The sequence below is a fragment of the Streptosporangium sp. G12 genome (assembly GCF_052983175.1).
The window spans coordinates 1-55,291 of record NZ_JBRIQO010000040.1; the positions used below are offsets into that span (position 1 = coordinate 1).

Consider the following 55,291-nt stretch of genomic DNA (forward strand, 5'->3'; position numbering starts at 1 on the left):
GGCCGAAGCCGAAAGCGGGACACGTCAATCAACCTACCGAAGCCCACCGACAAAACCCGGAGACCCTCATCCGCGACCGTTCCGCGTTTCCTCCCCGCCCTGAAGGACGGCGCATCCACGCTGCAGGTGCTTGGTGACGGGACGGTTCCTCCCAAGCCGTGACGATCGACGAGCTTGAGACGATCAGAACGGTCTTCAACGTACGTACTCAGGTAACGGTCATGGGGGCGAGCCCGAGATCAGTCAGGACGGCGGCGCCACGGGCGGCATGCTCGCCACCGGCCAGCATCATCGTCCGCGCCACCTGGTAGCGGCAACCGGCGGCCTCGAACACGTCCGCGGTGGCGAGCAGGCGCTTGTGGTCCTGGTCGAGGAAGGATTCCGCCCGCTCCACGATGGCGCCGGCGACCGGGTTGCCGGCAGTGACAGTACGGGCGTCGGCCAGGCGGTCGCGCGCGTCGGGACTCCCGGCGAGAACGGTAGCCTCGGCGCGTATCGCCACGTACCAGTGAAGCCAGATCCAGGTCACCCACTTCCACACCTCGCCGGGTTCGGGCGCCATCCGCTCCATGGCCTCTCCGGCGTGCCCGTGATGGAGCATCCGCATCGCGTCGAAAAGCGCCCCGTAGCCGTACGTGCGCTCGGATGAGTCGCCGAGCCGATCCAGAACCACCTGCCATTCGCGCTCGTCGTCATGGGCGCCTCGGAAGTTGTGGATCATCGCCACCGCGGCGGCCGCCGGGCCGAGGGCCGCCTTGGCCGGGCTGCCGGCACGCCGCCACGCATCGAGGAAGCGCGTGCTGCCAGAGAGCAGTTCGTGGACGTTGCCCGCCAGCGCGCCGGCGACCAGCAGCCAGCTTGTGGCCCGATGGCCCACCTCGGCCAGTGCCGGATGGTCGGCCAGTTGCCGCCCCCTCCGGAGGGCGTCCGCCGGGTTTCCCACGCCGAGGCTGGTCTGAACGGCCATGCCGAGCCCGTCGATCAGTTCGTGGACACCGCCCGGCGTCTCCGGCTCGTCCGGCATGGAGGAGAGCAGCGTGATCCTGCGCCCGGCTGTGGCCGCGCAGGCGAACGTGTCACCGGCCCAGGCGTGTGCCGCGGTGAGCGCGTCGAGCGCCGCGGACTCTGCGAGCGGGTTACCGATACGGCGAGCCAGCTCGACCGCACGTTCGGCGCGCGCCAGCGTCTCCGGCACGGCGTTGTCGGCCGGGCCCTGAACCGCGCCGAACGCGTCGCTGAGTACCCCGGCCTCCGCCAGCGCCACGGCCGCCTCGGCGGCCGGGTCGCCACCGGCCAGCTCCCGCGCTTCGCAGACCAGGGCGACCGCCTCCTCCTCGGACGGGATCTGCACGAACGTGCTCGAGAACCGGTACGCGGCGGTGGCGGCGGTGGCCAGGTCCACGGCGGCGCCGGCGGTGTCCCCGGTACGGCGGGCGGCATCCGCGGCGGCGCGGTAGAGGCGGTACATGTCATCGCCGCGCGTACGACAGCCGGCCACCTCCGCGGCCTGCCGGAGCATGGACGCGGTGGCGGCGGGGTCGTCGGCGAGCGCGGAGGCCTGCTCGTATCGCTGCTGCGATTCCCCGATCAGATGGCGGGTGAACGTCAGCTCAGCCAGGTGCCGGGCCAGGCGGTAGGCGTCCGCGCGCTGCTCCGGTTCGCTCGCCGCCCACCTCAGCGCCGCGCGGAGGTCATCGGCGGCCGCGTCGAACCGGGCCCGCCAGTCCTGCCCGGCCGCCGCCAGGTCGACGGCCTGGGTGAGGCACCAGCGCAAGTGCCGGGCCCGGGCACCGGCCAGCTCACCGGTCTGGCTGAGCCGTTCCGTCCCGTACTGGCGGATGGTCTCCAATGCCCGGTAGCAGGTGCCCTGCGGGGACGCCGTCACCCCCAGCAGGCTCTGCTCGGCGAGCCGGGCCAGTCCGTCGGTGACCACGCCTATCGCGGATCCGGTGACCTCGGCCGCCGCCGATGCGGTGAACGGCGCCACGAAGACCGACACTCGGTGCAGGAGCTCCTGGTCGACCGGCTCCAGCAGGGCGTGACTCCAGTCCAGCACGGCCCGAACCGAGCGGTGCCGCTGATCGGCACGGGAGCCGCCGGTGAGCATCCGAAGCGGGTGGGACACGGCGGCGGTGATGCCGTCCAGCCCGAGCGTCGGGTAGCGGGCCGCGGCCAGCTCGATCGCCAGCGCCATGCCGTCCAGCCGCGCACAGATCGCGGCGATCTGGTCGTGCTGTGGCGTATCCAGAGGCCGGCCGGCTGCCTGCGCCCGCTCCATGAACAACGCGACCGCGTCCGACTCACCGGCCAGCGACAACGGCGGGACCTGATACACCCGCTCGAACGGCACCATCAGCCGGGCCTGACCGGTCGCCAGCACGGTCACTCGAGGGCAGGCCGCGAGCAGCCGCTCGAGAAACGGCGCCACCCCGTCCACAACGTGCTCGCAGTTGTCGAACACCAGCAACGCCTGACGCTCGGCCAGCGCGGTGACCACCGACTCGGTCAAGTCGCGGCCGGGCTGCTCGCCGAGTCCCAGCGCACCCGCGACAGCGGTCGCGATCATGCCGGGATCGGTGACCGGGATCAGGTCGACGAACCACACCCCGTCGGCGTACCGGCCGGCCACCTCCGCTGCCACCGCCAACGCGAGCCGGGTCTTGCCCACGCCGCCAGGACCGGTCGCGGTCACCTGGCGGTGCGCCATGATCATCTCGGACAGCTCTGCCCGCTCCCTGGCCCGGCCGATGAACGAGGTCAGCGGGGCCGGCAGGGGGACCGGTTCCCGATGAGGCCGATCGACGGTTGCGCGCTGGGCGAGAGCTCGCCGATCCGGCACGTCCAGCTTGCGCAGAAGTGAGGAAACGTGGCTTTCGACGGTGCGTACCGAGATGAACAGCCGCGCTGCGATCTCAGCGTTGCTGAAGCGAGATCCGAGGAGCTCCAGCACCTCGGCCTCCCTCGGAGAGATATCACCTTCTGCCGCCATGGTCGCATTCTGTCGCATCCGCTCCGTGCTCTATCCGGGCCAGCGATCCGTGGCCGGTTCCGTGGTCGGTTCCGTGGTCGGTTCCGTGGTCGGTTCCGTGGTCGCCACGGATGCTCACCGACCGGGCCGGGATGAAAGCTAGGAGCACAACAGATCGCGCTACGGGAGAACCCATGATCAAGACCGTGCTGCACCCCGTGTCCGACCTGGCCAGGGCCAAGAAGGTCTACGCAGCCCTGCTCGGCCTCCAGCCGGAGAACGACACTCCTTACTACGTCGGCTTCGAGGCAGACGGTCAACACATCGGACTGGTGCCGAACGGTGGACCGCAGGGCATGACCGCCCCGGTGGCCTACTGGCACGTGCCGGACATCGAGGCGAAGCTCGCCGAGGTGACCGCCGCAGGGGCCACGGTGCGGGAGGCGGCGCACGACGTCGGCGGCGGCCGCCTGGTGGCCACCTTCACCGACCCAGATGGCAACGTCCTCGGCCTCATCCAGGACTGACGAGAAGGAAACCGCGATGACCTCCATTCACTCCGTCACGTTCGAAGTCCCCGACCCCGCGTCCGCCGATGACTTCTACGCCACCGCTTTCGGCGTGGGAGCCCACGTACTCGCCCGCGCCTCGCAGGCGCCCACGACCGGCTTCCGCGGGTACCTCATGTCGCTGGTGGTGTCCCAGCCGAGCACGGTGGACAGCCTCTTCGGCACCGCTCTGCAGGGCGGTGCGACCGCCCTGAAACCACCCGCGAAGAGCTTCTGGGGGTATGGCGGTGTCCTGCGTGATCCGTACGGCACGCTCTGGAAGATCGCATCGTCGTCGAAGAAGGACACCGGACCGGCCACCCGGAACATCGACGACATCGTGCTCCTGCTGGGCGTCGACGACGTCGCCGTGACCAAGCGCTTCTACGTCGAGCGCGGCCTGTCGGTGACCAGGAGCTTCGGTCGCAAGTACGTCGAGTTCGCCACCGCGCCCGTCAGGCTGGCCCTCTACAGCCGCCGCGCCGCCGCCAAGGACGCCGGCGTCCCCATCGAGGGAACCGGCTCACACCGGCTCATCATCGACACCGACGCCGGCACCTTCACCGACCCGGACGGGTTCACCTGGGAGGCCGCCTCCCGCCTCGTCCGGTGAACCCACCGCACCCCCCTTGGCTGTGGAGATGATGAGCATGAGCATGGCCGGCCCTCCGGCCCGCCCCCTCGACCAGCGGATCCGCGACACCCTGGACCGGCTCGAACACGACATCGACGCCTGGTTCGCCACCGCCGACCCGGCCGGCTCGTCCTGCCTCGTGCCGCTGTCGTTCCTCTGGGACGGCCACACCCTGCTCATCTCCACAGCCGGAACCAACCCCACAGCCCGGTTCCTGGAAGCGACGGGCACGATCAGGATCGCGCTCGGCCACACGCGCGACGTCGTCCTCATCAACGCCGAACTCCGCGAGACGATCCCCGCCGCCGAGATCCCGGACGAGGTCGGCGACGCCTTCACTGCCAAGACCGGCTTCGACCCCCGCGAACAACGCGGCGGCTACCCCTACTTCCGCCTGGCCCCGCGCCAGGTACAAGCCTGGCGCGGGGTGAATGAGCTCATCGGCCGCGACCTCATGACCGACGGCAGGTGGCTCACCGGTGACGCGACGCCAGGACGGGAGGCCCCCGACACCCGAAGAGCCGCGGTCACGTAGAGCCTCGGTTCCGACAAACACCGGGGACACGGGCCGCGCGGGCCGGGCCGCCGTGCCAGGGAAACAGCGTGCGCGGTGCACATTTTCGGAACATGTCATGTTTCCGGACGGCAAAGATCGAATGACCGTAATGTTTCATGACATCAACGGCGGATCCGGAACTTCACCAGTCCGTTATGATCTTGGCTTGTCCCTGGCCTCTCCGACCCCCGGGAGCCCCCCGTGCCACCGCGCGAGCGTCTCCGCCGCCTGCTCGAAACGCACCGTTTCCAGCAGTTCATCATCGCCGTCATCGTGATCAACGCGGCCACCCTCGGGCTGGAGACCTCCGTGTCGGCCGTCGAGCGGTACGGCACGCTGCTCACCCTCGTCGACCACCTGGCGCTCTACGTCTTCGTCGCCGAACTGGCCGCCAAGCTCTACGCCTACGGCTGGCGGTTCTTCCGCAACCCGTGGAACCTCTTCGACGCCGCGATCGTGACGGTCTCGCTGCTGCCCACGGCGGGCGGGCTCTCGGTGCTGCGGGCGCTGCGGATCCTGCGGGCGCTGCGGCTGATCTCCGTGGTGCCGAGCCTGCGCCGGGTGGTGACCGCGCTGCTCACCGCGCTGCCGGGGATGAGCTCGATCGTGCTGCTGCTGGCACTGGTGCTCTACGTCACGGCGGTGATGGGCACGAAGCTCTACCACGTCACCGCCCCGGAGTACTTCGGCGACCTGCCCACCTCGCTGTTCACCCTGTTCCAGATGATGACCGGGGACGCCTGGTCCGACATCACCCGCGAGGTGATGGCCCAGCACCCCTCGGCGTGGGTGTTCTTCGTGGCGTTCATGCTGGTGTGCACCTTCGTGGTGCTGAACCTGTTCATCGCGGTGGTGGTCAGCGCGATGGAGGAGGAGCACGCCGAGGAGTCCATGCAGGCGACCGAGGACCTGGGCAGGGCGGTGCTCACCGAGCTGGCCGCGCTCCGGGCCGAGGTGCGGGAGCTGCGGGACCGGGTCCCGGTGACGCCGAACGGCGGTCCGGGCCCGGCCGCGAAGGGCCGCCCGCGCGCGGCGGGAAACGGCGCCCCGGACCCCGGGCCGCCCCTCGGGAACACGGCGGCGAACGGCGACGCGCGCTCAGCAGGAAACGGCGGCCCGGACTCCGGGGACACGGCGAACGGCGACGCCCGGAACACCCCGTCGAGAACCGCGGCGAACGGCGACGCGCGCCCGGAGGGAGGCGGCGGTTCGGACCCCAAGGGCGCGCGAAGGAACGGTGGCGCGAGAAAGCCCGCCACCCGGGGGGCAGCGGGCCGGCGCCGCGGATCGGCGTCAGGTCAGCGCGAGTAGAACTCCACCACGAGCTGCTCGTCCACCGGGACCACGATCTGCTCGCGCAGCGGGCGGCTGAACAGGGTGAACGTGAGCTCGGCGTGATCGACGTCGAGATAGGCGGCGATCCGGTCGTCCGCGTACACACCCTCGGACGCGGCGACGAAGGGCTGCATCCGGCGTGACTTCTCGCGCACCGCGATGACCTGGCCCGGCTTGACCAGGTAGCTGGGGATGTCGACCTTGCGGCCGTCCACGGTGATGTGGCCGTGGGCGACGTACTGGCGGGCCGCGTAAATGGACGGGGCGAGGCCGGAGCGCAGGACCAGGGAGGCGAGGCGCGTCTCCAGCAGCACCACCAGCTCCGCGCCCGCACGTCCGGTGCCGCGCAACGCCAGGTCCCAGTAGCGGCGCATCTGCCGCTCGGAGACGTCGTAGTACCAGCGGAGCTTCTGCTTCTCCATCAACCGCAGCCCATAGTCACCGGTCTGCCGCCGGTTGGTCTTGCGACCGTGCTCACCCGGCGGGTAGGGGCGCTCCTCGAAGTAGCGAACGGCCTTGCGGGTCAGCGGCACGCCGGCCCTCCGGGACAGCCGCACCTTCGGTCCGGTGTAGCGCATGCTCACTCCTTTGTGGTTAGGTCTACCTTAGTTAGGCAAGGCTAATCTTACACAGCAACAGCTGTATCTCCCGACCTTCAAGGAGAGCCGGTCCATGCAGCCCGTCACCGCTCCGCCGATCCCCGAGCGGGTCCGCACCCTCGCCGCCACGGCCGCTCCCACCCACGTGTCCGTCTCCGGAGCCACCGGCCCCGCAAGGCCCGCCAAGGGCGGCGTGGACGGCGCCGGCCGGCCCGTGCTTCTCGTCCTGCCGGGCGACCCGCTCCATGACACGCGGGACGAGCCCGTGGTGACCGTGGATCTGACGTCGAACCGCTCGCTGGGAGAGCACGAGCTGTCGCGCGGCCTGCTCAAGGTGCAGGGCTGGGTGCAGGCCGTGCCCGAGGCCGAGGTGAGGGAGACGGCGGTGGCGATCGCCGAGCGCTGCCCCGACGAGGCCCTGTTCGAGGTGCTGGAGGGGACGGACGGCCCCCGGCTGCTTCGCGTCGACATCGGCAGGGTGATCTATCTCGCCGGGCCCGAGTCGGGTGTGCTGGACGCCGAGGAGTATCTCGGCGCCGCCCCCGATCCGCTGATGGGCGAGGCCGAGCGCATGCTCCGCCACGTCAACGACGTCCACCGCAGGCAGCTGGAGACCGCGCTGGGCTCCCTGCTCGCCGCGCCGGTGCCGGAGGCCTGGCTCTGGGAGCTCGACCGCTTCGGGGCGACCGTGCGCTGTGGCGTGGACGACCCGACGCTGATCCGGCTTCCCTGGCCCTCACCCGTCACCGACGCGGAGTCTCTCGAACACGCCGTGCGCTGCCTGCTCTGCCACCACTGACGGCGCCACCACCGACGGCGCCACTATGGGCGGAACCACACTGCCGGAGCCACTACGGGCGGGGGGCGGCCAGAGGTGGCCGGGAAGCGGTCAGGAGGTGGGTGACCGGAGGGCGATCGGAGGGCGGCCGGAAGACTGCCGTTCAAGCGATCGGGCGGCAGCCGTTCAATGGCCGGCGGGGCGATGTCTTATGTTTTATCGCCGTGGCGCCGTTTCCTGCCTCAACGGGAAATGGCGCCAGGCCATTCCGCGCGAAACCACCCCGGAAGCGAAATTATTCCCAGGGTGCGATCGTCCCGGGAGAAAGTCGCCTCGGGAACGGAATGTCAGCCCTCGGACACCACCTCGCTGGTGTTCCGGATGACCTGGTCGACGAAACCGTAGTCTCTGGCCTCGGTGGCGGTGAACCAGCGGTCGCGGTCCCAGTCTTCCTCGATCCGCTCCAGCGGCTGGCCGGTGTGGAAGGCGATCCGCTCGCGCATCGTCTGCTTGGTGTAGAGCATCTGCTCGGCCTGGATGGCGATGTCGGCGGCCGTGCCCCCGAGGCCCCCCGAGGGCTGATGCATGATCACCCTGGCGTGCGGCAGGATGTAGCGCTTGCCCGGGGCGCCGGAGCAGAGCAGGAACTGCCCCATGGACCCCGCGATGCCCATGGCCACGGTGGCGACGTCGTTGGAGATGTACTGCATCACGTCGTAGATGGCCATTCCGGCCGACACCGAGCCACCGGGCGAGTTGATGTAGAGCCAGATGTCGCGCCGGTCGTCGTCGGCGGAGAGCAGGAGCAGCTCCCCGCAGATCCGGTTGGCGACCTCGTCGTTCACCTCGCCGCCGAGCACGACGATCCGCTTGCGCAGCAGCCGCTGGTACAGCTGGTCTTCGGGGACGATCTGGGGACCGCTCATGTCTTCCACCTACTCCGAACCCGGGGTTTTCGAATAACGAATACTCGCGACCATAGTCCCGCCGGGGACCGCGTTTTCCGCTCGTTCGCTGTCAGCGCTTTCCGCTGAAAGCGCAGCGTCCGTCATTCCGTTTTCCCGCCGGACCCGGCCGCTCCGTAACCGCACCCGGCCGCTCCGTAACCGCACCCGGCCGCTCCGTAACCGCACCCGGCCGCTCCGGAACCGGACACGGCGCCGTTCCGAAGCCGGTGTGGCCGTTTCGCGGCCACGGCACGGCACGGGCGTTTCGCGGCCGGGGCGTGCCCCGCCTCCGGCGAGGGATGTGATCCCGCCGTACGGGCGGCTTCCGGCGGCGGAGGCGACCCGGCCGGTACCGGCCGACCGGCGGCCCCGGGGAGCGGGCATGACCCGCGCACCCGTCCTCCGGGCGTCCCCATCGGCCGGCCGGTGCCGGATCGGCCCGGCCTCCGGGGCGGGCATGTTTACCCCCTCTTCTGCAGGAGAGGGGAACCACCGCATGGACAAGATTCCACAACGGGAGGAATTGCACCATGGGTGCCGACGACAAGATTGCCAACAAGGCCGAAGAGCTCGGGGGCAAGGTCAAGGAGGGCGCGGGACGCGCCACCGGCGACGAGCGACTCGAGGCCGAAGGCAGGACCGACCAGGCCGACAGCCGCCTCAAGCAGGCCGGGGAGAAGCTGAAGGACGGCGCGGAGAAGGTCAAGGACGCTTTCAAGAGCTGAACCTCGACCGTGTGGCGGGGGTCCCGGTTCTCCGGGACCCCCGCCGCCGCGTTCGGGGAGTGACTCCCCGGAGGCCGCCGGGCCGGGAGGCTTCGAACCGGAAGGCTTCGGAGAGAGCACTCCCAGGAGGCCGGGTACCTCCCGGAAGGGTGACTCGGAAGGGTGACTCCCGGAAGGCCGGGGTCAGGAGGCCGGGCCGACCTCCGGTTCCGGCGTCCCGTTGCCGGAAGTGCCCTTCCTGTCCCCCTCGCTCTCCTCGGCCCCGCCATCACCGCCATCGCCGTCCTCGGCACCGACCTCGGCTTCGGCCCCGTCGCCGACCCCGTCGTCGGCCTTGTCGTCGGCCGCCGCCTGGCTCGCACCCTCGGGGCTTTCCTCTTCCGGGGTACGGCGCGCGTCGTCGGGGTCCGCCAGCAGCGGCCGCTCGGGGAAGGTCGTGTCCGACCCCGACCGCTCCGCCACGACCCGGGTCTCGCCGTCGGCCCCTCGCGGGCCCGCGGGCGGCGGGTCCTGCTCGGGGGTGTCACGCTCGGCCGTGTCTTCGCTCACCTCAGGAGTCTCGGTCATGCCGATCCCCTCCCCTGGGAAAGTCCAAATATGTCGCCGGCAGGCATGGGTCCGGTCACCCGGGTAGGAAAACCCTCGACGAAGGGAGCGAGCTCATGACGGTCACCCGATTTCAGGATCTGCCACTGGCCGATCACGACAGGACCTGGGACGGTGAGGCGGCCGAGAAACGCGTCCGCTCGTGGTCGGGCGCCACGGAGGAGCCCAACGACCGCTACCGGGAGGCCCACCTCTGGTACGACGGCGACGAACCGGAGAACTTCGGAAGCTACAAGCTCCCCATCGCCGACGTGATCGACGGCAGGCTCAAGGTGGTGCCCCATGCCGTGCGGGCCGCGGGAGGGATCCTGCAGGGGGCCAGGGGCGGGGTCAAGGTGCCCGAGGAGGACCTCGGCCGGATCAAGGCCCACCTGGCCAAGTACTACGCCAAGATGGGCGAGACCGCCCCGTGGGAGTCCTGACGGGATGACGCGCTTCGCGTTCGACTTCGACCCGGCGTGGCGGATACCGCTGCTGCTGTTCGGGGTGGGACCCGGCAGGGCCTTCGCCGAGGTCCGCGAGGGCGAGTTCTCGGTCCGCTTCGGCTTCTGGTCGCTGCGCACGCCCCTGTCCAACGTCGCGGGCACCACCGTGACGGGCCCGTACGCGCCGTGGAAGGCCATCGGGCCACACCTGTCGCTGGCCGACCGCGGGGTGACGTTCGGCACCAACACCAGGCGGGGCGTGTGCGTCCGGTTCCACACTCCGGTGCCCGCTCTGGTGCCCGGCGGTTTCCTGGCCCATCCGGGCGCAACCCTGACGGTCTCCGACCCCGAAGAACTGGTGGAGGCCCTCGAGCAGCCACGACGGACGTGAGCTGGACACATGACAGCGGAGCATCCGGGTAAAGGGTGCGTCTCAACCAAGGAGGGAAGACATGACGGCCGAAGGACAGATGCCGGAGGAGACTTCGGCGAGCGGGAAGCCCATGGTCGCGGCCACCCCGCGTGACGTCGTTCACATTCGCCTGGGCTCGTTCGCCCTGATAGCGGTGATCGGCCTCGGAGTGCTCGGCCTCGTGGCCGGGATCACCTGGCTCACCGTCGCGATGGCCGTGCTGGCCGTGATCGCGATCGCGGACATCGTCCTGGCGATGCGCCGGCAGTCACGTACCGCTCCGGGCACGACGACGGAAGCGGGCTGAGCCGCCGCGAGCGGCTCCCGGGACGCGCCCGCCGCGCGTCCCCGGCCCGGACACCTTCCGCCCCGCGCGGGGCGGTACGAAGACGGGCCGCCCTCACGGATGACGTCCCCGTACGACGGAGGGCGTACGTGAGAGGCCAACCGGTGGAGGACGGCCCGGTGGACGTTCCCGGCCAGAGTGGAGTGGACACCATGACGATCCCGTTCCGCTCCCGCCGGGCCGTTTCGCCGGTCCTCCCCACGCCCTGAGGCCCCCTGACGGCCCGCGAGGCGGGGTCCGGTACGCGGCGCGGCACGTGCCCGGAAGGCGCCCATGCCCCCGACCGCCCCCTCCGACGACCGCACCGCCTTCGACGACCGCACCGCGCGGCGTACCGCCCGCCGCCCCGTGCCGGTCATGCCGCCTCCGGTCCGCAAGACCGTCCTGACCCTGCACGTGGTGATCTCGGTCGGCTGGCTCGGGCTCGACCTGGGCCTGCTCAGCCTCGGGGTCGCCGCGCTGACGACCGGGGATCCGGAGGTGCTGCGGGCCTCCTACCTGGCCATGGACGTCTTCGGTGACGTGCTGATCGTCCCGGTGAGCCTCGGCGCGTTGCTGACCGGCGTGCTGCTCTGCCTGGGCACGCCGTGGGGATTCGTCAGGTACCGCTGGGTGCTGCTCAAGCTGGTGACCACGCTGGTCGCGGCCACCGCGTCCGTGCTCGCGTTGCGTTCCCACATCGAGACTGCCGCCGCCACGGTGTCGAAGGCCCTCCCCGGGGAGCTGCTCTCCCTGGATCTCGGCGGCGTGGACCGCGTCCTGGTCATCGCGCCGAGCGTCGCGCTGACTCTCTACGTGCTCAACGTGGTGCTCTCGGTCTTCAAGCCGTTCGGCCGGACGGCGTACGGACGGCGACGATCGGCCCGGCCGGATCGTGCGGCCGGGCCGCGACGGGCGGCGGCGACACCATCGGTGCCACCGGCACCGTGACGGCGAACGGCGCCGGGCGTGGTCACCACACCCGGCGCCGCCGCGCCTCGGCCATTACCGTGTTCTACCGTTTCCTGTCTTACCAGTGGGTGTGAAAGAAAAAGGGACGGTGATAGGACTGGAAGCCAAAAGGAACGTGGTGATTGTAGAAACCAAAGGGCGAATAGCGAGGGTAGAAGCCGAAAGGATTGAAGGGGTCGTGGCTGCTGCTTCCGGCGACCGCCGAGACCTGCTGGGTCATCGCGCTTGCGCCGGCGGGCTGAGCCGACACCGTCATGCCGACGATCAGGGTGGATGCCACCAAGGTTCCGGCGGCGAGAGCATGCTTGAACATGAAGAATCACTCCGTGTCTGATGGTTTAACCCGGCGTGCCGCCAGGACTTACAGGGCGCCGAACAGATTTCCAGGAAATATGCTGAATCGACGACACGTAAGACGCTAGTTCACAGGCATAAGGACTTTCTCCCCAGAGAGGACAAAGCCTTGGTCCGGGATTGTCGCCGGAAAGGAAAGGCGGAGGTTACACCGGAGTGGAGATCACGAACCCGCCCGCACCGGGAATCCGCACCCCGTCCGCCATCCCTCCGACCACCCCGTCCGCCGCCCCTCCGACCACCCCGTCCGCCGCCCCTCCGGTCACCCCGTCCGCCGCCCCGTCCGGCGTACCGGCAGCTGGAAACGGCCGGTCCACCCCAGCCGGTCCAGCAGGTAGGCCACCCCGCGCGCGGTGTAGGAGACCTGGAACCTCTCCGCGATCAGCGCGGCGACACGCTCGGTGGTCCAGCGGCTGTCGGCCCAGCCGTGGGCGGCGGCGCCCTCGTCCAGGGCCTCCTCCAGCCGCGCCAGTTGCTCGTCGGTGAGCTTGCGGCCGCTACCGGTGCCCTTGGAGGCCAGTGCCGCCCTGCCGCCCCGCCGCCAGAGCGCGTACCACTCGTAGGCGGACTTCCGGGTGATTCCCAGCAGCCGGGCCACCCGCGCCGGCGCGATCTCCCCCGCGAACATGTCCGCGGCCTGGAACCGCAGCCTCTCGCGCCTGGCCCGCTCCTGGGCGGACAGCCCACCGCCCCTGTCTGAATATCTCATACTTTAAGGCTCTCACCTGGGCAAATAGGATCTAACAGGCACCCACCTCGTGTCACCCCCGTCTTTCCCGGTCAGGGCACGACGGCTTCGCGAGCCCGGCCCGCGAAGCCGTCCAGGGCGGCGGGACCCCTTCCGGCCGGATGACTCCCCCCGGATCAGCCGGAACCGGGTCAGCGGGACGCGGGGATCCGCGCGGAGGGGTGGGCGTTCAGGAACTCGTCCAGGACGAGGGTGGCGGCTCCGTGGGCCACGGCGTCGGGGCCGAGGCGGCCCAGGACGATGGAGGTCGCCGCGTACGGCCGGGGCAGGGAGTTCTCCGCCGAGGCGGCGCGGATGTCGTCGAGCAGGTGCCGGCCGAGCAGGAGCCCGAGCCAGCCGCCGATGACGATCCGCTCGGGGTTGATGAGGTTGATCAGGTTGGACAGGCCGACGCCCAGGTAGGTGACGGTCTGGGTGATCACCGGCGATCTGGACTCCACCAGGGCGGCCAGCTCGGCCTGCCAGTCGGTCGTCCGGGTGGGCACCCCGGCGCGGTCGAGGATGCCCTCGGCCCCGATGTAGGCCTCCAGGCAGCCGCGCCCGCCGCACCGGCAGATCCGGCCGTTCACCACTATCTTGGTGTGGCCCCACTCCCCCGCGCTGCTGCTCACTCCGCGGAAGGTCACGCTGTCGGAGACGATGGCGGCCCCGATGCCGGAGCCGATCAGCACGATCACCGCGTCACCGGACCCGCGTCCCGCGCCGTCGCTCTCGCGCCCCGGACCACCCGGGCCCGCCAAGCCGCCCGAACCACCCGAACCACCCCGGCCACCGGAACCGGGCGCGGTGCCGCCGGTGCCGCCGGTGCCGCGCCCCGCGCCGTCGCGGCCCGGGTCGCCGCCGCGGCGGAGGGCGGGCCACAGCTCGGCGCGTCCCAGCGCCTTGGCACCGTTCTCGACGAACAGCGGGAGCGTGGTGCCGGCCCGTAGGAGCGCTCCCATGGGTACGCCGTCCCAGCCGAAGGTCCTGGTGTGGATGAGCGCGTCGGGACCGTCCTCGACGATGCCGGGAACGCCCACCCCCACGCCGAGGGCCTGATCGGCCGGGACGCCCGCCTCGTCGAGGACGACCTCGACCCCGGCGAGGATGTGGCGCACCACGAGCTCGATCTGGTGGCCGCCGGGACGCAGGGCGTACTCGACCCTCGCCCGCTCGTTCATCTCGAGGTCGAACAGCTCGACGCGCACGTGGGTCTCGGCGACGTCGACGCCGACCACGTGGCCGTACACGGGGTTGACGCGGAGGATGGCGCGGGGGCGGCCGCCGTCGGACTCGGCCTGGCCGGCCTCGACGACGATGTTCTCGGCGAGAAGGTCGCCCGTCATGCTGCTGACCGTGGCGGCGCTGAGGCCGGTGAGCCTGGTCAGCTCGTTGCGGGTCACGGGGCCGCTGAAGTAGAGGGTCCGCAGCAGCATGGCCCGGTTGCCCTTGCGCACGTCGCGGACCGTCCTGCGCTCGGGCCTCACGATGGCCCACCTCCCCATGTCACGGCACATGGTAATTGAGAACTCGAAGATCTTCGCCCCGCCCTCGAGCCTCCGGACGGCCCCTGCCCCACGGGTGACCTACGCCCGCCTCTCCTCCGTGTTACCAAAGCGTTTCTTAAGGGGACTGAACTTTTTTCACATCTTACATTATCGTCCGTTGCACCCCCCATCAGGAGGAAGAAATGATCAGGAGAGTCACAGGGGCTGCGGCCGGTATGGCACTGCTCGCCGGACTCGTCGCCTGCGGCGGCGACAACGGGACGGCCTCGGAGGCCACGACACTGACCTACTGGATGTTCCAGGACCGCACCCCGCAGGCGGGGGAGGTCATCGAGAAGCTGCGTGCCGACTTCGAGAAGGCCAACAACGTCACCGTCAAGATCGTCAAGATCCCCAAGGACGACTACAACACCAAGCTGGGCAGCGCCGTCGCCGCCGGGACCGTCCCCGACGTCGGCATCCTGGACCAGCCGCTGGTCGCCAGGTACGCGCTGGACGGCACCATCAAGGAGATGCCCGCCGGCACGGTCGACGAGAAGATCTTCTACGAGGGCGCCCTCAACACCAACAAGGTGAACGACAAGCTCTACGGGCTGCCGCTCGACCACACCGCGGTGGCGCTCTTCTACAACAAGAAGCTGGTGCCGACGCCTCCCAAGACCTGGGACGAGCTCAAGGCGACGGCCGCGAAGATCCACCAGGCCGACCCGAAGACCGCGGGCATGGTCGTGCCGAAGGGCGACGGCTACGGCGGCTGGATGTGGCCGGGCTTCGTCGGGGGCGCCGGAGGCTCCCTCGTCGACGAGAAGAGCAAGAAGATCCTGTTCGACCAGCCGCCCGCGGTCGAGGCGCTCCAGCTCTGGGTGGACCTGCTGCCCTCGTCGCCCCGGCAGATCACCGACTCGGACAAGCCCTTCGAGAACGGCCTCGCCGGAATGATGATCTCCGGCCCGTGGGACGTGGCCACCATCAAGGCGGACTTCCCCGACCTGGAGTTCAGCACCGCCCCGCTGCCGTACAAGACCGAGCCCGCCGGCAACATCGGCGGTGAGAACGCGGTGGTCTTCAGCAAGGGCAAGAACGCCGAGCTGGCGTGGAAGTGGCTGACCTTCCTGACGAACGCCCAGAACAACACCACGCTGGCGCAGGCGCTGGGCGGCTTCCCGACCAACATCGAGGCGGCCGAGCGGGACGCGGCCACGTTCGGGCCCGACCAGGCGGCGTTCCTGGAGCAGCTCAAGGTCGCCCAGGCCAGGCCGGCGCTGCCGGAGTGGATCCAGATCAACGACGAGATCATCGCACCCGCCATCGAGTCGGCGCTGAGCGGCAAGGTCACCTCCCAGGAGGCGCTGACCGAGGCCGCGAACAAGACGCGCGCGCTGCTCGGCTGGAACGGCTAACGCGAAAGCGAGGCAAACGTGGCATCTCCGGTGCTGGCTGACAAGCCCGCCGTGACGCCTCCTCCCGGGCGGCGAGGCCGTCGCCCGGGGTTCGGGCGACGCGACCACGTCATCGGGTGGCTGCTGATCGCCCCCGCGGTGATCTACTTCGTCATCTTCCTGCTCTACCCCGCCCTGGCCGCCCTCTACTACAGCTTCACCGACTGGAACCTGCGGACGGCGCCGAACTGGGTGGGCCTGGCCAACTACACCGACCTGCTGTTCGACGACGTGAAGTATCCGCACTTCTGGAAGTCGGTCCAGGTCACCCTGCAGTACACGCTGATCGCCGTACCGCTGACGCTGGGCACCGCGCTCGTCCAGGCGCTGCTGATCAACGCGATCCGCCGGGGTTCCAACATGTTCCGGCTGCTGCTGTTCCTGCCGGTCGTGACCGCCGAGGCAGCCGTGGGCGCCATCTGGCGCTGGCTCTACGACCCGCAGTACGGCCTGGTCAACACCATGATCGGACTGGTCGGCATCCCGCCGCAGAACTGGCTCAACACCCCGGACCTGGTCATCCCGGCGCTGTCGTTCATCGCCGCCTGGCAGTGCGGCATCTCGATGATCATCTATCTCGCCGGGCTGAAGGGCATCCCCGACTCGATCCGCGAGGCGGCGATCATCGACGGCGCGGGACCCGTCCAGCGGTTCTGGAAGATCGTCGTGCCGATGCTGCGGCCCACCACCTTCTACCTGCTGGTCACCGGCGTGATCGCGGCGCTCCAGGTCTTCGGCCTGGTGTACGTGATCTTCTCGGGCGGCGGCGGCAGGAGTGTCACCGGCGGCCCCGAGCAGTCGGGCCTGACCTACGTCCTGCACCTGTACCTGTTCGCGTTCCGCTACGACGCGATGGGCGCGGCCTGCGCGATGTCGTTCATCCTGTTCGTCTTCATCATGATCATTACTGCGCTGCAGTTCAAGTTCGTCAAGCAGGAGGCGTCGTGAAGGCCGCGAGGAACGTACGGCTCGCGCCCATCTACATCGCGCTGGTGCTGCTGGCCCTGGTGTCGGTCGTCCCGTTCCTGTGGATGCTGGCGACCTCGTTCAAGCACGGCTCGGACGTCTACACCAAGGTGCCCAGCCTGCTGCCGCTCGACCGCAAGACCGGCGAGTTCTCCCCCACCCTGGAGAACTACGAGCACGTCCTGCAGGTCAGCGGGCTGGGCCAGGCGTTCGTCAACAGCGTCTGGGTCTGCCTGATCCTGGTGCCCGCCAAGCTCCTCGTGGACGCGCTGGCCGCCTACGCCTTCGCCAGGATCCCCTTCCCCGGCCGGGACAAGCTGTTCGTCGTCCTGCTCGCGGGCATGATGGTCCCCACGATCACGCTGCTGGTGCCGCGCATCCACGTCACCCAGGCGCTCGGCATGTTCGACTCCGGGTGGGGCCTGATCCTGCCCAACGTGGCCTCGGTGCTGGACATCTTCCTGCTGCGCCAGTTCTTCATGTCGCTGCCCACCGAGCTGGAGGAGGCGGCGCGCATCGACGGCGCGGGGCGGATGCAGATCTTCTGGCGCATCATCATCCCGCTGTCGAAGCCGGTGCTGGCGGTCGTGACGATCACCAGCTTCATCTTCCACTGGAACGACCTGGTCTGGCCGCTGGTGGTGCTCAACGACCCCGAGCTCTACACGCTGCCGCTGGCCCTGCAGCAGCTGGCCAGCAGTGAGTCCGGGCGGGCGTACTACATCATGGCGGGCGCGGCCCTGGCGGTCATCCCGGTCATCGTGGTGCTGCTGATCTTCCAGCGCCGCATCATGCAGGGGATCGCGTTCACCGGGCTCAAGAGTTGACCCCTCCCCCGGCCCCGCCCGTCGCGGGCGGGGCGCCGCGCGGCCGCGAGGATCCGCCGGCTGTGGGCGAGTCGATGCGCGGCCGCGAGGACATGCGCCGGCTCGTCACCGAGCTGGCCGAGCCGCTGGTCCCCCGCTTCAGCCCCGGGCGGGCGCGCCTGCGGCTCGGGGCGAACGCGGCCCACTACGGCGACGAGGCCGCCGAGCTGGAGGCGTTCGCCCGCCCGCTGTGGGGGCTGGCACCGCTGGCGGCCGGAGGGGGGTCCTTCGAGCACTGGGAGCTGTGGCGGCGAGGGCTCGCCGCCGGGACCGACCCCGGGCACGGGGAGTTCTGGGGGGCGGCGACCGACGTCGACCAGCGGCTGGTGGAGACCGCCGCGATCGGCCTGGCGCTCGCCCTCGCCCCCGAGGCCGTGTGGGACCCGCTGAGCGGCGCGGAGCGGGACAACCTCGCCGCCTGGCTGCTCCACGCGATGACCCGCGAGACCGCCGACAACAACTGGCGGTTCTTCCCCGTGCTGGTGGGGCTCGGGCTGGACCGGGTCGGGGTGCCCTTCGACCCCGGGCCCAACCTCGCCCGGCTGGAGCGCCTGGAGTCCTTCGCCCTGGGCGGCGGCTGGTACGGCGACGGCCCCACCGCGCAGCGCGACTACTACGTCCCCTTCGCGATGCACTTCTACGGCCTGGTCTACGCCGCCCTGGCCGGCGACCGCGACCCGGGCCGGGCTGAGCGCCTGCGCGAGCGGGCGTCGGCGTTCGCGCTCGACTTCCAGCACTGGTTCACCTCGGACGGGGCCGCCGTGCCCTTCGGCCGGAGCCTGACCTACCGCTTCGCCCAGGGGGCCTTCTGGGGCGCCCTGGGCTTCGCCGGGGTCGAGGCCCTGCCGTGGGGGGAGGTGCGCGGCCACCTGATGCGGCACCTGCGCTGGTGGCTGCGGCGGCCGCTCCTCGACTCCTCGGGCCTGCTGACCCTGGGGTACGGCTACGCCCAGCCCGCCCTCGCCGAGCAGTACAACGCCCCCGGCTCCCCGTACTGGGCGATGAAGGCGTTCCTGCCGCTGGCGCTCGCCGACGGCCACCCCTTCTGGGCGGCGGGCGAGGAGCCCGCGCGGGAGCTCCCCGAGACCGGCGTCCAGCCGCAGGCCGGTGTCGCGCTGATGCGGTGCGAGGAGGGGCGGCAGGTCGTCATGCTGAGCGCGGGGCAGCACAACACGTGGGTGCGGCACGGCGCGGCGAAGTACGCCAAGTTCGCCTACTCGACGTCCTTCGGGTTCAGCGTGCCCGCCGGCTCGTGGGGGCTGGAACAGGGCGCCTTCGACAGCACCCTGGCCCTGAGCGACGACGGGACGCACTGGCGGCCCTGCGAGGCGCCCGGGGACTTCTCCGCGCGCGACGGGGTGCTGCACGCCCGGTGGGCGCCGTGGCCGGACGTGGAGGTCGACACCTGGCTGCTCGCCCGCTCCCCGTGGCACGTGCGGGTGCACCGCGTACGGTCGGGGCGGGGGCTGCTGTCGGCCGAGGGGGCGTTCGCGGTCGACCGCGACCCCGTCGCGCGCCGCGTCGCCGAGGGGCCCGGCCACGCCCGCCTCGACTCCCCCGCCGGGCTGTGCGTGATCGAGGATCTCGGCGGGACGCCCGGAGCGGGAAGGGCCGGGGAACTCGTCTGTCCCCTGCCGGGGACGAACGTCGTCGTCCCGCGTACGGTCATCCCCACGCTGCGCGGCGAGCACGAGCCGGGCGAGCACTGGCTGGCCTGCGCGGTCCTCGGTCTCTCCGGCGCCGAGGAGCCCGCGGACTGGCCGGAACCGCCCGGCCTGGAAGGCGTCCTGGCGCTCCTCCCCGGCGGCCACCCCCTCGGGACCGGCTGACCGGCCGGCAGGGCGATCGGTTGCGGAAAACAGGTTCGAACGGGGTCCGACGGCACGCGACCCCCGGCACGACCGGGGATCGCGGCCGTACGGGCGAAGCCAAGGACGAAAAGGTGTCGAAGCAGGTCAGAATGGGAATTTTCCTCCCAGACCTACCTTTTCTCCCGGCTACGCTCTCGACCGGGAGGGTGCCACGACGACCGGGACGCCGGACGGAGCGCCGCGTCGTCACGACCCGCGAGCGCCGCGCGCCGGCCGCGCGCGTCACGGCCATGGATCTTCCAGATGCCCCACCGGGAGGAGGCGACCGTGAAGTCCTTCACAGACGGCGCGTTGCCCTCGGACGATGTCGTCGTCGCGGCCCTGCGCGCCGGGGATGAGGCGATGTTCACGGCGCTGCTGGACACCTGGTCGCGGGGGATGCTCTGGCTGGCCCGCGCGCACGTGTCCACCAACGACTCGGCGGAGGAGGTCGTGCAGGACACCTGGCTGGCGGTGATCCGGGGCATCGAGGGCTTCGAGGGCCGCTCGTCGGTCAAGACCTGGGTCTACCGGATCCTGGTCAACACGGCCAGGAAGCGAGGCGTGCGCGAGAACCGCACGGTGCCCTGGAGCAGTGCCTTCGAGCAGGAGAGGCAGACCGTCGACCGCTCGTGTTTCCAGGGGGTGGACGACCCCCTCCCGGGACATTGGAAGGATTTTCCCGCCGCCTGGCCGACCCCGGAGAGCGAGGTGCTCGCCGCCGAGGTGCGCGGCCGGATCGCCGCCGCCCTGGCCGAGCTGCCGATCAGGCAGCGCACCGTGATCACGCTCCGCGACGTCGAGGGATGCACCTCCGAGGAGGTCTGCGAGATCCTGGAGATCTCCGCCGCCAACCAGCGCGTCCTGCTGCACCGCGCCCGCACGGCGGTGCGCGGGCGGCTGGAGGACTACTTCGAGACGGCGAGACGGCCGGCGTAGCGCCGGGCGGCGCGGCGGGTCGGGTCAAGGGGTCGATTACAGGTCCGGTCATCGGGACGGTGAGGTGGTCACGATTGTGAAGCGGTTCAGCTGCGAGGAGGCGGTGGAACTCGTCACCGCCTTCCTGGAGGGTGAACTCGACGAGCCCACCCGGCGCCGGTTCGAGGAGCACCTGGGCGGCTGTGAGGGCTGCGAGCGCTATCTCGACCAGTTCCGCGTCACCGTCGAGGCCCTCGGCCGCCTCCGGACCCCCGAGGCCCCCGAGGCCCCCGACCGGCTCCGCGGCGCCGGCGGCGTTACCGAGACCGACGACCCGCACCACGACAACGCCGGTGACGCCGGCGATACCGGCGATACCGGCCCGCCGCGGCCGGAAGGTCTGCCGAAGGAGACGCGCGACCGGCTGCGGGCCGCCTTCCGCGCCAGGCGGCCCACCTGAGCCGCCGGAGACCCCCCTCCCGCAACGCCGTACCGGCCCTGGCCCCACCCTGCCGCCGCGAGGGCCCGACCCCGTCCTTCTGTAACGCCTGAGCGCCTCGCGACTCTATAAATCCGTACACATCTGCATATATCAGGCGAAAGGGGATGGGGATGACCGGTCTGGCGACCGAGGACACACTGATCCGGAACGCCTCGGATGTGGAGACCTTCGCGCGACAATGCTTCCTCGGCTCTCCCGGTGACCACGTGGGGATCGAGCTGGAGTTCCTGGTCTTCGACCGTACGGCCCCCGCCCGGCAGGTCCCGGTGGCCAGGATCGCCGGCGCCCTGCCCCCGCTGCCCGGCGGGAGCCTGGTGACCTTCGAGCCGGGGGGCCAGCTGGAGCTCTCCGGGCCACCCGGCTCGCTGCCGGGCGCGATCGCCCTCCTGGCCGCCGACGTGAACGCCGTGCGCCGGGCGCTGCGGGACGCCGGCCTGGTGCTGGGCGGGGTGGGTCTCGACCCGCTGCGCCCGGCCAGGCGGCAGCTGCGCCTGCCCAGGTACGAGGTGATGGCGCGGTTCCTCGGCACGCCGTACGGGTCGCTGATGATGTGCTCGACGGCGTCGATCCAGGTCAACCTGGACCTGGGCGACAGGCCCGCGGCGCGGTGGGAGCGCGCCCACCTGCTGGGGCCCGTCCTCGTGGCGGCCTTCGCGAACTCACCGCTCAGCGAGGGCCGTCCGTGCGGGTGGATGTCGGGGCGCCAGGCGGTGTGGGAGCGGCTCGACCGCACCCGGACGGCCGCCGTCCCGGCGAGCGGCGACCCCGGCGCCGCGTGGGCCGATTACCTGCTCGACGCCCGTCTCATGGCCGTGCGCGAGAGCACCGGGAACGGGGACGGGAACGGCGCGGAGCCGTACCGCCCGGTCCTCGACGGCTCGACCTTCCGCGACCGGCTGGCCTCGTCCGAACACCCGCCGACCCTGGCGGACCTGACCTACCACGCCACGACGCTCTTCCCGCCCGTACGGCCGCGCGGCTGGCTGGAGATCCGCTACCTCGACGCCCAGCACCCGGCGAGCTGGCCGGTGTGCGCGGCGGTGACCCACGCCCTGGTGATGGACGACCGCGCGGCCGACGCGGCGCTGGCCGCGGCCGGACCGTGCGCGGGGATGTGGTCGGCGGCGGCGCGCCACGGCCTGTCGGAGCCCCGGCTGCGCAGGGCCGCCGGAGCCTGTTTCCGCGCCGCGCTCTCGGCGCTGCCCCGGCTGGGGGCGGGCCCGGCCCTGGTCTGCGAGGTGGCCGCGTTCGCCGACCGCCACGTGACACCCGGCCGTGCCCCCGCCGCGGACCTGCTGGATCTGGCGAGAGGACCGGGAGGGCGCCTGCCGGACTGGCTGGCCGAGGAAGGACGGATCTGAGCTCTCCCCGGAACCGGCCCGGAACCGGATGGGGGCCGGATCGGAAGCGGCCCGGGACCGGATCGGTTCCGGACCGGACCGGCGCAGACCGGACCGGGAGCCCGGGCCGGAAGAGCCCGGGGTCTCCACGCTGGAGGTATTTGATGAGCGACTTCAAGGAACGGATCGCCGCCGAGCTGACCGCCGCGCGCAACCGCTCCACGGCCTACACCGACGCCGAGGACGACCTGCTGGTCACGCAGCACTCACCGCTGATGTCACCGCTGGTGTGGGATCTCGCCCACGTGGGCAACTACGAGGAGCTGTGGGTGCTGCGGCAGGTCGGCGGGATCACCCCGCTCCGCCCGGAGATCGACGACCTGTACGACGCGTTCAGGCACCCGCGCGCGGATCGCCCGTCCCTGCCCATCCTCGGACCGGTGGAGGCGCGCCACTACATCGAGGGCGTGCGCGGCCGGGTGCTGGACGTCCTGGACACGGTCGACCTGCACGACCCCGACCCGCTGCGGCGGTACGGCTTCGTCTTCGGCCTGGTGATCCAGCACGAGCACCAGCACGACGAGACGATGCTCGCCACCCTGCAGCTGTCGGGGCGGCCGGGACTGGTCCGCGACGGCGACCTGCCGCCCGGCCGGTCCTGGCGGGCGCAGGGCGCCGACGAGGTGTTCGTCCCCGCGGGCCCCTTCATGATGGGCACCGACACCCAGCCGTGGGCCTACGACAACGAGCGCCCCGCCCACCGGCTCGACCTGCCCGGTTACTGGATCGACAGGCTGCCCGTCGGCAACCGCGCCTACGCGGACTTCATCGAGGACGGCGGCTACGACGACCCCCGCTGGTGGGCCCCGGACGGCCTGCGCTGGCTGCGGCGGACCCGCGCCTTCGCCCCGCTGTTCTGGACCAGGGAGGGCGACACCTGGTGGCGCACCCGTTTCGGCAGGACCGAGCCCGTCCCCATGGACGAGCCCGTGCAGCACGTGTGCTGGTACGAGGCCGACGCCTACGCCCGGTGGGCGGGGCGGCGGCTGCCCACCGAGGCCGAGTGGGAGAAGGCCTGCGGCTGGGACGCCGAGGCCGGGCGGTCGCGGACGTACCCGTGGGGCGACGACACCCCGGGGCCCGGCATGGCGAACCTCGGGCACCGGGCGGCGCGGCCCGCGCCGCTCGGCGCCTTCCCCGCCGGAGCGAGCCCCTGCGGCGCCGAGCAGATGATCGGGGACGTGTGGGAGTGGACCGGTTCGTGGTTCCTGCCCCATCCCGGCTTCCGCAGCTTCCCCTACCGCGAGTACAGCGAGGTGTTCTTCGGCTCCCGGTACCGGGTGCTGCGCGGCGGATCCTGGGCCTCCGACCCGGCCGTGGTCCGCACCACGTTCAGGAACTGGGACCGCCCGGCCCGCAGGCAGATCTTCTCCGGCTTCCGGTGCGCCCGCTCGGCCTCCCCCGAGCACTCCCCCGGACACCCTCCGGACTCCGCGAAGCGCTCCCCCGGGCACTCCCCGGGACGCTCGGCGGAGCGCCGGTAGATGTGCCGGCACGCGTCCTGGCTGGGCGCTCCCCGCACCCTCGCCTCGCTGATCCACGAGCCGGTCCACGGCCTGCTCCGGCAGTCCTACGCCCCGCGCCTGCAGCGCCACGGCACGGTCAACGCCGACGGCTTCGGCATGGGCTGGTACGACGCCGCCCGCGCGGAGCCGGTCCGCTACCGCCGGACGATCCCCGCCTGGACGGACGCCAACCTGGCGGGTCTCGCGCGGACGGCCCGCTCCGGCTGCCTGCTGGCCGCCGTGCGGTCGGCCAGCGCGGGGATGCCGGTCGAGGAGACCGCGACGGCGCCCTTCACCGACGGGCCGTGGCTGCTCAGCCACAACGGCCGTGTCGCGCGGGAGGTGGTCAGGGAGCTCGCCGACGACGCGGAGAGCACGTGCGACTCCGCGTGGCTCGCCGCCGCGGTGTTCCTCCGGCGCCGGGCCGGCGATCCGCTCGGCGAGGCCCTCGCGGAGGTCGTCACCCGCGCCGGGCTGAAGGATCCCCGCGCCCGCCTGAACCTCCTCGCCTGCGACGGTACGTCGATCGCCGCGACCGCCTGGGGCGACACGCTCTTCCTCCGCCTCGACGGCCACCCGCACGACGGCGTGCTCGTGACGAGCGAGCCGCTGGACGACCGGCCCGGCTGGCAGGCCGTACCGGACCACAGCCTGGTCCTCGCCTCACCCGACGGGGTGCGCGTCCAGCCCCTGTGACCGGGCGGAGCGAGACCACAGGAAAGCACAACCCGGCCACGGACCGGCGAGCGGGACCGTGGCCCACACACCCAGGAGGCCCCGTGTCCGTCAGCCAGACAGCCATCAGCCTGGTCAACCATCTCGGCCGCGACCATCTTCGCCAGGCACTCGAACACGACGTCCGCGCCGGGCTGACGTCGACGCCGAAGTGGCTACCGCCCAAGTGGTTCTACGACGAGGCGGGCAGCGAGCTGTTCTCCCGCATCACCCGGCTGCCCGAGTACTACCCCACCCGCCGCGAGCTCGCCATCCTGCGCAGGGAGGCCCTCGACATCGCCGTGCGCGGCGGCGCGGACACCCTGGTCGAGCTCGGCTCCGGGACCAGCGAGAAGACCGTCCTGCTGCTGGACGCCCTCTCCGCCGCGGGAACGCTGCGCGTCTACACACCGGTGGACGTCGACGCGGTCACCCTGGGCGAGGCAGCGCACCGGCTCGCCTCCCGCTACCGGGGCCTGACCGTGCGCGCGATCTGCGCCGACTTCGAGGTGCACCTGGCCCTGCTGCCCCGTACGGGACGGCGGATGGTGGCCTTCCTCGGCGGGACCGTCGGCAACCTGGCCCCGGCGGCACGCGAGGTGTTCCTCAAGGAGCTGCGCGCCACCCTCCGCCCCGGCGACACCTTCCTGCTCGGCGCGGACCTGGTCAAGGACACCGACCGGCTGATCGCCGCGTACGACGACGTGAGCGGGGTGACCGCCGCCTTCAACCGGAACGTCCTGCACGTGATCAACAGGGAGCTGGACGCCGACTTCGAGCCGGACGCCTTCGAGCACGTCGCGCTGTACGACGCGCGGAACGAGTGGATCGAGATGCGGCTGCGCGCGAGCCGCGCCATGCGCGTGCGGATCGGCGACCTCGGCCTGCGGGTCTCCTTCGCGACAGGGGAGGAGATGCGGACCGAGATCAGCGCCAAGTTCCGCCCGGAAGGACTGCGGCGGGAACTCCTCACGGCCGGTTTCGGGATGATCCGCCAGTACATCGACCCGACCGGCGACTTCGTCCTCGTCCTGGCCCACCCGTGATCCGTGGCCGCCGTGACGCGACGGCGACGCGCCCACGCCGCCCGTCGCCGTCGCGTCACGGTGAGGGTCGTCGGGACACGGCTCCCGGCCGTCGTACGCGATGACGGTCAGGGCACGGCTCCCGGCTCCGGGACGGTGATCCTCCGGAAGACCGGGCACGGTTCGGGAAGCCTGCCGTCCCGGGCCGTGCACTGCGCGGCGATCCGGGCCGCCGTACCCGGCAGGAAGGGCGCCAGCTGATCGCCCAGCGTCTCGCACGCCCGGACGAGGGCGGCGAGGACGGCGTCGAGCCGGGCCGTGACGCCGGGGGCGCCGGGGGCGCCCGGGTCGCCGTCGCGTTCGGCCCGGGCCAGTGCCCAGGGCCGGCTGTGGTCGACGTAGCGGTTGGCCTCGTCGACGACCGCCCAGACCGGCGCGGTGGCCCGGCGGAACTCGAAGTCGTCCAGGGCCGAGCGGACGAGACCCGGCGCCCGGCGGCAGGCCGCCTCGAGACCCTCCCCTCCCGGCGCGCCGGTTCCGGGCCCCGTCCGGGGAACACGCCCTTCGCGGTAACGGTGGACCATGGTGACGACCCGGTTGACGAGGTTGCCCAGCCCGTTGGCGAGCTCGTCGTTGGCGCGGGCGACGAGCCGGTCGACCGTGAAGTCGGCGTCCCCGACGCGGGGCACCTCGCGCAGCAGCCACCAGCGGACGGCGTCGGTGCCGTACTCCCCCGCCAGGGCGACCGGGTCGGCCGTACCCCCGCCGGATTTGCTGATCTTGCGGCCTCCGGCGGTGAGGTAGTCGTGCACCACCACGTCCGTGGGCGGCGGCTGCCCGGCCGACAGCAGCAGCGCCGGCCAGTAGACGGCGTGGAAGCGCAACACCCCCTTGCCGACCAGGTGGACGCGGCGGCCGGCACCGGTCCACCAGCGCCGGTAGTTCTCCCCGCCGGTGCCGTAGTCCAGGGCCGTGACGTAGTTGCCGAGCGCGTCCCACCACACGTAGACGACCTGGCCGGGATCGCCGGGAACGGGGATTCCCCACCCGCGGGCGCGCGCGGTCGACCGGGAGACCGAGAGGTCCTCCAGGCCACCGGCGATGAAGCCGAGGACCTCGTTGCGGCGTTCGGCGGGCTCGACCCTCAGGCGCCCGCTGGAGACGAGGTCGTGGAGCCGGTCCGCGTAGCGGGAGAGACGGAAGAACCAGTTCTCCTCGGCGACCCGCTGGGGCTCGACGCCGTGTTCCGGGCAACGTCCGCCGGCGAGCTCGGCCGGGGTGTAGAACTGCTCGCAGCCGACGCAGTAAAGACCCTCGTAGTGCTTGCGGTAGAGGTCACCGGCGTCGGCGCAGGCCCGCCAGAGCCGCTCCACCCCGACCCGGTGGCGGGGGTCGCGGCTGGTACGGATGACGTCGTCGACCGCGAGCGCCAGCGGCTCGCGCAGCGCGACGAACGCCTCGGCGTTGCGGTCGACGAACTCCTGGACGGCGACACCCGCGGCCTCGGCGGCCAGCACGTTCTTCAGCGAGTTGTCGTCGGTGCCGGTCTGGAACCGCACCCGGTCGCCCCGCGCCCGGCGGAACCGGGCGAGCACGTCGGCCTGCACGAGCTCCAGCGCGAACCCCAGGTGGGGACGGGCGTTGACGTACGGGATGGTGGTGGTGACGTAGGTGTGCGGTGTGGTCATCGGAACCTCCGGGAGAACGGGGGCTCCGACCGGCGAGAACACGTCGAGGCCCCGTGAGCGGGCCTCGGAAACGATCGTCCGTGCGGCGTCAGCGGCCCCGTGGGCGGGGCATCGTCACCTGGTGCGCGGACGCGTTCATGCGGTCAGGCTAACACCCGCCGTCCGGCGGGAGCCGGTGGTTTTACAGCCCATCACGGTTCAGCTTCCCGTCCAGCGGGCACGCGACCGGTACGACGAGACCCTCGTTGGAACGGTCTTCGGCCTCACACCGCGCCCCCGCGCGAATGCGGCTTGATACGCCGAACCGTAGGTGATCAGGTACGCCGCCGAGGTTGCCGGACAGCGCCGGAGGCCGTCATCCCGCACGCCGGGAAGCGAATAAATCCGCGCGGTACGCAGGTGAGTGATCGTAGGCTTCAGCCCCGATGAGGTGAGGTGGGCGGCATGCGAACGAGGTTGCGGAAGCTGTACGCGGGTGGACGAGAGTTCGTATGGGCCGGCAAGATCCACCATGTGGCCGGTGAGCGTGACTGCCACAGGTGTGTTCGCCTGCGGGTCTGGGGCGCCGGGAAGAACAACCGCGCACTCCAGGCGGATCTGTTGTCCAAGGCGGTCCTGCCGTGGGGCTGTGCGACCGACGGCGCCTATCCGACCTCCATGGATGTGCGGACGGTCATCGACTACGCCCTGACACACGGCTGGGATCCCGACCTCGTTGGCGGGACCTTCTTCCTGAGCGAGAACGAGCACGCCTCCGAGTTCGAACTGGCCGGCTTCCTCCTCACCGATCGCCTTCGAGACGACGGGGCGCCGGATCCGACCGTGCGAGTGTTCCGGGCCTTCGACGAACGCGAGACCGCTGAGGCCGGATCGTTGGTCACGCCCTCGTCCGATGACCGTCCTGGCCGGACCACTCCGGCGCCGTAGCCCTGCCTGGTTCCCGTCCGCCGACGCCGGGCCAGGGCGGCAATCGGCGAGTAACCGCCGGCCAAAGACGAGCCCTCGGCCACCCCGCCCCCATCGATCGTTGGGGACGATCCGATCCAGCGAAGCACCAGTTCAGGGCCGGCACGATGAGTTCCGGAGGGGTACGGGGTATGGGGAGGCCATGACCGACAAGCGCAAGCAGGACGAACCCGAGGTGGGCGACACCGTCACGTGGGAGAGCCACGGCTCGTCGACCTCGGGCAAGGTCGAGAAGAAGATCACGAAGCGTACCGAGGAGGCGGGACGTACCGTGGACGCCTCGGCCGACGATCCGCAGTACCTCGTGCGCAGCGACAAGAGCGGCAAGACCGCCGTGCACAAGGCATCGGCACTGCACAGGAAAGACCGCCATGACTGAGGACGGCGAGCGGATCGCCGCGGACTTCGACCAGGCGGTCAACATGACGGCCGCGGAGCTGGAAAGCTGGCTGGAGACGGAGGAGTCCAAGAGCGTGGGGGACAAGTCGGGCGATGAGGAGTCGACAGGTCACCGGTCCGGCCGCCGGATCACCGAGATCCTGCGGAAGCGGAAGGACGACCTGGACGAGGACGACTACGCCCACATGCGCAAGGTGACCGGCTACGTCCGCCGCCACCTGAAGCAGCGTCCGTCCGGGGACGTCAAGGAGACCCGGTGGCGATACTCCCTCATGAACTGGGGACACGACCCGCTCAGGTGAGCGGTGTGTCCCGGCCTCGAAGGCCGTGCCGGCCATCACGAGCGGCATGCCGGTCAGTCCGCGGCCGACTCCGGTGAGGTGGCGGTTGAGCGCGTGGGTGGACAACACGACGTGACGGTCATCTCGGGTACGTCGCTAAGATCATCCGCATCGTCACTCGAATCCGGGCCGCCGTCGGCCGATACCGCTTCGGGCGCGCGGCCGCGGTCGTCGTCGCGCTCTACCTGGCCGTCGTGGCCGTCGCCGCGGTGCTCGCCGTCGTGTCCGGCGAGGTGTCGGCGCTGTCGGTGGCCGCGACGGCCACGACCTGGGCACGCCTCATGCAGGGAGCCTGGACGGTCCCCCTGCTCACCGGGATCTGCGGGCTCAACGCGTGGGCGCTGTGGCAGGTGCTGCGCGGTCCCGCGCCGCCGCGCGCCGAAGGGTCGCCGCGCGGCGTGGTCTGGCTCCGGCGCCTGCTCTACGCGGGCATCGCCGGCGACCTGGTGCTCTGGGAACTCGTCGAAGAGCTGTCCAACACCGTGGAGTACGTCGCGAGCCTGGCCCTGTGGGTCGCCACGCTGATCCTGCTGGCACGGGTCGTCTCCGGGGTCTCGGCCCGGTTCCGGGCGATCACCCTCGTGCTCGGACTGATCGGCACGCTGACCCCGGCGCTGCTGTTCTTCCTCGACAGTCCCGACTTCCGGGTGTTCAGCCTGTGGTCACTGGCGAGCCTCGGCTGGACGGTGATGACCCTCATCGGGCAGCGCCGCGACGGCCGATGGAGCGGCGCCACGATCGCCGTCGGGAGGCTCGCCCTCGCCGCCTCGCTGGCCTTCCCCGTGCTCGGCCTCGCCTTCGAAAGCGATTGGCTGCTGTTCGACGGCTCGTTGCTCGTGGTGAACGCGCTCGGCGTGTTCAGCACGGTGTGGCTGGCGCGTACCGCGCACGAGCTCGCCGGGCCCGCGGACATGCCCGCCACCGAAACCACCTCCCGGTCCGCCACCCGCCGCGAGCCACGGCTGCTCGTCGCCGCCGCGCTCGTGCTGCCGCTCGTCGTGGTCGGCGCCGAGGAAGGCGCCCGGTTCGGTTTCACCGGCCTGGACGAGGGCTGCCGCGAGCGGATCCGGCCCTACGCCGACACCCGGCCGCAGGACCGGCGCCGGTCGTTCCTCTGCCTCGCCAGGGACGACGGCCACACAGGGACGGCGATGTTCCCCGGGAACCTGCCGGAACAGCGCATCCTGGCCCATGGCGAGGAACTGTGCGCGGTGCCCGGCGCCGAGGAGCGGCAGGCGCTGCTCCGGCGAGCGGGCGGGTCGGCGACCACGGACGAACTCGGCGACGCCCTGGAGTTCCTGTGCCCCGGCGTCGTCGCCGCGCAACGGGCGGACCAGGCGCGCGAACAGGCGCGCAGGGAGGCCGAGCAGGAGCGGGAACTGGCCGCATGGGAAGCCGAGATGAACGCCCGGTGCGCCGACCCCTGGCCGGAGCTACGGGCCGGGCGGCAGGGCACGGCCGCGTACCTGCTCTTCGAAGGAGGCGGCTACTACATCTCCGACGACCGGGACAGCGTCGAGGGCCCGGCCGGTGACATCTTCGCGGCCATCGACGACGGGTTCATCGACGCCGCCGGCAGCAGCGCCGCCATCACCACCTATGGCGAGAACGAGGCGATGTGCCTCACGGTCAAGGCGTTCGGCGCCACCCCGCCGCTCCGGCTCAAGGGCTGGGACAAGGTGGTCGAGGTGGGTCTTCTCAGCCGCAGCGGCCGCCTGGTCGTACCGCCGTACCCCGAGGGCGGCGACAGCGGGGCGATCGGGCCGCTGCCCAGTCTGGCCGTCGACGGCCCCGGCCGCTACCGGATGCGCGTCTACGCCCGCGAGCTCGAATGGGACGAGGACGACCCCGAAGCGCCCGCCGAGGAGCACCTGATCGTCGTCTACCCCGGCCGTTCCACAAAGAAGATCATCCACCGCCCGTGGCGGTGACCGATCAGGAACCGTCCGGGCGCCGCGTCCGCGCAGGTAGGGGTAGGCAAAAGTACGCCTTGCCGACGGCCCGCGCTCCCGGTGAATCGGGTCGACGCCCTGTACGTTCGTCCTGTTCGACATCTCCGCCGACGGCGAGGACCTGTCATGCGAGCCATCACCGTCCGAGACCGCGCCGCCGGCCTGGCCGGGCTTTCCCTGACAGAGGAGCCGTACCCCCATGCCGCCGAGAACGACGTCGTCGTCCGGGTGCATGCCGCCGGGTTCACCCCCGGAGAGCTCGACTGGCCGGGAACGTGGTCCGATCGCGCGGGCCGGGACCGGACGCCCAGTGTCCTCGGGAACGAGTTGTCGGGTGTCGTCGTCGAGCTGGGGTACGGAACCACCGGCCTGGCCGTCGGCCGGCGGGTGTTCGGGCTGACCGACTGGACCCGCAACGGCTCGCTGGCCGAGTACGCCGCGGTGGAGGCCCGCAACCTCGCGCCGCTGCCGGCCGACGTCGACCACACCGTGGCCGCCGCGCTGCCGATCTCGGGGCTGACCGCGTGGCAGGGCCTGTTCGAACACGCCCGCCTCGCCGCCGGGCAGACCGTCCTGATCCACGGCGCCGCGGGCGGCGTCGGTTCCATCGCGGTGCAACTCGCGCGCGAGGCGGGAGCCCGGGTGATCGGCACCGGCAGGGCCGGCGACAGGGACACGGCACTCGGTCTCGGCGTCGACGCCTTCCTGGACCTGCAGGCCGACCCCCTCGAGGACGCCGGTCAGGTCGACGTGGTGCTCGACGTGATCGGCGGCGACGTCCTGGACCGCTCGGCCGCGCTGGTGCGCGCCGGCGGCACGCTCGTCACCATCGCCTCGCCACCCACGGTCCGGCCCCGGGACGGGCAGGCGATCTTCTTCGTCGTCGAGCCCGATCGCGCCCGGCTCGCGGACCTGGTCCGGAGGGTCCGGGAGGGACGGCTCCACCCGATCGTCGGGGCCACGCTGACGCTCGCCGAGGCGCCCTCCGCGTTCGCGCCCGCCCGGCGCACCCCCGGCAAGACGATCATCAAGGTCGCGGAAGGGGAATAGCCGGTTACGCGCGAGCCGAGTGCCACGTGCCGGTGTTGACGCTCAGTTACGAGTTTCCGTTTGAGCGTAACTTGAGCAGACCGTCGCCAAGGCTTGGATTCGCCCGTGTCAGGCATCGAAATACTCTGGACACGATACTCGAGCGACGACGCGGACCTCTCGGGCGAAAGCCGAGACACCTCGCGGTTCCCGTGCGCCCCGAAGGTCCAGGCAGGACAGGAGGGCTGTCATGATCCGGGTACGGATTGCCGGTGGCTTTCTCGTCGGCGGCATGGTGGCCGCGGCCACCGCGTACGCTCCCGCGGTGGAGCGCGCGACCGGCGAGACGCCCGTCGCCGCCGTGGTTTCGCAGCCGCCGTCCGACAAGTTGTCGCCTCTTGTGGAACAGGCGCTTCCGAATGTGAAAGGCAAGACGTTCACCTCGGCGATCGTGGACTTCCCACCCGCCGCGCGCGCGGCGCCGCATCGGCACGGCAGGGCTTTCGTCTACGCCTACGTGCTCGAGGGCACCGTGCGCAGCCGGCTCGGTGGCGAGCCGGTGCGTACGTACCGCCAGGGCGAGAACTGGGTCGAGCCGCCGGGCGCCCACCATGTGCTCGCGGAGAACATCAGCCGGACACAACCGGCGAAGCTGCTGGTCGTCTTCATCTCCGACACGGGAGACAAGATCAAGGTCGACGATCCGCCGAGGTAGGGCATCGGGCGGGCACGGCCGGTCACGGGCGGGCACGGCCGGTCACGGGCGGGCACGGCCGGGAGTGACGGCGCGGGCCCGCCGGGGAGCGGGTACGGGGACCGGCGAACCCGAGCGGGACCGATTCGCCTGTTGACGGGCGGCACGGCATTTCGTACGTTCCGCGTGGGCCGTCTCCCGGGCGCCCCGGACCGGAAGGGGTTGCCATGACCGCCGAGCTGGATCCGGACGGGGCCTGGCCGGACATCGTGCCGGGACCGCTCGCCACGCCGCCGCCGGAGTTCGCCCGCAGGCAGGAGTCGGGGCCGCTGGAGCCGGCGGCCATGCCCAGCGGCGACCGCGTCCCGGTGGCCGTCAGGTACGAGGACGTCCGCGCCCTGCTGGCCTCGCCCACCTCCAGCCGCAACCTGCGGCTGCCGGGGTTGCCGCGGCTGGTGAGCGGCATCGGCATCGACGACGACCCGGACGCGCTGATCAACCAGGACCCGCCGGAGCACACCCGCTACCGCCGGATCATGCACGGCACCTTCACCCCGCGCCAGATCGAACCGTGGCGCCCCCGCATCGCGAAGATCGCCCAAGAGCTCCTCGACGGCCTGGGCGACGACTTCGATCTGGTCGAGGGGTACGCGCTGCAGCTGCCGGGCCGTGTCATCTGCGAGATGCTCGGCGTGCCGATGGATCACTACGAGCGGTTCGTCCGGTGGACGGACATGTTCCTGACCACCTCCACGGCAGACGAGCAGGCGCGCTACGAGGGCTACACCGACTTCATGGCCTATGCCGCCGAACTGGTCGCCCAGCATCGCGCGGAGCCCGGCGGGGACCTCATCGACCTGCTCATCCAGGCCAGGGACGAGGGCGACCGGCTGTCGGAGGGCGAGCTGGTCAACACCGTGTTCTCCCTCATCACGGCCGGTCACGAGACGACGGCCTCGATGATCGCCCGGGGTGTCTTCCGGCTGCTCCTGCACCCCGGCCAGTGGGCCGAACTGGTCGCGGACCCGGCCCTGACGGCCACCGCCGTCGAGGAGATCCTGCGCTTCGACGGGCCGCCCGCCAGCGCCTTCATGCGCCGGATCACCAAGGACACCGACCTCCCCGGCGGCTGTCTCCGCGCGGGGACGGTCGTCATGCCGAACCTGAACGCGGCCAACCACGACCCGCGGGCCTTTCCCGATCCCGGCCGGTTCGACATCCACCGCTTCACCGAGCATCCCCCCAACCCGCACGTGGCGTTCGGTTACGGCCCGCACCGCTGCCTGGCCGCCAGCCTCGCCAGGGTCGAGCTCACCGAGGCGATCAAGGCCCTGGTCATCCGGCGGCCCGGCCTCCGCCTGACCGGCTCGCCCGACTCGGTGACCTGGACCGACGGCCTGACCCTCCGGCCGGTCGCCATGCGCGTCACGACCGGCGAACGTGCGTGACGGTGACCGCGGCGCCGGTGACCGATCGATCTCAGCCGCAGCGGGACCGCGGTCGGCTCCAGACCCGCTCGGCCTCTTGTGACAGCCGGCGTCGAGGTGGGTTCGCGGGCACGGGTACGGCAGGCGACCGTCCGGTCCGGCCTCTCCCCGAAGGATGATCGGCAGGGTCACGCAGGAGCCGGGGAAGGCGGCGCACCGCCTCGCCACCCGCCCTGACGCATCGCCCTGACGCATCGCCCCGGCGACACTTTCCGTGAGCGATCCAGACCATACGCGGCACACTTTGCCTACTGAGGGTAATGTTTTAACCACTCTCAGTAGAGCGCTGAGGTCATCGAGAGGATCATCGTGAAGCGAATCGCCCTCGTCCCCGCCATCTCCGCCGCCATGGTCGTGTTCATGGGCGGTGCCGCCTATGCCTCGCAGTACGTGGCCTACGAGGGGCCGGGCTTCACCGGCCGGTCGGTGGTCATCGACCGGTGCGGCCCGTCCAACATCCCCTTCCACGGGTCGTACAAGTGGTACGGCGACGGCCAGAGCGGCCGGATGTACAACCAGCCCGACGCGCAGGGGGTGACGCACTTCGAGCTGGCGGCCGACCGCAACGCGGAGCAGAGGACGCCCGTCGGCTGGAAGAGCATCTTCATCGTGTGCTGACGCCCGGAAGGCGTGACCGGAAGCCGGAGCCCGTCCGCCTTCCGGTCACGCGCTTGCCATGACGGGTCCAGGCCATCATCGCGCGGAGTCAGGCCCAGCAGCGGTACCTGCCGTCCAGGGAAGCCTCGGGAAGACGACCTCCGGCCGGCAGGGAGATCTTCACGATCTTCGCGACAAGTCCCGATCTGATCGGTGAGGGTCGGTGAGGGGGTAGGCAGGTAGGTCGACCAAGGTGATTCCACGAAACCGGGGCACATCACAGCCTCCGCAGAACCCGGGACAGGCCAAAGACCTCGGCTCCGCAAGATGGCTTCGCGCAGATGAGGGCGCGGGTGGCCTGCGGTGCCGCGATCTCATGCCCGGCGGTGACTCACCCCGGATCCGGCAGGTCCATCGACGCGAGCCTGGCCGGGTCGATCACGGTCGCGATGGCGGCGATCCGGCCGTCGACGACGGTGAACACCATGACCGAGAGCGGGGTTCCGTCCTCGCGCCAGGAGACGAACCCGGGAAGGCCGTCGACGAGCACCGCCCGCCCTCGCGCGGCCGCGCCGGCGGCGACTCGCGCGGACGCGCCGGTGGCGACCTTGGTGGCGCCGAGGATGACGACCACGCCGCCGGGAGTGTCGACGGTCAGCCTCACCTCCGGGTCGAGCACCCGCAGCAACCCCTCGAAGTCGCCGCGGCGGGCCGCCGCCAGGAAGGCCTGGATCACCTGTCGCTGCTCCCGTCCGGCGACCGCCGGCCGCTCGGTCGCCCGTACCTTCCTGCGCGCGCGGCTGGCGAGCATCTTGGTGGCGTCGGTGGACCTGCCGAGGATCTGGCCGATCTCGTCGAACGGCACCGCGAACAGGTCGTGCAGCACGAACGCCAGCCGCTCGCTCGGTCCGAGCGACTCCAGGACGACCAGGAGCGCGAGCCCGACCGAGTCGGCGAGCGCCACGTCGTCCTCCGGCGCGAGGCCGCCGTCGGCCGTCACGACGAGTTCGGGCAACCGGTCGTCGTAGGACGCCTCAGGGCGGGCCTGGCGTGATCGCAGGACGTCGAGACTGATCCGGCCGACCACCGTGGTCAGCCAGCCGGCGAGGTTGTGGATGGTCGCCGTGTCCTGACGGGAGAGCCGCAGCCAGGCCTCCTGGACCACGTCCTCGGCGTCGGCATGCGAGCCGAGCATCCGGTGGGCGACCGCGCGCAACCGGTCGCGCTGAGCCTCGAACGCCTCGCCCACCGGGTCCGCCGGGATGGTGTCGGACATGTTGTTACCTTCCTCGGATCTGCTCCGTCATAGGTCATGACGGGCCCGGACGGGCACAGGTAACCGATGAAGGAGCAAGACCGATGGAAGCACGCATGAAGAGCCAGGCGAACGCCGACGTGATGACGGCGGTCCAGCACCTCTACAAGGCGATTCACGCCGGTGGCGTCGATCCGCGCCTCCTCGGGCTGGTCCACGTGCGCGCCAGTCAGATCAACGGCTGCAGCCCGTGTGTCTTCGCCGGGGTCACGGCGGCCAGGAAGCACGGGGAGACCGACGAGCGGCTGCACAACGTGGTCGCCTGGCGCGAGACGCCGTTCTTCACCGAGGCGGAGCGGTCGGCGCTCGCGCTGGCCGAGGCCGCCACCCGGATCCAGGACGGCGCGCCGGGTGTGACCGACGAGATCTGGGACGGCGCCGCCGCCCACTTCGACGACGAGCAACTGTCCGCGCTCAACCTGGAGATCGCGCTGACCAACTTCTTCAACCGGATCAACCGTACGATTCGCGAGCAGGCCGGCAAGACCTGGTGAGCTGGGCGGGGCGTCGTCCATCCGGAGACCGCGCCTCCCGAGGCGAGGGACGACGTCCCGGCGGCAAGACGTCGGAAGCACGACCCATGCACGGAACGGAGATCAGGGGATTCGCCTGCGCCGCTGCTCGCGGCCAGGTCGACCTCGCCCTGGCCGGCGTGGACTCCACCGCGGCCCGCGCCCACCACCTCGTCCGGGAACGCTCCGGAACCGGTGCCGAGGGGAGGTTACGGGCGCGGGTACGGGTGCGGCAGGTGGTCGTCCGGCCCGGGGTTGTCACCGGGGGACGATCGGGAGGGTGACGTAGGAGTCGGGGAAGACGGTCTGGTGCTGGACGACCAGGTCGGCCTCGGTGGAGTCGGCGGAGGTCCGGCCGTTGCCGGGGTTGCGGTCGAAGCGGGGGAAGTTGGAGCTGGAGATCTCGACGCGGATGCGGTGGCCGGTCCTGAAGACCTGGCTGGTGGCGACGAGGTCGATCTCGTGCACCCCGGACGGGACGGAGGTCCGCACGATGCCGTCGGTCACGCTCATCGCCCGGCCGTCGGGGTGGACGTCGACGAGCTTGGCCGTCCAGTCGGTGGAGACCGCCGAGGTCTCGGCGTGCAGGGTGACGGAGAGGGGGCCGGTCACCTCGACGTCGGAGGCGAGCGCCTCGGTGGTGAAGCAGAGCACGTCGGGGCGGAGCTCGACGTCGCGCTGGTCCTGAGGGCCGATGTTCGTCACGTCGGGAAGCAGGAGAGGGCCACCGGTCGTGGGCACGGGGTCGCGGGGGTCGAAGGTGAAGGTGGACGGCGCGGCGTCCGAGGGGGGCTCGACGGAGAGCAGGCCGCCGGTGTGCAGGTGGTAGCGGGTGCCGACCGCGCGGGACAGTGGCCATTCCTCCTCGTCCCGCCAGACGTTGTCGCCCATGACGAAGATCTTCACGGCCGGGCCGGTGTCCTCGCCGCGCAGGAAGTCCAGCTGCCGCTGCGGCAGCATGGCCGCCTGCGCCGAGGCGGCGAACCCGAAGTCCAGGTGGCCGGTGCCCGTCGCGCCGGAACCGTGCGACCAGGGGCCGATGACCAGCGGGCCGCCCAGCCGCCGGTGATTCTCCAGGGTTCCGGCGAGGAACAGGTCGAACCAGCCCGCGACGTGCATCACGGGCACCTCGATCCGGTCGTGCCGCAGGGTCTCGGCCAGTCCCTCCCAGTAGGCGTCGCGGGCCGGGTGAGAGATCCAGTCACTCCACCACGGCACCCCGGGGATGTCGCGCAGCGGCAGCGTCCGCACGGCGGTGGCCTGGTCGCCCAGTACGGGCAGGAGCGCGCCGAAGCCGGCGCCCACGTCCTCACCGGCCTCCATCGCGTGCATGAGGCCGAGCATCGCCTGCAGCAGGCCCCAGTTCAGCGCCGAGCCGAGCGCGAGGGCGCCGCCGTGGTACTTCAGCCCGTCGTGGAAGTCGTGCGGGGTCATCGAGGCGACCACGGCCTTGAGCCCCGGCGGGCGCGTCGCGGCGGCCTGGAGCGCGCATCCGGCGAGGTAGGACACCCCGAAGGCCACGACCTCGCCGTTCGACCACGGCTGGGAGGTGATCCACTCGACGGTGTCGTAGCCGTCGTCGCCCTCGTCCAGCCACGGCCGGAACTCCCCGTCGCTGCTTCCGCGCCCCCGGCAGTGCTGGAGCACCACCGCGAAGCCGGCCTCCAGCGCGGGGATCTTCGGCGCCATCGGGAACGAGCCCTCGCCGTACGGCGTGCGGACGAGCAGGGCCGGGAACGGCCCGCCCGAGGCGGGGCGGTAGACGTCGCCACGCAGGATCGTGCCGTCGCGCACCGGCATCGGGGTGTCGTGCTCGGCGACGATGGGGAGCGGGAGGCGGTTCAGCTTCGGCATCGCGAGTTCCTCAGGGTGTCCGTCGGACCTCGGGGGTCACGCCGGGGCCGTGGTGTGGGCGCCCGGAGTGCGGTGGTCCGGTTCGGGAGGGTTCAGGTCAGGGTGTAGGCGTCGTAGCGGACGGCGTCCGGCAGCCGGCCGGCCTTTCCCACGGCGAGGGTTCTGTTGAGCCACAGGTAGCGCTCGTCACCGGTCTCGAAGCGGCAGAACAGCCGGAAGTAGTACTCCGACGGGTCCACCGGCTCGCCTCGGGCGAGGCGGGCCATGACCTCGGCGGGGCCGTGCCGTACGCCGGAGGTGGAGAGGTAGAGATGCGCGCCGTCGTGGGTGCGCAGGGTGTAACGGGTGTCGACGCTGGCCATGCCGTCGGCGTGCACGATCTGCCAGTCGGCCCCGCCCGGCAGGACGACGCCGGAGAACCGCGGGCCCTCGAACGATCCGCCCACGATGTTGATCACCCGTCGCCGGCCCCAGTGGGTGCCGCCGAGTTCGAGGATCGGGTCCAGCTTCACGGTGAACGTGGCGAGGTGTTCGAGGTCCATCGGATACCTCCGGCGTGGGGACCCCGGGCTTCAGCCCCGGGGAGGATGTCAGCGGACGACGCTCCAGGAGGGGGAGCCGTTCAGCGAAGCCGGGTCGAACCCCGCCGTGCGCTTGTAGGAGGCGGCGATCTCGGCCCGCTCCGCGTAGGGGATGACCTGCTCGATGTCGTCGAACCCGCCGGGGGCGCGCTCGTGGGCGAGTTTCATCACGATCTCGGGGCCCATCCGCCGGTTGGCCAGCTGCAGGGTGGTCGTGGCGGGCCGCCGCACGGCCTCGTACGCCGCCAGGTCGCCGTACGCGAGGGAGTGGGCCAGCACCCGGGCGTCGATTATCGCCTGGGAGGCGCCGTTGGAACCGATCGGGTACATCGCGTGGGCGGCGTCGCCCAGCAGCGTGACGTTCCCCTCGGTCCAGTGCGGCAGCGGATCGCGGTCCACCATCGGATACTCGTAGGCCGTCTCGGCTCCGGCGATGATCCGCGGCACGTCCAGCCAGTCGAACCGCCAGTCCGCGAAGTGCTCCTCGACCTCGGCCAGGTCCGCCGGCCGGTTCCAGTCGCCCCGGCCGGGAGCCGCGCCACCGGAGGGCTTCTCCGCGATCCAGTTGACCAGTGTCCGCTCGCCGGTCTCGATCGGGTAGGCCACGAACTTCTGCGTCCCGTCACCGACCATGATCATGGATCGTCCGGTCAGGAACGGCGCGCCGTACGTCGTGCCACGCCACAGGATCAGCCCGTTCCACGGAGGGGGCCCCTCGTCGGGGAACAGGCGCGCGCGGATCGCCGAGTGGATGCCGTCCGCCCCGATCAGCAGGTCCTCGGTGCCCGGGCCGGTGACGCGGCTGCCGGTCACGACCGACCGCGGGCCGAGCCGCTCGACCACGGCGTCCAGCAGCATCATCTGCAGCCGTCCCCGGTGGACGGAGTACTGCGGCCACCTGTACCCCGCGTCGACGCCCCGGGGCTCGGACCAGATCGCGGAGCCGTACCGGTCGAAGTAGGCGAGTTCGGCGGTGGCGACGCCGATCGCCGCCAGCCGGTCGGCGAGGCCGAGCTCCGTCAGTTCCCGTACGGCATGGGGCAGCAGGTTGATGCCCACGCCCAGGGGGCGGATCTCGCGGGCGGCCTCGTGGACGGTGAGGTTCTCGAAGCCCGCCGCGTGCAGGCTGAGCGCGGTGGCGAGGCCGCCGATACCGCCACCGGCGATGACGATGTCCACGGGTGCCTCCCGCCGATTGTTATGGCCATAACAATATTCACGGTGAGGGTGCTCCTGCGCAAGACTTGTGCGGTGGAACCATCAGTGGAGCCCGCGGGCGGAGGACCGACGCGCGCGGGTTCCGGCCGTCGCGCCGGAGACCGGGGAAGGGCCGCGGCGCCGAGCGCGGCCGGGGACGAGCCGAGCGCGGCCGGGGACGGCGGGACGCCGCGGGTGGAGCCGGCGGGCAGGGCGGATCTCCGGTATGCCGCCTACGCGCGGGAACGCCTGGCCGGCATGCCGCCGCCCGCCGACCCGGAGGGATTCGAGCTCGCCTACAACCTGCTGCAGCTGGCCTACCTGCTGGTGACGGACCTGGAGACACGGATCCACCGCCCGCGCGGCTGGACGCTGCCCGGTTTCCGGCTGATGTTCAAGCTCTGGATCCTCGGCCCGACCCAGCCCGCCCGGCTCGCCGAGATCTCCGCCATGTCCCGCTCGGCGGTGACGAACGTGGTCAACACCCTGGAGCGCGACGCCCTGGTCGAGCGTCGCCCGATGCCCGGCGACCGGCGCGCGGTGGTGGTCGCGCTGTCCGGCAAGGGGGAGGCCGCCGTCCGCGAGACGTTCGCCGAGCAGGCCCGCAGGGAGCAGGAGTGGTTCTCCCCCCTGGACCCGCGCGAGCAGGCCGATCTCAGCGGTCTGCTCGCCCGCATCCTCACCGCCCGCCCGGCCGACACTCCGTAGGGTCGCCCGGCCGGCACTCCGTGGAGCTCCCGCGCACCGCTCGCCCGGGCCGGCCGGAGAGCGGGCTACTCCCCGCCGCGCAGGTCGGACAGGCGCTTGGGCGAGTACTCGATGTCCTCGAAGCGCACGGTGCAGCCCTCGCCGGTGGGGCTCTGCGCGAGGAAGCCGACCTCGGGGTCCCCGTCGAGCGCGAAGTATCTGATGAGGTTCCAGAACCCGGACTCGTCGGCGGCGTGGAAGGCGAAGGCCGAGCCGATGCGGGAGATCCGCAGCCGGATGTCCCGGCCGTCCATGGTCACGGAGTTGCAGTCGTCGGACACCCCGCGGGTGACCACCGAGACGATCGTAGGCCTGCCCTGCGGGGAGAGTTCGAGGCAGAACTTGGCCCACCGGTCGTCGTCGGCGTACAGCAGCAGCACGGCCGCGTCGTAGGTGGACAGCAGGTCGAGCCTGACCCGCGCGCTGAGCGTGAAGTCTCCGTCCAGGCGGCCGACGAGGGCGGGGGCGTTGGCGTAGCGGTTCGGCTCCCCGGGGTCGGAGAAGAGGTCGGTGCCCGCTCCCGCGACGATGGAGAGCGCGTCGCCGTCGGCGCTCCAGTCCTCGGGCCGGTTCAGCCAGCGCAGCGGCGTGGGGAAGGCGGGCAGGGAGACGGTTTCGCTCACGGATGTTCCTCCGGACGGGTTGCGAACGCGTGGGCGTCCGTGATGAGACGGTCGACGACCTCGGTGTCGCGGACGGGACAGACCGGATCGCTCCCGCCCCTGACGCTACGGGCGAAGTCGGCCATGAGGGAGAGAGACGGGCTCTCCGGCGGGACCCGCGCGGCGTCCCTGCCCCGCGTACAGGCAACGGTCTCGCCCGGAGGCGGCAGGGCGAGCAGGGCCTTCCCGCTGACGATGTCACCGGATACGGCGATCCCCCGTCTCAGTCCCGGTCTGGACATATGGCGATCTTAAGCGTTTTAGGGGGCGGAGTCTGGAAAAGCGCGGCGTCGGGCCGGAACCGGCCAGACGAAGGAGCGGTTCGGGAACGAGACCGGCCCAGGCACGAGAACCGCTCAGGCGAGGGAGCGGACGGAGCGGAGCGGCTGCCAGCCGGCGGAGTCGACGGCCTCGGGCGACAGGATGTGGTCCAGGACCATGTGGGCGCAGCCGATGATCCCGGCGCTCGGGCCGAGCCGGCTGCGCTCGATGCGCAGGTTGCGGGTGGCCAGGGCCGTCGAGCGGCGGTGGATGACCTCGCGCACCCCCGAGACCATCGGCTGGAAGGTCTCCGCGACGTCGCCGCCGAGGACCACCACCGAGGGGTTGAGCAGGTTGACCGCACTGGCGACGACCTCGCCGAGCATCCGGGCGGCGTTGCGGACCACGGTCATGGTCTCCGCGTCCCCGGCCCTGACCAGGCTCACCACGTCGGCCAGGGTGTCGACCTCGTGCCCCAGGTCGCGGAGCCGGCGCAGGATCGCGGTGCCGCTGGCGATGGAGTCGACGCAGTCGATGTTGCCGCAGCGGCAGAGGACTCCCCCGCCGTCGCGGACCGGGATGTGCCCGATCTCCCCCGCGGCGCCCAGGGCCCCCCGCAGGATCTCGCCCCCGGCGATGACCCCGGAGCCGATCCGGGTGGAGACCTTGATGAACAGCAGGTCGTCGGCCTCGCCCGCGTAGATCTCGCGGTGCTCGCCGATCGCGATGACGTTCACGTCGTTGTCGAGGAAGACGGGGACGGGGAAGCGCTCGGCGATGATCGGCGGGATGGCCACGCCGGTCCAGCTGGCCATGATCCGGGCGCTCTCGGTGCGGCCGGCCGCGAACTCCACCGTGGCGGGGACCCCCAGGCCGACCCCGCGGACCAGGGAGACGGGGCGGTCGCCGAGCAGCTCGCTCCAGGTCTGCATGACCAGGGGCAGGACGACGTCCGGCCCCTCCTCCACGTCCACGGCCAGGGCGGCACTGGCCAGTACCTCGCCCGCGAGGTCGCAGACGGCGATCTGCGCGCGGCTCGCACCCAGGGAGCCGACCAGGACGACCCCGCCGGAGGCGTTGAAGGCCAGGCGGGTGGGCGGGCGGCCTCCGGTGGAGGGGCCCTCGCTGTCCTCCACGACGAGGCGCCGGTCCAGCAGCTCGGTGACGCGCAGGGAGACGGCGGGTCTGGACAGGCCTGTGACACGCCCTATGTCCGCGCGGGTGACGGCCTCACCGGAGCGGATGAGGCGCAGCACCTCACCGCTGGTGGCCAGCGCGGCAGCGGGACGTCGAGGCATCCGCCAAGTGAATCACACCCACTTAGGAAATGAAAACTTCCTACTTTCTCATCTCAAATTACAAAACTCCGCTTGTGTAGAGCGCAAGATGTAGCTAGTGTCCGATCTATACCCAATTTTGGTAGATCACTACTGGTAGATCACTACGGAGCGCCGCCCCATGTCTGAGACCCCTCAACCCGCCGACCTCATCGTCTTCGGCGGCACAGGCGACCTCTCCATGCGGAAACTCCTCCCCGCCCTCTACCACGCCGACCGCGACGGGCGTCTCGCCCCCGAGACCCGCGTGATCGCGATGTCCCGCGGCGGGCTCGACGACGCCGACTTCCGCGGCAAGGTGGACGCCGAGGTGCGCGGCTCGGTGCCGGTGGACGACCTCGACACCTGGCAGCGCTTTCTCGGCCGCCTGCACCACGTCACCGTCGACATCGGCGGCGAGGACCCGACCGGGTGGGCGAGGCTCACCGGGATGCTCGGCGGGTACGAGCAGCGCGACCGGGTGTTCTACCTGGCCAGCCCGCCCATGACGTTCGGCCCGTTCTGCCGGGAGGCGCACCGCGCCGGCCTGGTCACCCCCGCCTCGCGGGTGGTGCTGGAGAAGCCCCTCGGCCGCGACCTGGCCAGCGCGTTGCGCATCAACGACGAGGTCGGCGCCATCTTCGAGGAGCGGCAGATCTACCGCATCGACCACTACCTCGGCAAGGAGACGGTCCAGAACCTCCTCGTGCTCCGGTTCGCCAACGCGTTCCTGGAGCCGATCTGGAACTCCCTCTGGATCGACCACGTCCAGATCACCGTCGCCGAGACCGTGGGCACCCCCGGCCGCCGCGGCTACTACGACCACGCGGGCGCGCTGCGCGACATGGTGCAGAACCACCTGCTCCAGCTGCTGTGCCTGGTGGCGATGGAGCCGCCGTCGCGCAACGACCGCGAGTCGATCCGCGACGAGAAGGTCAAGGTCCTCCAGTCGCTGCGGCCCGTCACCGGCGGCGAGGTGGACCGTTTCACGGTGCGCGGCCAGTACACGGCGGGCGAGTCCGGCGGCGTCCGACTGCCCGGCTACCTCGACGAGCCCGACAGCACCGCGCCCACCGAGGACTCCCGCCGGGTGGAGACCTTCGCCGCGATCCGCGCCGAGGTGAAGAACTGGCGCTGGGCCGGGGTGCCGTTCTACCTGCGGACGGGCAAGCGCATGCCGAACCGCTGCTCGGAGATCGTGGTGCAGTTCAAGGACGTGCCCCACTCGATCTTCCCCGGCAGCACGCCCAACCGGCTGGTGCTGCGGCTGCAGCCGAGCGAGGGCATCCAGCTGAACATCATGGCCAAGGAGCCGGGCGCGGGCGAGGTGGCGCTCAAGCCGGTCCCGCTGAGCCTCAGCTTCGCCGAGACCTTCACCGGCCGGGTGCCCGAGGCCTACGAGCGGCTGCTCATGGACGTCCTCACCGGCAACCCGACCCTGTTCATGCGACGCGACGAGGTCGAGGCCGCCTGGCGGTGGATCGACCCGATCCTCGACGAGTGGGACTCCCAGGGCACCCCGCCCGAGCCGTACCCGGCGGGCAGCGCGGGCCCCGCCACGGCCCACGAGCTCGTCGGCCGCAGCGGGCGCGTCTGGCACGAGGAGGGGCAGGCGTGAGCGCGCGAGCCGGGCACCCTCACCAGAACGACCACGACACCGGAAACGACGACGCATACCACGACCGAGGAGGCCGGATGCATCCCGTGATCCAGGAGGTGACCGACCGTCTGGTCGAGCGCAGCCGTCCCAGCCGCACCGCGTACCTGAACCGTCTGCACGCCGAGGCCGAGGCGGCCCGCCTGCGCGGGCCCGCCAGGGCGAGCCTGGGCTGCGCCAACCTGGCGCACGGCTTCGCCGCCGTGGGCGAGAGCGACAAGCGGGACCTGCGCGCCAACGTCAAGCCGGGCGTGGCGATCGTGTCGAGCTACAACGACATGCTGTCGGCGCACCAGCCGTACGAGGCCTACCCGGCGATCCTCAAGGCGGCCGTCAGGAAGGCGGGCGGCGTCGCGCAGTTCGCCGGGGGCGTGCCCGCGATGTGCGACGGCGTCACCCAGGGCCGGGCGGGCATGGAGCTGTCGCTCTACAGCCGCGAGGTCATCGCGATGGCCACCGCGATCGCGCTCTCGCACGACATGTTCGACGCCTCCCTCATGCTCGGCGTCTGCGACAAGATCGTTCCAGGCCTGCTGATCGGGGCGCTGCACTTCGGCCACCTGCCCACGGTGTTCGTCCCCGCCGGGCCGATGACCTCCGGCCTGCCCAACAAGGTCAAGGCACGCACCCGGCAGCTGTTCGCCGAGGGCAAGGTCGGCAAGGACGAGCTGCTCGACGCCGAGGCGAAGTCGTACCACTCCCCCGGCACCTGCACCTTCTACGGCACCGCCAACTCCAACCAGGTCATGATCGAGGTCATGGGCCTGCACCTGCCCGGCTCGACGTTCGTCAACCCGCGCACCGAGCTACGCGAGGCCCTGACGAAGGCGGCGGGCAGGCGCGCGGTCGAGCTGACCGCGCACGGCCCCGAGTACACCCCCGTCGGCGAGGTCGTCGACGAGAAGGCGATCGTCAACGCCTGCGTGGCACTGCTGGCGACCGGCGGCTCGACCAACCACACCATGCACATCGTCGCCATCGCCGCGGCGGCCGGCATCGAGCTCCTCTGGGACGACCTGGCCGCGCTGTCGAAGGCCGTGCCGCTGCTCACCCGCATGTACCCCAACGGCCAGGCGGACGTGAACCACTTCCAGGCCGCGGGCGGCATGCAGGTGCTCATCGGCGACCTGCTGGACGCCGGGCTGCTGCACGGCGACGTGCTGACGGTCGCCGGGCGCGGGCTGGACCACTACCGCTCGGCCGTCGAGCTGAAGGAGGGCGAGCTGGTCTGGCAGGAGCGCACCGAGGGCAGCACCGACCTCGACGTGCTGCGCCCGGTCTCCGACGCGTTCTCCGCCGACAGCGGCATCCACATGCTCGACGGCAACCTGGGACGCGCGGTCAGCAAGGTCTCCGCGGTCAAGGACGAGCACCTGGTCATCGAGGCCCCGGCCAAGGTCTTCGACGACCAGCTGCAGCTGCTGCGCGCCTTCGACGCGGGAGAGCTGGACGGGCAGGACTTCGTGGCGGTCATCCGCTACCAGGGGCCGAGCGCGAACGGCATGCCCGAGCTGCACAAGCTCACCCCGCCGATGGCGGTGCTGCTGGACAGGGGCCAGCGGGTGGCGATCGTCACCGACGGCCGCATGTCCGGCGCGTCCGGCAAGGTCCCGGCCGCCATCCACCTGTCGCCCGAGGCCGCCGACGGCGGCCCCATCGCGCTGGTGCGGGACGGCGACCCGATCCGCCTCGACGCCGCCGCCGGAACCCTGGAGCTGCTGGTCCCCGCCGCGGAACTGGCCGCCAGGCCCGTTCAGGGCGCGCCGCTCACCGACGCCCAGTGGGTGGGCACCGGCCGCGAGCTGTTCGGCGCCTTCCGCCGCGCGGCGGGCCCCGCCGAGCGCGGCGCGGGCGTCTTCGCCCTGAACGGCCACGCCGAGGCCGTCGCGAACGGCACGCGCCTGGCGACCGCCCAGAGCGGAATCCGTGCGTGAGAAAACAGACCACCGTCTCCTTCGCACGATCCGGATTCGCACGATCCACATTCGTACGGCCTCCCTCCGCGCGGCCCACGTCCGCGCGGGTCACGCCGGTCGCGCGGGGCGCGCGGCACGTGGAGGTCGTACGGTCTCCGTCCGTGCCGGTCGCACGGCCCGCGGGGGTCGCACGGCCGGTGAACCTCGGGAGGCCCGCCACGGCCGCCCGACCCGCGAAGGAGATCTCGTGAGCCTTCCCTGGCTCGTCGCCGACATCGGCGGCACCAACGCCCGGTTCGGGCTGGTCACCGAGCCCGGTGGACAGCCCGAGGCGGTGGCCGTGCTCGCGGGCGCGGAACACGATGGCCTACCCGAAGCCGTAGCCGCCTATATCGCAGATCATGCGGGCGGAGTTCAGCCGGGAGCCGCGTGCGTCGCGATCGCGGGGCCCGTGGAGGGCGACCGCTACCGGCTCACCAACGCCGGGTGGACGGGGTCGGTACGCGATCTCGGCATCCCGAACGCCTGGCTGCTCAATGACTTCGAGGCCCTGGCCGCGTCCCTGCCGCACCTGCGGGGCGCCGACCTGGTCTCCCTGGGCGGCCCCGAGCCCTCGCACGGCGTCAAGGCCGTCCTCGGACCCGGAACCGGTCTCGGCGTGGGCGGCCTGGTGCCCGCCGCCGAGGGCTGGGTGCCGATCCCCGGGGAGGGAGGGCACGTCACCGCGCCCGTCCTCGACCGGCGGGACCACGAGATCGTCCGGGCACTGCGCGCGGACGGCCTGGAGCACGTGGTGGCCGAGCACCTGCTGTCAGGGCCGGGCCTGTCGCGCCTGCACCGGGGGCTCGCGCTCGTCCACGGGACGGACGCGCCGAGGCTGTCCGCCTCCGACATCGTGACCCGGATGGACGACTCGCTGTGCGCGGAGACCGTCGAGGTCTTCTGCGCCATGCTCGGCACCTTCGCCGGGAACGTCGCCCTCACCCTCGGCGCGCGGGGCGGTGTCTACCTGGGCGGCGGCGTGCTTCCGCGTATCGTGGACCGGGTCCGCTCCAGCGACTTCCGCCGTCGCTTCGAGGCCACCCCGACCCTGAACGACTACCTTTCCGGCATCGCCACGGCGCTGATCGTGGCCCCCCAGCCCGCCCTGACCGGCGCGGCGGCCTGGCTGAACCAGCGCCTGTCCACCATGGAGTTCGTATGAGTCTGCTCGACATCGCCCCGGTCGTCCCGGTCGTCGTGATCGACGATCCGGAGACCGCGGTCCCCCTGGCCCGCGCCCTGGTCGCGGGCGGCCTGCCGGTCATCGAGGTGACCCTTCGCACCCCCGCCGCCCTGGACGCCATCGCGCGCATCGCCGCCGAGGTCCCGGAGGCGGTGATCGGCGCGGGCACCATCCGCACCCCGGCCGACGTGGCGGCCGCCGTGGCGGCCGGTTCCAAGTTCCTGGTCAGCCCGGGGACCACGCCGGGGCTGGTCGACGCCATGGAGGTCAGCGGGGTGCCGTTCCTGCCCGGCGTGGCGACCGCGTCGGAGGTCATGGCCCTCGCCGAGCGCGGGGTGACCGAGATGAAGTTCTTCCCCGCCGAGGCGGCCGGCGGCCTGCCGTACCTGAAGGCGCTCGGCGGCCCGCTGCCGCAGGTCAGGTTCTGCCCGACGGGCGGCATCAAGCTCGCGACGGCCCCCGACTACCTCGCGCTGCCGAACGTCGGCTGCGTGGGCGGGACCTGGCTCACCCCGGCCGACGCGCTCGCCAGCGGCGACTACGCCAGGATCGAGAAACTGGCCACCGAGGCGGCCGCCCTCCGCTGACCCCTCCCGCCCGGCGGGGCCTCGAAAGACCCCGCGAGCGCGCCTCCTCCTCCCTTGGCGCGCGCCGCGGCCATGAGTCGCCGTGACCCGGTGTGACGCTCATGGGATCAGGCCCGTGGCCGCCCCACCCGGCGGTCGCGGGCCGCCCTTTTTCCGCCCGCCCGGCTCCTCCCAGGTCCGGACCTTTCCGAAACGGACTGAACCGCGCACGAACCCCACGCGTATCTCGCGGCGAAAGGCACTCCCTCACAGAGGAGCCATGAATGCGAGTACGCATCGTCACGATCTGCGCCACGGTCCTGGTCATGGGCGTCGCCGGTACGGCGTCCGCCGGAACCCATCAGGCGCAGGCCGGAGCGAAACAGACCAAGACCGGCAGCGGCCCGGAGAAAGCCGGTCGGCAGACCCTGCGAAACCATTTCGCGGTCACCAACCTCGTCTCGGACGTCAGCGGACGGGCCGCGGTCACCGACCCCACGCTGGTCAACCCGTGGGGACTGGCCATGGGCAAGACCCTGTGGGTCTCGGCCGCGGGCACCGGCCTGGCCACGGTCTACTCCGGCGGCGCGGGCACCGTGAAGCAGGAGAAGACGCAGGTACGCGTCCCCGGCGGCAGGCCCACCGGGCAGGTCGTCAACACGGGCGAGGAGTTCGTCGTCAAGGGCCCCGGCGGTGCCGGGCCGGCGACGTTCATCTTCGCCAGCCCCAGCGGGGCGATCACCGGCTGGAACGCCGAGGCCGACCCGGACGACGCGATCATCAGCGCGTTCGTCAAGGGCGCCGACTTCAAGGGCCTGGCCCTCGCCCAGACGAACCGGGGGCCGATGCTGCTCGCCGCCGACTTCGCCCACAACCGGGTCCACGTCTTCGACGGCGACTTCGACCGGATCTCTTTCGGCCGCCGCGCGTTCCGGGACCCCGGCCTGCCGGAGGACTACGCGCCGTTCAACGTGGAGGTCGTGGGCAACTCCATCCTCGTCGCGTACGCCAAGCGCGACCCCGAGACCGGCAAGTCGGTGGCCGGGCAGGGCAAGGGGTTCGTCAGCCAGTTCAACGGCTCGGGCCGGTTCGTCGGCCGCTTCGCCGCGCGTGGAGCCCTCAACGCCCCCTGGGCGATGACGCTGGCTCCGAAGGGGTTCGGCGCCCACTCCGGAGCCCTGCTGGTCGGCAACTTCGGCGACGGCCGGATCAACGCCTACAACCCGCGCAACGGCCGCCCGCTCGGCCCGCTGCGCTCCTCCGACGGCAGGGCCATCACCCTGGGCGGCCTGTGGGACCTGGAGCCCGGCACCGAGACCGTCGGCGGCACGAACGCCCTGTGGTTCAGCGCGGGCAGCGACGGCGGCACGCACGGCCTGCTCGGCCTGATCCGGCCTTCGGGAGCGGCCACCTCGACGGGCTCCCCCACGGGCAACGCGTCCCCCTCCCCCTCCTCCTCGCACCCGAGTTCCCACAACTCCGGATCCAACAACTCCGGGTCCAACAACTCCGGCTACTGAGTTCGTCCGTGGTGTTCCGGTGTTCACGCCGGAGGTGATGTGGACTCTCCCTCGTAGCGGGGCAAGGGGCGCCGATTCGCCCTCCTTGCGGACCGGCGCTCGGTAAGGCGCTCGCGCCGGGTACCGCCGGGCGGGCGGGAACGGAGTTCGTGAGGGCTCGAAAGCCTGTGGAGACCCGGTAGGACCATCTCGATGGCTCGGGTCGGTGAAGCAGGAAGCCGCGGAGGTGTCCCGAGAGCGACACGGGCTGAATCCTCGGAATTCATGCCGAGGAGCGCGTCAAAACCACTGACGGACCACCGGCGGGCGCCAGTGCCCGAGGTTTCTCCGGCGGCGCCGGCACCCCCACCCCAGCGGACCGCGAGGCCGAGCCGACAGGCCGGCCCGCGCGGAGCGCCGGAGGGGTGCCGGCGCCGCGGCGCGTCCGGACCGGAAACCGAGGACCGGGGACCAAGAACCGGGGCCGAGGACCGGAACCGGGGATCGGAACGGGGGTCGGGGACCCGGGCTCCCGGGCTCCCGGCTCCCTCCGCGGGCGCCCCGGCACGACGCCGCCCGGGAGAGTCACCCGTCGGTGACCGCGCCACCGCCCGGTTTCCTTTAACCTTGAACGAACGAGGGGAGTACTTCCCAAGAACCGGCCCGGTCAATACGGACGCCCTGTGGCGTCCCCGGACGGTCGCCCGTGAGGTGCGGGTGAAGGAGACCTCGAATGGCCGAGCGCATTCGAGGAGCGAGCATGCCCCTGACAGTCCCCTCCCCCTCCGGGCACCACCTCACCGGCGTCCCCCCTCCGGAGCCGTGTTTCCCGGGTTTCCCGGGTTTCCCGGATTTCCGGAGTCTCCAGGGTCTCCGGGGCCTTCCTGGCCGTCCGGCGCGACGCCCCCTCCCGCCACATCCCCACCGCGACCCGCCCCGTGGCCGTGGCCGGCCCGTACCGTCCCGGCCGTCGTCCGCCGTCATCTCCGGACGCGCCTCACGAGTAGCCCTCGGTCCGATCTTCGCCAGGTTCGTCCCCTCCGGTGCCCGCCGGACCGACGGCGAACTCGATCCCGCCACTGGAAGGCTGCGAGACGCACTATGAGAGAAGTTCCCCATACCAGCGAGGTGCACGTGATGGCCACCACACCGGCCAGCCGGTCCTCCGTCGACGATCTGCACTACCCGGCGGGATCGCTGGTGCTCCTCGCGGGGCTCCCCGGCGCGGGCAAGAGCACCCTGCTCGACCGGCTGTACGGGTTGCGCGGCGACGAGAGGGAGCCGGTGCGCGCCGGTGAGGCCCGCGTCATCGACTCGCGCCAGTCCCGCAACTGGTGGGCCCGCTACCTGGGCCCGGTCCCTCCGAGAGCCCGCATCCCGCTCGTGCACACCACCCACGTGGTGCGGATCGCCCGCGCCCTGCTGAAGGGGCACGCCGTCGTCGCGCACACCCGCGGCACGTGGCCGCACATCCTGTACGGGTTCGCCTGGCTGGCCCGCAGGGTCGGCAGCGAGGTCCACCTGATCCTGCTCGACGTGGAGCCGAGGACGGCCCGCGAGGGACAGCTCTCGCGCGGCCGGGTCGTCACGAGCGCGACCTTCGCCCGGCACTGCCGCCGCTGGCGAGTGATCATCGACCGGGCCCGGGGCGGCTCGTTCCCCCCGGCCGCGAGCGTCACGATCCTCGACCGCCCCGCCGCGAACCTGCTCAGGGCCATACGCTTCGACGAGCGGCCCGCCACACGGCGGGACGGATGACTTTACCTTCACCTGGCTCTGCGCCTCGCCCGCCCAGGGCAGGTTCAGAGCGACCAGGAGGAACCGAATGATCGACGTACTGGCTCTCGCCGCGGAGCATCTCGCCCTCGCCAGGGCGAGCTCGCACGGCCGCAGCGCCCACACCTACCTCAACGAGGGCACGCTGCGTCAGGCGATCATCGCGCTGACCGCGGGGACGGCCCTCGGTGACCACGACGCCCCACCGGCCGCGAGCCTGCACGTCCTGTCGGGGCGGGTCCGGCTCATCGACGACGAGCGGACCGTCGCGCTCGGCGCGGGCCAGACCGCTCCGATCCCGCAGCGGCGGCACTCGCTGGAGGCCGACGAGGAGTCGGTGGTCATCCTCACCAGCGTCGTCAACATCGGCGGCTGAGAGCGCCGGCGCGGACCGCCCCACCTGACGTGGGGCGGTCCGGAACGGCCAGGGCGCGGCCGAGGCGGTCACGGGCGGCCCGTCGCGTCCCGCGCGGGCGGGTTCCGGCACCCGCGCGACGGCGTGACGGTCCGGACCGTCTATCCCGCGAGGCGGCGCCCGTCCGTCGACAACGGTCCCTCGCCGAAATGCGGCAGGTAGTGGCGGAAGAAGATGTCCGCGACGAGCGCGCGCCGGCTGCCCAGGCCGGTCTTGGCGAAGACGCTCTTGAGATGGTCCTGGACCGTGTGGGGGCTGATGTTCAGCCGGCCCGCGATCTGTGTCGTGGAGTGGCCGCGCATGACGTGCTGGGTGATCTGCCGCTCGCGCTCGCTCAGACCGTAGGCGCCGAGGATGACCGCGATCAGCTCTCCCGGCTCGGGAGGGCCGAGGGAGACGGCGACGAGCCCTTCCTCCTCCTGCCCCATCGACCACGCCTGGAGAGCCACCCATCGGCCGGACCGGGTGAGCGCGCGGGAACGTGCCGTTCCCGACGAGAGCGCGGCGGCGGCCACCGCGCGCAGCGGCCGGGCGTGCTCCGGCGATCCGTCCTGGAGGAGTTCCAGCCAGGTGCGCGCCGTCGGCGACATCGACCGGGTGGCCCCCTCCCGGTCGACGACGACCAGGCCGGGCGCGTCAGGGACCGCGCCGGTGTCCACTCCGGACAGGAGCAGCGAGCGCCGCAGCGCGGCCGTCGCCGGGCGGCCCAGCCGCGCGGCGGCCGCTTCGTCGGCGTCGGTGAACGGCGCGGCACCGTGCTCTCTGCACATCACCAGCAGGCCCCAGACGTGCGGGCCGTCACGAAGGGCGACCCGTAGTTCGTCGCCAAGTCCCTGCGGGCGCAAAATGTCCTGATAGTACTTACTAGAGTGGATATTTCCGACTGTTGCGCGACTGAGAAGACTCGTGGTGGACGCGCCATTCGCCAGCTCGCGAAGATTACCCGGATCGTCAGCCTCGACATGTTCGATCTCGAACAGGCGAGGGAGATATTCCGGGGAAAATCCCGCCTCGTTCTGCCCGCCGGTGTCCAGCAGGGTGGACGGATCGATCAGGACCGTGCACCACACGTCAGCGGGCACCCGCCTCAGGACCGCGGAAGCGGTGACGTCGAGCACGTCGAGAGCGCTGTGCTGCCGGGCAAGCCGCTGCTCGAAACCGGCCGAATCAGGGAGCATGCCGCAAATCATAAAGCCGATCCACCGCCCATCCCAGAAAGTTGGGATATACGGCGGCTCCCTTTCCCCGATACATCTGGTCACACAGACACTCGCACCAAATAGTACAAATGGGGGAATAATGAAAAGAACGGGCTTCGCACGCCTGGGAGCGACCGCGTTGCTGATTCTCACGTCGGCGCAGTGGCCGGCGGCCCACGCGTCGGCGGAGACCGCCGGCGCCCCGGCCACCACGGCCACCACGGTGACCACGGTGAGCTGCCGCTCCCTGGCCGGCTCGGGCTCCTACTCCGATCCGCTGCGGCTGGGCACCGTCCGCGGCACCGTCGTGGCGGTGGGCTGCCCGCCGCTGACGTCGGGCGCCGGGTACAACCACCGTTACTTCATCTTCTCCACCGTTCGCACCGCCGCTCGGAACTCGGCGGCGGGCGCCCGCTTCCAGCTGTCGGGCAACCTCTCCGCCGTCCACCCGCGCCTGGCGTCGGGACCCGTGACGGTCCTCCGCTCGCTGCAGCACGGCTTCTGGACCGGCAGCGCCTCCAACCTCACCGGCCGCTACCTGCCGCTCGGCGGGCTGAACCCCGGCACCTACCGGCTGGGCGTGGAGAAACTGCGCAGCCCGCTGTCGTCCCTGTCGACTCCGTGGTTCGATGCCGTTATCGTCATCAACTGACCACGGACCGGCACGGTGACCGCGCCTGCCGGCCCCTGAGCCGGAGGTCTCGCATGCCCCCCGAAGCCGAAGGGAACGCGCCCGATCCCGGCCACGCCGAGCGCTCGGGCGGCGTCCCCGCGGGTGACCGGAACGGCCGCCCCCAGCACGGCGCCGTCCGGTCGTTGCGGGCAAGGATCACGACCCTCCGCAGGGCCGGTGCGGCGGAGCCGAGGAAGCCGCTCCGCAAACGGCGCTTCCGCTTCCCGAGGCGGAGCGGCGGGGAGCGGGGCGGGGCCCGGCCGTACGAGCGGATCATCGCGATCGCGATCGGCCTGTCCACGATCACCGGGGCGGCCGCCTCGTACGCGGCGGTGCGGCTGAACTCGCAGGCCATCGACACCGACCGGCAGGCCGTGGTGGAGACCATCCAGGTGCGGACGGCGGGCGTGGTGGCGCACATGAGCAGCCGGTCGAGGGGCGGCCAGGTCGTGCACTACCGGGCCCTCCACGCCCAGGCCGACGCGATCGAGGCCGTCGACCCCGACGAGGCCAGGGCCCTTCGCGAGGTCGCCGACGGCTTCCTCGTCGACCAGTACATCGACCGCCGCCACCTTCCCGGCGCGGGTGCCTCCGCCAAGTGGGACTACGAGATGAGCGAGGCCGCCGTGATCCGCAACTACGAGATCTTCACGGTTCCGGGCGACCAGCCCGCCCGGACCGCGCGACGCGCCGACGCCCTGCACGACCGGGTCGGCCATCTCACCCTCACCGTCGGCGGCACCCTCGCGATCGTGCTCCTGCTGACCGTCGCCCGCCTCGTCGCGCCGCCGCGGCGCGACCGGCTCCTGCGAGCCTCCCTCGGCGGGTACGGGCTGCTCACCGTCCTGGCCCTGTGGCTCTCCCTGGCCCCGGTATGACGGAGGGACCCGGTACGACGGAGGAGTTCGACACCCCGTTCAAGCGCGGGCTCGCGCTCACGATGACCGCGGTGGGCCTGCTCGCGGGAGTGCTCACCTACCTCGGGGGGCAGGCGGGCGCCCAGGAGGACAGGAACGCCCGTGAGGCGCAACGCGCCTCCGTCACCGCGCTGGCCGCCCAGGCGGGGGCGACGGCGGACTCCATGGAGAGCACCGCCAACCTCGGCGCCGCCACCACCGTCAAGCGCCGTCACGACCTCGAGTCACTCCGGGCCACGCTGCTCG

General features: G+C 71.6%; 56 protein-coding genes and 1 pseudogene (1 of these 57 cut by a window edge). 41 read left to right on the forward strand and 16 right to left on the reverse strand.

Annotation, left to right across the window (positions count from 1 at the left end; genetic code table 11):
* Positions 1–208: 208 nt before the first annotated feature.
* The gene (locus tag ACVCAG_RS41190; protein ID WP_440088613.1) at positions 209–2,989 is read right to left on the reverse strand and encodes a LuxR C-terminal-related transcriptional regulator; all 2,781 of its coding nucleotides are present in this window, start codon (positions 2,987–2,989) and stop codon (positions 209–211) included.
* Between the two features lie 173 nt (positions 2,990–3,162).
* On the opposite strand from ACVCAG_RS41190, the gene ACVCAG_RS41195 reads away from it, so the two are divergent.
* The 4 genes from ACVCAG_RS41195 to ACVCAG_RS41210 all read left to right on the forward strand — a co-directional run bounded on the left by ACVCAG_RS41195 (position 3,163) and on the right by ACVCAG_RS41210 (position 6,017).
* Positions 3,163–3,495 carry a VOC family protein gene (locus ACVCAG_RS41195; protein WP_440088615.1) on the forward strand — a complete coding sequence of 111 codons (333 nt, stop codon included), beginning with the start codon at positions 3,163–3,165 and terminating at the stop codon, positions 3,493–3,495.
* Positions 3,496–3,511: 16 nt separating this feature from the next.
* Positions 3,512–4,129, forward strand: coding sequence for a glyoxalase (locus ACVCAG_RS41200; protein ID WP_440088617.1), 618 nt, complete (start codon positions 3,512–3,514; stop codon positions 4,127–4,129).
* 37 nt (positions 4,130–4,166) lie between these two features.
* Positions 4,167–4,685 (forward strand): pyridoxamine 5'-phosphate oxidase family protein, encoded by a 519-nt coding sequence (locus tag ACVCAG_RS41205; RefSeq protein WP_447191418.1) that lies wholly within the window; start codon positions 4,167–4,169, stop codon positions 4,683–4,685.
* A 222-nt stretch (positions 4,686–4,907) separates the two neighbouring features.
* The gene (locus tag ACVCAG_RS41210; protein WP_447191419.1) at positions 4,908–6,017 is read left to right on the forward strand and encodes an ion transporter; all 1,110 of its coding nucleotides are present in this window, start codon (positions 4,908–4,910) and stop codon (positions 6,015–6,017) included.
* Here the strand turns inward: ACVCAG_RS41210 and rpsD are convergent.
* Positions 6,005–6,619, reverse strand: a complete 615-nt coding sequence (gene rpsD, locus ACVCAG_RS41215) for a 30S ribosomal protein S4 (protein ID WP_440071607.1) — start codon at positions 6,617–6,619, stop codon at positions 6,005–6,007. The genes ACVCAG_RS41210 and rpsD overlap by 13 nt on opposite strands.
* A gap of 94 nt (positions 6,620–6,713) precedes the next feature.
* Between rpsD and ACVCAG_RS41220 the strand changes: the two genes are divergently transcribed.
* Complete coding sequence (locus ACVCAG_RS41220; RefSeq protein WP_447191420.1) at positions 6,714–7,439, forward strand: DUF2470 domain-containing protein; 726 nt, start codon at positions 6,714–6,716, stop codon at positions 7,437–7,439.
* A gap of 326 nt (positions 7,440–7,765) precedes the next feature.
* On the opposite strand, the gene ACVCAG_RS41225 is transcribed toward ACVCAG_RS41220, so the two are convergent.
* Positions 7,766–8,344, reverse strand: coding sequence for an ATP-dependent Clp protease proteolytic subunit (locus tag ACVCAG_RS41225; protein ID WP_440088621.1), 579 nt, complete (start codon positions 8,342–8,344; stop codon positions 7,766–7,768).
* A 551-nt stretch (positions 8,345–8,895) separates the two neighbouring features.
* Here ACVCAG_RS41225 and ACVCAG_RS41230 point away from each other — a divergent pair.
* Positions 8,896–9,090 (forward strand): CsbD family protein, encoded by a 195-nt coding sequence (locus tag ACVCAG_RS41230; protein WP_440088622.1) that lies wholly within the window; start codon positions 8,896–8,898, stop codon positions 9,088–9,090.
* Positions 9,091–9,273: 183 nt separating this feature from the next.
* Here the strand turns inward: ACVCAG_RS41230 and ACVCAG_RS41235 are convergent, their stop codons facing one another.
* On the reverse strand, positions 9,274–9,639 hold the full coding sequence (locus tag ACVCAG_RS41235; protein WP_440088623.1) for a hypothetical protein: 366 nt from the start codon (positions 9,637–9,639) through the stop codon (positions 9,274–9,276).
* A 113-nt stretch (positions 9,640–9,752) separates the two neighbouring features.
* On the opposite strand from ACVCAG_RS41235, the gene ACVCAG_RS41240 reads away from it, so the two are divergent.
* From ACVCAG_RS41240 to ACVCAG_RS41255, 4 genes are all read left to right on the forward strand, one after another.
* Positions 9,753–10,118 (forward strand): hypothetical protein, encoded by a 366-nt coding sequence (locus ACVCAG_RS41240; RefSeq protein WP_447191421.1) that lies wholly within the window; start codon positions 9,753–9,755, stop codon positions 10,116–10,118.
* Positions 10,119–10,122: 4 nt separating this feature from the next.
* Positions 10,123–10,512, forward strand: coding sequence for a hypothetical protein (locus tag ACVCAG_RS41245; protein ID WP_440088626.1), 390 nt, complete (start codon positions 10,123–10,125; stop codon positions 10,510–10,512).
* A gap of 61 nt (positions 10,513–10,573) precedes the next feature.
* The gene (locus ACVCAG_RS41250; RefSeq protein ID WP_447191422.1) at positions 10,574–10,840 is read left to right on the forward strand and encodes a hypothetical protein; all 267 of its coding nucleotides are present in this window, start codon (positions 10,574–10,576) and stop codon (positions 10,838–10,840) included.
* 312 nt (positions 10,841–11,152) lie between these two features.
* Positions 11,153–11,809, forward strand: coding sequence for a hypothetical protein (locus ACVCAG_RS41255; RefSeq protein ID WP_440088628.1), 657 nt, complete (start codon positions 11,153–11,155; stop codon positions 11,807–11,809).
* Between the two features lie 79 nt (positions 11,810–11,888).
* Here ACVCAG_RS41255 and ACVCAG_RS41260 read toward each other — a convergent pair whose 3' ends face one another.
* The 3 genes and pseudogenes from ACVCAG_RS41260 to ACVCAG_RS41270 all read right to left on the reverse strand — a co-directional run bounded on the left by ACVCAG_RS41260 (position 11,889) and on the right by ACVCAG_RS41270 (position 14,416).
* Positions 11,889–12,143, reverse strand: a complete 255-nt coding sequence (locus ACVCAG_RS41260) for a hypothetical protein (protein WP_440088629.1) — start codon at positions 12,141–12,143, stop codon at positions 11,889–11,891.
* A 312-nt stretch (positions 12,144–12,455) separates the two neighbouring features.
* Positions 12,456–12,893: pseudogene (locus tag ACVCAG_RS41265) on the reverse strand (helix-turn-helix domain-containing protein); the annotation flags it as partial.
* A 170-nt stretch (positions 12,894–13,063) separates the two neighbouring features.
* Entirely contained in the window at positions 13,064–14,416 is a 1,353-nt protein-coding gene (locus ACVCAG_RS41270; RefSeq protein WP_447191423.1) for an ROK family protein, read from the reverse strand.
* Between the two features lie 185 nt (positions 14,417–14,601).
* Between ACVCAG_RS41270 and ACVCAG_RS41275 the strand changes: the two genes are divergently transcribed.
* The 10 genes from ACVCAG_RS41275 to egtD all read left to right on the forward strand — a co-directional run bounded on the left by ACVCAG_RS41275 (position 14,602) and on the right by egtD (position 25,625).
* Positions 14,602–15,819 carry an ABC transporter substrate-binding protein gene (locus ACVCAG_RS41275; protein ID WP_440088631.1) on the forward strand — a complete coding sequence of 406 codons (1,218 nt, stop codon included), beginning with the start codon at positions 14,602–14,604 and terminating at the stop codon, positions 15,817–15,819.
* 18 nt (positions 15,820–15,837) lie between these two features.
* Positions 15,838–16,806, forward strand: a complete 969-nt coding sequence (locus ACVCAG_RS41280; RefSeq protein WP_440088633.1) for an ABC transporter permease subunit — start codon at positions 15,838–15,840, stop codon at positions 16,804–16,806.
* Positions 16,803–17,651 (forward strand): ABC transporter permease subunit, encoded by an 849-nt coding sequence (locus ACVCAG_RS41285; RefSeq protein WP_440088635.1) that lies wholly within the window; start codon positions 16,803–16,805, stop codon positions 17,649–17,651. The genes ACVCAG_RS41280 and ACVCAG_RS41285 overlap by 4 nt, the downstream gene beginning before the upstream one ends.
* A gap of 62 nt (positions 17,652–17,713) precedes the next feature.
* Complete coding sequence (locus tag ACVCAG_RS41290; RefSeq protein ID WP_447191424.1) at positions 17,714–19,519, forward strand: DUF2264 domain-containing protein; 1,806 nt, start codon at positions 17,714–17,716, stop codon at positions 19,517–19,519.
* A gap of 309 nt (positions 19,520–19,828) precedes the next feature.
* Positions 19,829–20,479, forward strand: a complete 651-nt coding sequence (locus ACVCAG_RS41295; protein ID WP_362682747.1) for an RNA polymerase sigma factor — start codon at positions 19,829–19,831, stop codon at positions 20,477–20,479.
* 64 nt (positions 20,480–20,543) lie between these two features.
* The gene (locus ACVCAG_RS41300; protein ID WP_447191425.1) at positions 20,544–20,918 is read left to right on the forward strand and encodes an anti-sigma factor family protein; all 375 of its coding nucleotides are present in this window, start codon (positions 20,544–20,546) and stop codon (positions 20,916–20,918) included.
* 152 nt (positions 20,919–21,070) lie between these two features.
* Positions 21,071–22,321, forward strand: coding sequence for a glutamate-cysteine ligase family protein (locus tag ACVCAG_RS41305; RefSeq protein WP_447191426.1), 1,251 nt, complete (start codon positions 21,071–21,073; stop codon positions 22,319–22,321).
* A 143-nt stretch (positions 22,322–22,464) separates the two neighbouring features.
* On the forward strand, positions 22,465–23,844 hold the full coding sequence (egtB, locus tag ACVCAG_RS41310; RefSeq protein WP_447191427.1) for an ergothioneine biosynthesis protein EgtB: 1,380 nt from the start codon (positions 22,465–22,467) through the stop codon (positions 23,842–23,844).
* A complete protein-coding gene (gene egtC / locus ACVCAG_RS41315) occupies positions 23,845–24,561 on the forward strand; it encodes an ergothioneine biosynthesis protein EgtC (RefSeq protein WP_440088643.1) in 717 nt (238 codons plus the stop codon).
* 83 nt (positions 24,562–24,644) lie between these two features.
* Positions 24,645–25,625 carry an L-histidine N(alpha)-methyltransferase gene (egtD, locus tag ACVCAG_RS41320; protein WP_440088645.1) on the forward strand — a complete coding sequence of 327 codons (981 nt, stop codon included), beginning with the start codon at positions 24,645–24,647 and terminating at the stop codon, positions 25,623–25,625.
* 107 nt (positions 25,626–25,732) lie between these two features.
* On the opposite strand, the gene metG is transcribed toward egtD, so the two are convergent.
* Complete coding sequence (gene metG, locus ACVCAG_RS41325) at positions 25,733–27,292, reverse strand: methionine--tRNA ligase (protein WP_447191428.1); 1,560 nt, start codon at positions 27,290–27,292, stop codon at positions 25,733–25,735.
* Positions 27,293–27,736: 444 nt separating this feature from the next.
* Between metG and ACVCAG_RS41330 the strand changes: the two genes are divergently transcribed.
* The 8 genes from ACVCAG_RS41330 to ACVCAG_RS41365 all read left to right on the forward strand — a co-directional run bounded on the left by ACVCAG_RS41330 (position 27,737) and on the right by ACVCAG_RS41365 (position 34,778).
* Complete coding sequence (locus ACVCAG_RS41330; RefSeq protein ID WP_447191429.1) at positions 27,737–28,219, forward strand: hypothetical protein; 483 nt, start codon at positions 27,737–27,739, stop codon at positions 28,217–28,219.
* A 181-nt stretch (positions 28,220–28,400) separates the two neighbouring features.
* Positions 28,401–28,637: a DUF2945 domain-containing protein gene (locus tag ACVCAG_RS41335; protein WP_447191430.1), complete on the forward strand. Its 237-nt coding sequence runs from the start codon at positions 28,401–28,403 to the stop codon at positions 28,635–28,637.
* Positions 28,630–28,959, forward strand: a complete 330-nt coding sequence (locus tag ACVCAG_RS41340; RefSeq protein ID WP_440088649.1) for a DUF3140 domain-containing protein — start codon at positions 28,630–28,632, stop codon at positions 28,957–28,959. The genes ACVCAG_RS41335 and ACVCAG_RS41340 overlap by 8 nt, the downstream gene beginning before the upstream one ends.
* Before the next feature lie 233 nt (positions 28,960–29,192).
* A complete protein-coding gene (locus tag ACVCAG_RS41345; RefSeq protein ID WP_447191431.1) occupies positions 29,193–30,929 on the forward strand; it encodes a hypothetical protein in 1,737 nt (578 codons plus the stop codon).
* 147 nt (positions 30,930–31,076) lie between these two features.
* The gene (locus ACVCAG_RS41350) at positions 31,077–32,000 is read left to right on the forward strand and encodes an NADP-dependent oxidoreductase (protein WP_447191432.1); all 924 of its coding nucleotides are present in this window, start codon (positions 31,077–31,079) and stop codon (positions 31,998–32,000) included.
* Positions 32,001–32,229: 229 nt separating this feature from the next.
* Positions 32,230–32,694 (forward strand): cupin domain-containing protein, encoded by a 465-nt coding sequence (locus ACVCAG_RS41355; protein ID WP_447191433.1) that lies wholly within the window; start codon positions 32,230–32,232, stop codon positions 32,692–32,694.
* A gap of 206 nt (positions 32,695–32,900) precedes the next feature.
* Complete coding sequence (locus tag ACVCAG_RS41360; RefSeq protein WP_447191434.1) at positions 32,901–34,121, forward strand: cytochrome P450; 1,221 nt, start codon at positions 32,901–32,903, stop codon at positions 34,119–34,121.
* Positions 34,122–34,469: 348 nt separating this feature from the next.
* A complete protein-coding gene (locus ACVCAG_RS41365; protein ID WP_440088657.1) occupies positions 34,470–34,778 on the forward strand; it encodes a MiAMP1 family antimicrobial peptide in 309 nt (102 codons plus the stop codon).
* A 370-nt stretch (positions 34,779–35,148) separates the two neighbouring features.
* On the opposite strand, the gene ACVCAG_RS41370 is transcribed toward ACVCAG_RS41365, so the two are convergent.
* Positions 35,149–36,033: a sigma-70 family RNA polymerase sigma factor gene (locus ACVCAG_RS41370; RefSeq protein ID WP_447191435.1), complete on the reverse strand. Its 885-nt coding sequence runs from the start codon at positions 36,031–36,033 to the stop codon at positions 35,149–35,151.
* A gap of 83 nt (positions 36,034–36,116) precedes the next feature.
* Here ACVCAG_RS41370 and ACVCAG_RS41375 point away from each other — a divergent pair, with 83 nt between their 5' ends.
* Entirely contained in the window at positions 36,117–36,566 is a 450-nt protein-coding gene (locus ACVCAG_RS41375; RefSeq protein ID WP_447191436.1) for a carboxymuconolactone decarboxylase family protein, read from the forward strand.
* Positions 36,567–36,652: 86 nt separating this feature from the next.
* A complete protein-coding gene (locus tag ACVCAG_RS41380) occupies positions 36,653–36,868 on the forward strand; it encodes a hypothetical protein (protein ID WP_440088660.1) in 216 nt (71 codons plus the stop codon).
* On the opposite strand, the gene ACVCAG_RS41385 is transcribed toward ACVCAG_RS41380, so the two are convergent.
* The 3 genes from ACVCAG_RS41385 to ACVCAG_RS41395 all read right to left on the reverse strand — a co-directional run bounded on the left by ACVCAG_RS41385 (position 36,843) and on the right by ACVCAG_RS41395 (position 40,198).
* Positions 36,843–38,438 (reverse strand): CocE/NonD family hydrolase, encoded by a 1,596-nt coding sequence (locus tag ACVCAG_RS41385; protein ID WP_447191437.1) that lies wholly within the window; start codon positions 38,436–38,438, stop codon positions 36,843–36,845. The two genes, ACVCAG_RS41380 and ACVCAG_RS41385, sit on opposite strands and share 26 nt — an antisense overlap.
* 92 nt (positions 38,439–38,530) lie before the next feature.
* Positions 38,531–38,980, reverse strand: coding sequence for a DUF3237 domain-containing protein (locus ACVCAG_RS41390; protein WP_440088663.1), 450 nt, complete (start codon positions 38,978–38,980; stop codon positions 38,531–38,533).
* A 48-nt stretch (positions 38,981–39,028) separates the two neighbouring features.
* Positions 39,029–40,198 carry a flavin-dependent oxidoreductase gene (locus ACVCAG_RS41395; protein WP_447191438.1) on the reverse strand — a complete coding sequence of 390 codons (1,170 nt, stop codon included), beginning with the start codon at positions 40,196–40,198 and terminating at the stop codon, positions 39,029–39,031.
* A gap of 72 nt (positions 40,199–40,270) precedes the next feature.
* On the opposite strand from ACVCAG_RS41395, the gene ACVCAG_RS41400 reads away from it, so the two are divergent.
* Positions 40,271–40,924: a MarR family transcriptional regulator gene (locus ACVCAG_RS41400; protein ID WP_440088666.1), complete on the forward strand. Its 654-nt coding sequence runs from the start codon at positions 40,271–40,273 to the stop codon at positions 40,922–40,924.
* A 65-nt stretch (positions 40,925–40,989) separates the two neighbouring features.
* On the opposite strand, the gene ACVCAG_RS41405 is transcribed toward ACVCAG_RS41400, so the two are convergent.
* The 3 genes from ACVCAG_RS41405 to ACVCAG_RS41415 form a co-directional block, all read right to left on the reverse strand.
* On the reverse strand, positions 40,990–41,586 hold the full coding sequence (locus ACVCAG_RS41405; RefSeq protein WP_440088667.1) for a DUF1349 domain-containing protein: 597 nt from the start codon (positions 41,584–41,586) through the stop codon (positions 40,990–40,992).
* Entirely contained in the window at positions 41,583–41,867 is a 285-nt protein-coding gene (locus tag ACVCAG_RS41410; protein ID WP_447191439.1) for a hypothetical protein, read from the reverse strand. Before ACVCAG_RS41410 ends, ACVCAG_RS41405 begins: the two co-directional genes overlap by 4 nt.
* A gap of 114 nt (positions 41,868–41,981) precedes the next feature.
* Entirely contained in the window at positions 41,982–43,184 is a 1,203-nt protein-coding gene (locus ACVCAG_RS41415; RefSeq protein WP_440088669.1) for an ROK family protein, read from the reverse strand.
* A 160-nt stretch (positions 43,185–43,344) separates the two neighbouring features.
* Between ACVCAG_RS41415 and zwf the strand changes: the two genes are divergently transcribed.
* From zwf to ACVCAG_RS41450, 7 genes are all read left to right on the forward strand, one after another.
* Positions 43,345–44,820 carry a glucose-6-phosphate dehydrogenase gene (gene zwf, locus ACVCAG_RS41420; protein WP_447191440.1) on the forward strand — a complete coding sequence of 492 codons (1,476 nt, stop codon included), beginning with the start codon at positions 43,345–43,347 and terminating at the stop codon, positions 44,818–44,820.
* A gap of 77 nt (positions 44,821–44,897) precedes the next feature.
* Positions 44,898–46,793, forward strand: coding sequence for a phosphogluconate dehydratase (gene edd / locus ACVCAG_RS41425; RefSeq protein ID WP_440088672.1), 1,896 nt, complete (start codon positions 44,898–44,900; stop codon positions 46,791–46,793).
* 229 nt (positions 46,794–47,022) lie between these two features.
* Positions 47,023–47,979, forward strand: coding sequence for a glucokinase (locus ACVCAG_RS41430; protein ID WP_440088674.1), 957 nt, complete (start codon positions 47,023–47,025; stop codon positions 47,977–47,979).
* Positions 47,976–48,587: a bifunctional 4-hydroxy-2-oxoglutarate aldolase/2-dehydro-3-deoxy-phosphogluconate aldolase gene (gene eda / locus ACVCAG_RS41435; RefSeq protein ID WP_440088675.1), complete on the forward strand. Its 612-nt coding sequence runs from the start codon at positions 47,976–47,978 to the stop codon at positions 48,585–48,587. The genes ACVCAG_RS41430 and eda overlap by 4 nt, the downstream gene beginning before the upstream one ends.
* Positions 48,588–48,850: 263 nt before the next feature.
* Positions 48,851–50,086 carry a TIGR03118 family protein gene (locus tag ACVCAG_RS41440; protein ID WP_440088677.1) on the forward strand — a complete coding sequence of 412 codons (1,236 nt, stop codon included), beginning with the start codon at positions 48,851–48,853 and terminating at the stop codon, positions 50,084–50,086.
* Positions 50,087–51,202: 1,116 nt separating this feature from the next.
* Positions 51,203–51,823, forward strand: a complete 621-nt coding sequence (locus ACVCAG_RS41445) for an AAA family ATPase (protein WP_447191441.1) — start codon at positions 51,203–51,205, stop codon at positions 51,821–51,823.
* A 67-nt stretch (positions 51,824–51,890) separates the two neighbouring features.
* The gene (locus ACVCAG_RS41450; RefSeq protein ID WP_447191442.1) at positions 51,891–52,217 is read left to right on the forward strand and encodes a cupin; all 327 of its coding nucleotides are present in this window, start codon (positions 51,891–51,893) and stop codon (positions 52,215–52,217) included.
* A gap of 140 nt (positions 52,218–52,357) precedes the next feature.
* Here the strand turns inward: ACVCAG_RS41450 and ACVCAG_RS41455 are convergent, their stop codons facing one another.
* The gene (locus ACVCAG_RS41455; RefSeq protein ID WP_447191443.1) at positions 52,358–53,434 is read right to left on the reverse strand and encodes a helix-turn-helix transcriptional regulator; all 1,077 of its coding nucleotides are present in this window, start codon (positions 53,432–53,434) and stop codon (positions 52,358–52,360) included.
* Positions 53,435–53,594: 160 nt separating this feature from the next.
* Here ACVCAG_RS41455 and ACVCAG_RS41460 point away from each other — a divergent pair, with 160 nt between their 5' ends.
* The 3 genes in view from ACVCAG_RS41460 to ACVCAG_RS41470 are tightly spaced (at most 53 nt apart) and all read left to right on the forward strand, a layout consistent with a single transcriptional unit that may run on beyond the window.
* On the forward strand, positions 53,595–54,107 hold the full coding sequence (locus ACVCAG_RS41460; RefSeq protein WP_447191444.1) for a hypothetical protein: 513 nt from the start codon (positions 53,595–53,597) through the stop codon (positions 54,105–54,107).
* 53 nt (positions 54,108–54,160) lie between these two features.
* Positions 54,161–55,006, forward strand: coding sequence for a hypothetical protein (locus ACVCAG_RS41465; RefSeq protein WP_447191445.1), 846 nt, complete (start codon positions 54,161–54,163; stop codon positions 55,004–55,006).
* Positions 55,003–55,291 carry the start of a hypothetical protein gene (locus ACVCAG_RS41470; protein WP_447191446.1) on the forward strand. Its footprint extends 1,742 nt past the window's final position, so only the first 289 of its 2,031 coding nucleotides appear in the window; the start codon lies at positions 55,003–55,005; its stop codon lies beyond the right edge, outside the window. The genes ACVCAG_RS41465 and ACVCAG_RS41470 overlap by 4 nt, the downstream gene beginning before the upstream one ends.

Excerpts from the sequence above, each read along its gene's own strand:
- ACVCAG_RS41190 (WP_440088613.1), bottom strand. The coding sequence starts at position 2,989 with ATGGCGGCAGAAGGTGATATCTCTCCGAGGGAGGCCGAGGTGCTGGAG.
- ACVCAG_RS41195 (WP_440088615.1), top strand. The coding sequence starts at position 3,163 with ATGATCAAGACCGTGCTGCACCCCGTGTCCGACCTGGCCAGGGCCAAG.
- ACVCAG_RS41200 (WP_440088617.1), top strand. The coding sequence starts at position 3,512 with ATGACCTCCATTCACTCCGTCACGTTCGAAGTCCCCGACCCCGCGTCC.
- ACVCAG_RS41205 (WP_447191418.1), top strand. The coding sequence starts at position 4,167 with ATGAGCATGGCCGGCCCTCCGGCCCGCCCCCTCGACCAGCGGATCCGC.
- rpsD (WP_440071607.1), bottom strand. The coding sequence starts at position 6,619 with ATGCGCTACACCGGACCGAAGGTGCGGCTGTCCCGGAGGGCCGGCGTG.
- ACVCAG_RS41220 (WP_447191420.1), top strand. The coding sequence starts at position 6,714 with ATGCAGCCCGTCACCGCTCCGCCGATCCCCGAGCGGGTCCGCACCCTC.
- ACVCAG_RS41225 (WP_440088621.1), bottom strand. The coding sequence starts at position 8,344 with ATGAGCGGTCCCCAGATCGTCCCCGAAGACCAGCTGTACCAGCGGCTG.
- ACVCAG_RS41230 (WP_440088622.1), top strand. The coding sequence starts at position 8,896 with ATGGGTGCCGACGACAAGATTGCCAACAAGGCCGAAGAGCTCGGGGGC.
- ACVCAG_RS41240 (WP_447191421.1), top strand. The coding sequence starts at position 9,753 with ATGACGGTCACCCGATTTCAGGATCTGCCACTGGCCGATCACGACAGG.
- ACVCAG_RS41245 (WP_440088626.1), top strand. The coding sequence starts at position 10,123 with ATGACGCGCTTCGCGTTCGACTTCGACCCGGCGTGGCGGATACCGCTG.
- ACVCAG_RS41250 (WP_447191422.1), top strand. The coding sequence starts at position 10,574 with ATGACGGCCGAAGGACAGATGCCGGAGGAGACTTCGGCGAGCGGGAAG.
- ACVCAG_RS41255 (WP_440088628.1), top strand. The coding sequence starts at position 11,153 with ATGCCCCCGACCGCCCCCTCCGACGACCGCACCGCCTTCGACGACCGC.
- ACVCAG_RS41260 (WP_440088629.1), bottom strand. The coding sequence starts at position 12,143 with ATGTTCAAGCATGCTCTCGCCGCCGGAACCTTGGTGGCATCCACCCTG.
- ACVCAG_RS41270 (WP_447191423.1), bottom strand. The coding sequence starts at position 14,416 with ATGGGGAGGTGGGCCATCGTGAGGCCCGAGCGCAGGACGGTCCGCGAC.
- ACVCAG_RS41275 (WP_440088631.1), top strand. The coding sequence starts at position 14,602 with ATGATCAGGAGAGTCACAGGGGCTGCGGCCGGTATGGCACTGCTCGCC.
- ACVCAG_RS41305 (WP_447191426.1), top strand. The coding sequence starts at position 21,071 with ATGACCGGTCTGGCGACCGAGGACACACTGATCCGGAACGCCTCGGAT.
- egtB (WP_447191427.1), top strand. The coding sequence starts at position 22,465 with ATGAGCGACTTCAAGGAACGGATCGCCGCCGAGCTGACCGCCGCGCGC.
- egtC (WP_440088643.1), top strand. The coding sequence starts at position 23,845 with ATGTGCCGGCACGCGTCCTGGCTGGGCGCTCCCCGCACCCTCGCCTCG.
- metG (WP_447191428.1), bottom strand. The coding sequence starts at position 27,292 with ATGACCACACCGCACACCTACGTCACCACCACCATCCCGTACGTCAAC.
- ACVCAG_RS41330 (WP_447191429.1), top strand. The coding sequence starts at position 27,737 with ATGCGAACGAGGTTGCGGAAGCTGTACGCGGGTGGACGAGAGTTCGTA.
- ACVCAG_RS41335 (WP_447191430.1), top strand. The coding sequence starts at position 28,401 with ATGACCGACAAGCGCAAGCAGGACGAACCCGAGGTGGGCGACACCGTC.
- ACVCAG_RS41340 (WP_440088649.1), top strand. The coding sequence starts at position 28,630 with ATGACTGAGGACGGCGAGCGGATCGCCGCGGACTTCGACCAGGCGGTC.
- ACVCAG_RS41350 (WP_447191432.1), top strand. The coding sequence starts at position 31,077 with ATGCGAGCCATCACCGTCCGAGACCGCGCCGCCGGCCTGGCCGGGCTT.
- ACVCAG_RS41355 (WP_447191433.1), top strand. The coding sequence starts at position 32,230 with ATGATCCGGGTACGGATTGCCGGTGGCTTTCTCGTCGGCGGCATGGTG.
- ACVCAG_RS41360 (WP_447191434.1), top strand. The coding sequence starts at position 32,901 with ATGACCGCCGAGCTGGATCCGGACGGGGCCTGGCCGGACATCGTGCCG.
- ACVCAG_RS41370 (WP_447191435.1), bottom strand. The coding sequence starts at position 36,033 with ATGTCCGACACCATCCCGGCGGACCCGGTGGGCGAGGCGTTCGAGGCT.
- ACVCAG_RS41375 (WP_447191436.1), top strand. The coding sequence starts at position 36,117 with ATGGAAGCACGCATGAAGAGCCAGGCGAACGCCGACGTGATGACGGCG.
- ACVCAG_RS41380 (WP_440088660.1), top strand. The coding sequence starts at position 36,653 with ATGCACGGAACGGAGATCAGGGGATTCGCCTGCGCCGCTGCTCGCGGC.
- ACVCAG_RS41385 (WP_447191437.1), bottom strand. The coding sequence starts at position 38,438 with ATGCCGAAGCTGAACCGCCTCCCGCTCCCCATCGTCGCCGAGCACGAC.
- ACVCAG_RS41390 (WP_440088663.1), bottom strand. The coding sequence starts at position 38,980 with ATGGACCTCGAACACCTCGCCACGTTCACCGTGAAGCTGGACCCGATC.
- ACVCAG_RS41410 (WP_447191439.1), bottom strand. The coding sequence starts at position 41,867 with ATGTCCAGACCGGGACTGAGACGGGGGATCGCCGTATCCGGTGACATC.
- ACVCAG_RS41415 (WP_440088669.1), bottom strand. The coding sequence starts at position 43,184 with ATGCCTCGACGTCCCGCTGCCGCGCTGGCCACCAGCGGTGAGGTGCTG.
- zwf (WP_447191440.1), top strand. The coding sequence starts at position 43,345 with ATGTCTGAGACCCCTCAACCCGCCGACCTCATCGTCTTCGGCGGCACA.
- edd (WP_440088672.1), top strand. The coding sequence starts at position 44,898 with ATGCATCCCGTGATCCAGGAGGTGACCGACCGTCTGGTCGAGCGCAGC.
- eda (WP_440088675.1), top strand. The coding sequence starts at position 47,976 with ATGAGTCTGCTCGACATCGCCCCGGTCGTCCCGGTCGTCGTGATCGAC.
- ACVCAG_RS41440 (WP_440088677.1), top strand. The coding sequence starts at position 48,851 with ATGCGAGTACGCATCGTCACGATCTGCGCCACGGTCCTGGTCATGGGC.
- ACVCAG_RS41445 (WP_447191441.1), top strand. The coding sequence starts at position 51,203 with ATGGCCACCACACCGGCCAGCCGGTCCTCCGTCGACGATCTGCACTAC.
- ACVCAG_RS41450 (WP_447191442.1), top strand. The coding sequence starts at position 51,891 with ATGATCGACGTACTGGCTCTCGCCGCGGAGCATCTCGCCCTCGCCAGG.
- ACVCAG_RS41455 (WP_447191443.1), bottom strand. The coding sequence starts at position 53,434 with ATGCTCCCTGATTCGGCCGGTTTCGAGCAGCGGCTTGCCCGGCAGCAC.
- ACVCAG_RS41465 (WP_447191445.1), top strand. The coding sequence starts at position 54,161 with ATGCCCCCCGAAGCCGAAGGGAACGCGCCCGATCCCGGCCACGCCGAG.